General features: G+C 72.6%; 33 protein-coding genes and 2 pseudogenes (1 of these 35 running past the window's edge). 23 read left to right on the forward strand and 12 right to left on the reverse strand.

The features are described 5' to 3' along the window. From ACH4DX_RS23780 to ACH4DX_RS23795, 4 genes are all read left to right on the forward strand, one after another. Positions 1-1,911 (forward strand): ATP-binding protein (locus tag ACH4DX_RS23780; RefSeq protein ID WP_398156603.1); only part of this gene is annotated, 1,911 nt, incomplete at its 5' end. Between the two features lie 79 nt (positions 1,912-1,990). Further along, the gene (locus ACH4DX_RS23785; protein WP_031129132.1) at positions 1,991-2,674 is read left to right on the forward strand and encodes a response regulator; all 684 of its coding nucleotides are present in this window, start codon (positions 1,991-1,993) and stop codon (positions 2,672-2,674) included. Positions 2,675-2,819: 145 nt separating this feature from the next. Further along, positions 2,820-3,230, forward strand: coding sequence for an OB-fold nucleic acid binding domain-containing protein (locus ACH4DX_RS23790; RefSeq protein ID WP_078965428.1), 411 nt, complete (start codon positions 2,820-2,822; stop codon positions 3,228-3,230). A gap of 3 nt (positions 3,231-3,233) precedes the next feature. Further along, positions 3,234-4,040 (forward strand): DUF3159 domain-containing protein, encoded by an 807-nt coding sequence (locus ACH4DX_RS23795; protein WP_398115752.1) that lies wholly within the window; start codon positions 3,234-3,236, stop codon positions 4,038-4,040. A gap of 105 nt (positions 4,041-4,145) precedes the next feature. On the opposite strand, the gene ACH4DX_RS23800 is transcribed toward ACH4DX_RS23795, so the two are convergent. From ACH4DX_RS23800 to ACH4DX_RS23815, 4 genes are all read right to left on the reverse strand, one after another. Next, complete coding sequence (locus ACH4DX_RS23800; protein WP_398115751.1) at positions 4,146-4,808, reverse strand: potassium channel family protein; 663 nt, start codon at positions 4,806-4,808, stop codon at positions 4,146-4,148. Further along, positions 4,808-5,476: a potassium channel family protein gene (locus tag ACH4DX_RS23805; protein ID WP_398115749.1), complete on the reverse strand. Its 669-nt coding sequence runs from the start codon at positions 5,474-5,476 to the stop codon at positions 4,808-4,810. The genes ACH4DX_RS23800 and ACH4DX_RS23805 overlap by 1 nt, the downstream gene beginning before the upstream one ends. Before the next feature lie 149 nt (positions 5,477-5,625). Then, complete coding sequence (locus ACH4DX_RS23810; RefSeq protein WP_398156604.1) at positions 5,626-5,865, reverse strand: hypothetical protein; 240 nt, start codon at positions 5,863-5,865, stop codon at positions 5,626-5,628. Between the two features lie 121 nt (positions 5,866-5,986). Continuing rightward, positions 5,987-6,313: an ArsR/SmtB family transcription factor gene (locus ACH4DX_RS23815; RefSeq protein ID WP_398115745.1), complete on the reverse strand. Its 327-nt coding sequence runs from the start codon at positions 6,311-6,313 to the stop codon at positions 5,987-5,989. Between the two features lie 201 nt (positions 6,314-6,514). On the opposite strand from ACH4DX_RS23815, the gene ACH4DX_RS23820 reads away from it, so the two are divergent. The 3 genes from ACH4DX_RS23820 (at position 6,515) to ACH4DX_RS23830 (ending at position 12,754) form a co-directional block, all read left to right on the forward strand. Further along, entirely contained in the window at positions 6,515-8,971 is a 2,457-nt protein-coding gene (locus tag ACH4DX_RS23820; RefSeq protein ID WP_398156605.1) for an MMPL family transporter, read from the forward strand. 143 nt (positions 8,972-9,114) lie between these two features. After that, a complete protein-coding gene (locus ACH4DX_RS23825) occupies positions 9,115-11,181 on the forward strand; it encodes an APC family permease (RefSeq protein ID WP_398115744.1) in 2,067 nt (688 codons plus the stop codon). Positions 11,182-11,422: 241 nt separating this feature from the next. Beyond that, on the forward strand, positions 11,423-12,754 hold the full coding sequence (locus ACH4DX_RS23830; RefSeq protein ID WP_398115742.1) for a class I SAM-dependent RNA methyltransferase: 1,332 nt from the start codon (positions 11,423-11,425) through the stop codon (positions 12,752-12,754). Between the two features lie 314 nt (positions 12,755-13,068). Here ACH4DX_RS23830 and ACH4DX_RS23835 read toward each other — a convergent pair whose 3' ends face one another. The 5 genes and pseudogenes from ACH4DX_RS23835 to ACH4DX_RS23855 all read right to left on the reverse strand — a co-directional run bounded on the left by ACH4DX_RS23835 (position 13,069) and on the right by ACH4DX_RS23855 (position 17,034). After that, positions 13,069-13,242: a DUF6896 domain-containing protein gene (locus ACH4DX_RS23835; RefSeq protein WP_398156606.1), complete on the reverse strand. Its 174-nt coding sequence runs from the start codon at positions 13,240-13,242 to the stop codon at positions 13,069-13,071. Positions 13,243-13,294: 52 nt separating this feature from the next. Continuing rightward, a complete protein-coding gene (locus tag ACH4DX_RS23840; RefSeq protein ID WP_398156607.1) occupies positions 13,295-13,837 on the reverse strand; it encodes a GNAT family N-acetyltransferase in 543 nt (180 codons plus the stop codon). A 333-nt stretch (positions 13,838-14,170) separates the two neighbouring features. Then, positions 14,171-14,774, reverse strand: a pseudogene (locus tag ACH4DX_RS23845) (transposase); the annotation flags it as partial. 280 nt (positions 14,775-15,054) lie between these two features. Beyond that, positions 15,055-15,678 (reverse strand): hypothetical protein, encoded by a 624-nt coding sequence (locus ACH4DX_RS23850; protein WP_398115737.1) that lies wholly within the window; start codon positions 15,676-15,678, stop codon positions 15,055-15,057. Between the two features lie 189 nt (positions 15,679-15,867). Further along, positions 15,868-17,034 carry a pentapeptide repeat-containing protein gene (locus tag ACH4DX_RS23855; RefSeq protein WP_398156608.1) on the reverse strand — a complete coding sequence of 389 codons (1,167 nt, stop codon included), beginning with the start codon at positions 17,032-17,034 and terminating at the stop codon, positions 15,868-15,870. Positions 17,035-17,073: 39 nt separating this feature from the next. On the opposite strand from ACH4DX_RS23855, the gene ACH4DX_RS23860 reads away from it, so the two are divergent. Further along, complete coding sequence (locus ACH4DX_RS23860; protein WP_398156609.1) at positions 17,074-17,571, forward strand: hypothetical protein; 498 nt, start codon at positions 17,074-17,076, stop codon at positions 17,569-17,571. On the opposite strand, the gene ACH4DX_RS23865 is transcribed toward ACH4DX_RS23860, so the two are convergent. After that, positions 17,550-18,035: a hypothetical protein gene (locus ACH4DX_RS23865; protein ID WP_398156610.1), complete on the reverse strand. Its 486-nt coding sequence runs from the start codon at positions 18,033-18,035 to the stop codon at positions 17,550-17,552. The genes ACH4DX_RS23860 and ACH4DX_RS23865 overlap by 22 nt on opposite strands. A 1,232-nt stretch (positions 18,036-19,267) precedes the next feature. Between ACH4DX_RS23865 and ACH4DX_RS23870 the strand changes: the two genes are divergently transcribed. From ACH4DX_RS23870 to ACH4DX_RS23940, 15 genes and pseudogenes are all read left to right on the forward strand, one after another. Continuing rightward, positions 19,268-19,816, forward strand: coding sequence for a hypothetical protein (locus ACH4DX_RS23870; RefSeq protein ID WP_398156611.1), 549 nt, complete (start codon positions 19,268-19,270; stop codon positions 19,814-19,816). Continuing rightward, positions 19,801-23,385 carry an SGNH/GDSL hydrolase family protein gene (locus ACH4DX_RS23875; RefSeq protein ID WP_398156612.1) on the forward strand — a complete coding sequence of 1,195 codons (3,585 nt, stop codon included), beginning with the start codon at positions 19,801-19,803 and terminating at the stop codon, positions 23,383-23,385. The genes ACH4DX_RS23870 and ACH4DX_RS23875 overlap by 16 nt, the downstream gene beginning before the upstream one ends. A 175-nt stretch (positions 23,386-23,560) precedes the next feature. Next, positions 23,561-24,082 (forward strand): hypothetical protein, encoded by a 522-nt coding sequence (locus tag ACH4DX_RS23880; RefSeq protein ID WP_398156613.1) that lies wholly within the window; start codon positions 23,561-23,563, stop codon positions 24,080-24,082. Between the two features lie 118 nt (positions 24,083-24,200). Further along, positions 24,201-24,905, forward strand: a complete 705-nt coding sequence (locus tag ACH4DX_RS23885; protein WP_398156614.1) for a hypothetical protein — start codon at positions 24,201-24,203, stop codon at positions 24,903-24,905. Between the two features lie 196 nt (positions 24,906-25,101). Further along, positions 25,102-25,431: pseudogene (locus ACH4DX_RS23890) on the forward strand (methylenetetrahydrofolate reductase); the annotation flags it as partial. A gap of 121 nt (positions 25,432-25,552) precedes the next feature. Next, on the forward strand, positions 25,553-25,783 hold the full coding sequence (locus ACH4DX_RS23895; RefSeq protein ID WP_398156979.1) for a DUF2945 domain-containing protein: 231 nt from the start codon (positions 25,553-25,555) through the stop codon (positions 25,781-25,783). Beyond that, positions 25,780-26,118 (forward strand): DUF3140 domain-containing protein, encoded by a 339-nt coding sequence (locus ACH4DX_RS23900; protein ID WP_398156615.1) that lies wholly within the window; start codon positions 25,780-25,782, stop codon positions 26,116-26,118. Before ACH4DX_RS23895 ends, ACH4DX_RS23900 begins: the two co-directional genes overlap by 4 nt. 121 nt (positions 26,119-26,239) lie before the next feature. Next, a complete protein-coding gene (locus tag ACH4DX_RS23905; RefSeq protein WP_398156616.1) occupies positions 26,240-27,406 on the forward strand; it encodes a spore photoproduct lyase family protein in 1,167 nt (388 codons plus the stop codon). Between the two features lie 368 nt (positions 27,407-27,774). Next, entirely contained in the window at positions 27,775-43,464 is a 15,690-nt protein-coding gene (locus ACH4DX_RS23910) for an amino acid adenylation domain-containing protein (RefSeq protein ID WP_398156617.1), read from the forward strand. After that, positions 43,461-51,053, forward strand: a complete 7,593-nt coding sequence (locus tag ACH4DX_RS23915) for an amino acid adenylation domain-containing protein (RefSeq protein WP_398156618.1) — start codon at positions 43,461-43,463, stop codon at positions 51,051-51,053. The genes ACH4DX_RS23910 and ACH4DX_RS23915 overlap by 4 nt, the downstream gene beginning before the upstream one ends. Beyond that, positions 51,054-52,064 (forward strand): 3-oxoacyl-[acyl-carrier-protein] synthase III C-terminal domain-containing protein, encoded by a 1,011-nt coding sequence (locus ACH4DX_RS23920; RefSeq protein ID WP_398156619.1) that lies wholly within the window; start codon positions 51,054-51,056, stop codon positions 52,062-52,064. Between the two features lie 38 nt (positions 52,065-52,102). Then, positions 52,103-52,387 carry an acyl carrier protein gene (locus ACH4DX_RS23925; RefSeq protein ID WP_398156620.1) on the forward strand — a complete coding sequence of 95 codons (285 nt, stop codon included), beginning with the start codon at positions 52,103-52,105 and terminating at the stop codon, positions 52,385-52,387. Next, entirely contained in the window at positions 52,384-53,628 is a 1,245-nt protein-coding gene (locus ACH4DX_RS23930; RefSeq protein WP_398156621.1) for an acyl-CoA dehydrogenase family protein, read from the forward strand. The genes ACH4DX_RS23925 and ACH4DX_RS23930 overlap by 4 nt, the downstream gene beginning before the upstream one ends. Next, the gene (locus ACH4DX_RS23935; RefSeq protein WP_398156622.1) at positions 53,625-54,803 is read left to right on the forward strand and encodes an HAD-IIIC family phosphatase; all 1,179 of its coding nucleotides are present in this window, start codon (positions 53,625-53,627) and stop codon (positions 54,801-54,803) included. Before ACH4DX_RS23930 ends, ACH4DX_RS23935 begins: the two co-directional genes overlap by 4 nt. A gap of 35 nt (positions 54,804-54,838) precedes the next feature. Beyond that, the gene (locus ACH4DX_RS23940) at positions 54,839-55,777 is read left to right on the forward strand and encodes a 3-hydroxyacyl-CoA dehydrogenase family protein (protein ID WP_398156623.1); all 939 of its coding nucleotides are present in this window, start codon (positions 54,839-54,841) and stop codon (positions 55,775-55,777) included. A gap of 456 nt (positions 55,778-56,233) precedes the next feature. Here ACH4DX_RS23940 and ACH4DX_RS23945 read toward each other — a convergent pair whose 3' ends face one another. Then, positions 56,234-56,905 carry a sigma-70 family RNA polymerase sigma factor gene (locus ACH4DX_RS23945; protein WP_398156980.1) on the reverse strand — a complete coding sequence of 224 codons (672 nt, stop codon included), beginning with the start codon at positions 56,903-56,905 and terminating at the stop codon, positions 56,234-56,236. Positions 56,906-57,309: 404 nt separating this feature from the next. Further along, positions 57,310-57,671 carry the end of a hypothetical protein gene (locus tag ACH4DX_RS23950; RefSeq protein WP_398156624.1) on the reverse strand. The gene runs 454 nt beyond the window's last position, so only the last 362 of its 816 coding nucleotides appear in the window; the start codon falls outside the window, past its right edge; its stop codon occupies positions 57,310-57,312.

A 57,671-nucleotide genomic window follows, 5' to 3' on the forward strand; every position in this document is an offset into this window, starting at 1 on the left:
GAGTACTTGCAGCAGTACCGGGGCGAGCACGGCATCCGCTCCACCTGGCAGGCCCGCGAGCGCATCGTCGTCGGCCTCACCGGCGGACCCGAGGGCCGCACCCTCATCCGCAGGGCCGCCCGCATGGCCGCCAAGGGCTCGGGCAGCGAGATCCTCGCCGTCTACATCGCCCGCAGCGACGGCCTCACCGCGGCGTCGCCGAAAGAGCTGGCCGTCCAGCGCACCCTCGTCGAGGACCTGGGCGGAACGTTTCACCACGTCATAGGCGACGACATTCCCGCCGCCCTCCTCGAATTCGCCCGCGGCGTCAACGCCACCCAGATCGTCCTCGGCTCCTCACGGCGCAAGTCCTGGCAGTACGTCTTCGGCCCCGGCGTCGGCGCCACCGTCGCCCGCGAGTCGGGCCCCGACCTGGACGTCCACATCGTCACGCACGGCGAGGTCGCCAAGGGGCGTGGGCTGCCCGTGGCGCGCGGCGCACGGCTCGGCCGGTCCCGGATCATCTGGGGCTGGCTGGTCGGTGTCGTCGGCCCCGCCCTGCTCACGCTGCTGCTCACGCACGTCGACGCGGACCTCGGTCTCGCCAACGACATGCTGCTCTTCCTGACCCTCACCGTCGCGGCGGCGCTGCTCGGCGGCCTCGTCCCCGCGCTCGCGTCGGCCGCGTTCGGCTCGCTGCTCCTGAACTACTACTTCACCCCGCCACTGCACCAGTGGACGATCTCCGACGCCAAGAACATCGTCGCGATCGTCGTCTTCGTGTCCGTGGCGATCTCCGTGGCCTCCGTGGTGGACCTCGCCGCCCGCCGCACCCACCAGGCCGCGCGCCTGCGCGCCGAGTCCGAGATCCTCGCGCACCTCGCGGGCAGCGTGCTGCGCGGCGAGAACAGCCTGGAGTCGCTCCTGGAGACCGTGCGCGAGACGTTCGCCATGGAGGGAGTGGCCCTCCTGGAGCGCGAGAGCGACGTGACCCCGTGGACCTGCGCCGGCAGCGTCGGCGCCCGGCCGCACGTCGGCCGCCCCGAGGACGCCGACGTGGACGTCCCGGTCGGCGACCACATGGCGCTGGCGCTGACCGGCCGTGTCCTGCCCGCCGAGGACCGCCGCGTGCTCGCCGCGTTCGCCGCCCAGGCAGCCGTCGTCCTGGACCGCCAGCGCCTGAAGAGCGAGGCCGACCGGGCCCGGACGCTCGCCGAGGGCAACCGCATCCGCACCGCCCTGCTCGCCGCCGTCAGCCACGACCTGCGCACCCCGCTCGCCGGCATCAAGGCGGCCGTGACCAGCCTGCGCTCCGAGGACGTCGAGTGGTCCGTGGAGGACCAGGCCGAGCTCCTCGAAGGCATCGAGGCGGGCGCCGACCGCCTCGACCACCTCGTCGGCAACCTCCTGGACATGTCCCGCCTCCAGACCGGTACGGTCACCCCGCTGATCCGGGGGATCGACCTGGACGAGGTGGTGCCGATGGCGCTCGGCGGCGTCCCCGACGGCAGCGTCGACCTCGACGTGCCCGAGGACCTGCCGATGGTCGCCGTCGACAAGGGCCTCCTGGAGCGCGCCGTCGCCAACATCGTGGAGAACGCCGTCAAGTACGCTCCCGAGAACGAACCCGTTCTCGTCTCGGCCAGCGCGCTCGGCGACCGCGTGGAACTGCGGGTGGTCGACCGGGGGCCCGGCGTCCCCGACGACGCCAAGGAGCGGATCTTCGAGCCCTTCCAGCGTTACGGTGACGCTCCGCGCGGCAGCGGGGTCGGCCTCGGCCTCGCGGTGGCCCGCGGCTTCGTGGAATCGATGCGCGGCACCCTCGACGCGGAGGACACTCCGGGCGGCGGCCTCACGATGGTCCTGACCCTCAAGGCCGCGACCGGCCCGAGGGCCGCCGTACCCGACCGCCCCGTACAGATGATCTCGTGACCACGGCCGGTCGCCCCGTGACCACCGCTGGCACACAAGCCGCGCGAGCGGCGCTGACAAGCCCGAAAGGCAGGCAGGAATGACCCGGGTGCTCGTGGTCGACGACGAGCCGCAGATCGTACGTGCCCTCGTGATCAACCTGAAGGCACGCAAGTACGACGTGGACGCGGCACCGGACGGCGCGACCGCCCTGCAACTCGCCGCCGCCCGCCACCCCGACGTGATCGTGCTCGACCTCGGTCTGCCCGACATGGACGGCGTGGAAGTGATCAAGGGGCTGCGGGGCTGGACGCGCGTGCCCATCCTGGTCCTGTCGGCGCGGCACAGCTCCGACGAGAAGGTCGAGGCCCTGGACGCCGGTGCCGACGACTACGTGACCAAGCCCTTCGGCATGGACGAACTCCTGGCGCGGCTGCGTGCGGCCGTCCGCCGCGCGGAGCCCACCGGGGCCGGTGAGGACGACGTGACGGTGGACACCGACGACTTCACGGTCGACCTGGCCGCGAAGAAGGTGAACCGCAACGGCCGTGACGTACGCCTGACCCCCACGGAGTGGCACCTCCTGGAGGTCCTGGTGCGCAACGCGGGCCGCCTCGTCAGCCAGAAGCAGCTCCTCCAGGAGGTCTGGGGTCCCTCGTACGGGACCGAGACGAACTACCTGCGCGTCTACATGGCCCAGCTCCGCCGCAAGCTGGAGGCGGACCCGGCGCACCCGCGGCACTTCATCACGGAGCCGGGGATGGGCTACCGCTTCGAGCGGTGACCGGCTTCGCGCCGTAGCCGGTTCGGAGCGGTGACGGGGCCTTCCCCTCCCGGGCGACGGGGCTTCGCGCGGTGGGGAGCGGGTACATCCCCTAGGTGAGCTCACCCATTGCGGGGGTGTCGGCGGCCACCGGTACGCTTCGGGTATGAGTGCTGTTCCTGGTTCTGCCCCCGGATCCGGCAAGCCGACGGGCCGCTTCCGGCGCATGCTCGACCGCCTGTCGACCTCCCAGCAGGACTTGGAGTCCCAGGAACTGCGCGAGGACGCCGAGACGACCGGATGCACCCGCATCGGCGACTGCCAGGACCGTCAGATAGTGACGGTTACTGGTACGTTGCGCACGGTCACCCTGCGGCCCAGGGCCGGTGTCCCCGCCCTGGAGGCGGAGCTGTTCGACGGCTCGGCCGCGCTCGACGTGGTGTGGTTGGGTCGGCGTTCCATCGTCGGCATCGAGCCGGGGCGCCGCTTGATCGCCTCCGGCCGGATCTCCATAGACCGCGGCCGCAGAGTGCTCTTCAACCCGAAGTACGAACTCAGACCGCTCGGACGGGAGTAACCGGTGACGTCAGTCGACAAGCCGACCGACCAGACCGTGGGCGACCGCCCGCAGGACGCGCTCGACGCGCAGCAGACCGCGCAGACCGCGCAGGCCGGGTACGTCAGGCCCGCTCACGACGACGGGGGCGGCGACCCCGACACCAGGGCGCTCACCCAGGCCGCGCTGTTCGACGCCTTCGGCGGCATCCGCGGCGCGGTCGAGACGATGGTCCCCGGCCTGCTGTTCGTGCTGATCTACACGATCAACAAGGACCTGCACATGTCGGCGATCGCGGCCCTGGCCGTGGCGCTGGTCCTCGTCGTGGTCCGCCTGGTGCGCCGGGACACCGTCAAGCACGCCTTCAGCGGTGTCTTCGGCGTCGCGTTCGGCGTGGCCTTCGCGATGTTCACGGGCAACGCCAAGGACTTCTACCTGCCCGGCATGATCTACGGCACGGGCCTCGGCGCGGCCTTCTTCCTCTCCGCGCTCGTGGGCTACCCGCTGCTCGGGCTGCTCCTCGGCCCGGTCTTCCGCGAGAACCTCTCCTGGCGCACCCGCAACCCCGGCCGCAAGAAGGCGTACACCAAGGCGTCCCTGGCCTGGGGCCTGGTCTTCCTCGCCAAGTACGCCATCCTCTTCCCGCTGTACTGGTGGGCGGACACCGAGCAGCTCGGCTGGGTCCTGATCGCCCTGAAGCTGCCCCCGATGGTCCTCGCGGTCTACTTCACCTGGATCTTCCTGGCGAAGGCGCCGCCGCCGATCGACGTGTTCGCGGAGATGGAGGCGGCGGAGGCCGCCGAGAAGGAGCGCAAGGCTGCGGCAAGCTGAGCCCGTCCGGCGTTTGAGGACGAGGCCCGCAGGGCCGACAACGCGTACACACGTGGGGGGCGCTCGGAAGGTTCCGGGCGCCCCCCACCTGCGCAGAGCCTGCGGCTAGTGACGCGCGGACAGCAGGTCCTCCAGCTGCTCCTCACGCGCCTGCGCGGCGACGAAGAGAAGCTCGTCGCCCGCTTCGAGGGAGTCCTCCGCGGTCGGCGCGAGGACGCGCGTGCCGCGGATGATGGTGACCAGGGAGGTGTCCTCGGGCCACTGGACGTCGCCGACGCGGGTGCCCGCGAGGGTGGACTCCGGCGGCAGCGTCAGCTCGACGAGGTTGGCGTCGCCGTGGCTGAAGCGCAGCAGCCGGACCAGGTCGCCGACGCTGACGGCCTCCTCGACGAGCGCGGACATCAGCCGCGGCGTGGACACCGCGACGTCGACGCCCCAGGACTCGTTGAAGAGCCACTCGTTCTTCGGGTTGTTGACGCGGGCGACGACACGGGGGACGCCGTACTCGGTCTTCGCGAGCAGGGAGACGACGAGGTTGACCTTGTCGTCCCCGGTCGCGGCGATGACGACGTTGCAGCGCTGGAGCGCGGCCTCGTCGAGGGAGGTGATCTCGCAGGCGTCGGCGAGCAGCCACTCGGCCTGCGGGACGCGCTCGACGGAGATGGCCGTCGGCGCCTTGTCGACGAGAAGGACCTCGTGGCCGTTCTCCAGGAGCTCACCGGCGATGGAGCGGCCCACCGCGCCCGCTCCGGCAATGGCGACCCTCATCAGTGACCGCCCTCCTCGGGGCCTTCGGCGAAGGCCGCCTCGACCTTCTCCACCTCGTCGGTGCGCATCATCGCATGCACCAGATCGCCTTCCTGGAGCACCGTCTGCGAGGTCGGCAGGACCGCCTCGCCGAGCCGGGTGAGGAACGCGACGCGCACGCCGGTCTCCTCCTGGAGGCGGCTGATCTTCTGGCCGATCCAGGACTCCGCAGCGTGCACCTCGGCGAGCTGCACGCCACCGGTCGGGTCGCGCCACAGGGGCTCGGACCCGGAGGGCAGCAGCCGGCGCAGCATCTGGTCCGCGGTCCAGCGGACCGTCGCGACCGTGGGGATGCCGAGGCGCTGGTAGACCTCGGCGCGGCGCGGGTCGTAGATACGGGCCGCGACGTTCTCGATGCCGAACATCTCGCGGGCCACGCGGGCGGCGATGATGTTCGAGTTGTCGCCGCTGGAGACGGCGGCGAAGGCCCCGGCGTCCTCGATGCCCGCCTCGCGCAGGGTGTCCTGGTCGAAGCCGACACCGGTCACACGGCGGCCGCCGAAACCGGAGCCCAGACGGCGGAATGCGGTGGGGTCCTGGTCGACGACGGCGACCGTGTGCCCCTGCTGTTCCAGGGTCTGCGCGAGAGCGGAACCGACTCTCCCGCAGCCCATGATGACGATGTGCACGTCGTTACCCCGCGCTCCTCATGGCTCTGGTGACCTGCGTAGATGCCCTGCTGATGACTCTCGTCCCCGGCTGTTGTCCGGTAGTGCCCGAGTCTGTTCCAGTCCACGTTAACGGCTTTCGCGCGGTGGCCTGCGCCCGGTCGGGTCCCTCACTCCACGGCGCGCAGCATGCTTTCCATGGACTTGACCCGTACGTTCAGCTCGATGAGCTGGCCGCGCACCGCGTCGGACTCGGACCGGGAGGCCTCGAGCGCCTGGCGGTAGGCCTCCATCGCGGCCGCGTACTCGCGGTCGCGCTCGCGGCTGCGCTGCGTCTGGAAGTACGCGACGGAGACGATCGCACCGGCAAGGATCACAAAGAAGGCGATCGGGATGATCGCGTCGCTCATGGGTGCGTCTCCTCGGATGAGTGCTGTCGGGTCGTTCCGGCCCGTGGGGTCGATTCGGCCGGTCCGGTCGATCCGGCCTGTCCGGTCCAGCTGCGTGTCCGGTTCGGTCGGCCTGTCCGGTTCATGTGTCCTGACCGGCCGGTCCGGTCTCGCTCGCCCCGTCCTGCCGGGCGGCAGCCAGAATCGTATCCACGTTCAATTGCACGTCAAACGGTGCGAGTTCGAAGTACTTGAGGGCCTTGCCGTCGTCGGAGAGCTCCAGTCGTCCGACCACCAGACCCGCCTTCTCGAGGCGGTCCAGGTGCATGTAGAGCAGCGGCCGTGAGACGCCGAGGCGGCGCGCGAGTTCGCTGACGTACAGCGTGCCGGTGGCGAGTTCCTTGATGATCCGCAGGCGCTGGGCGTGCCCGACCGCGGCGAGGAAGGCAAGCAGCTCTTCGCTGTTCATGGCCCGCCTCTGTGCCGCTCCGATACCTGTCAGCCAAGGCTTACGCACGTCATGAAGCACTGTCAAACCCTCCCCGCGGCCCGCGGCCCCGCTCGAACATGACAGTTGACGCATTCAGCCTTCACCTGTCAGTCTCCACTTACATGCACCTGTAAGTCTGCGCTTACACATGAAGTACGGGGGTCGTACATGACGAGGGGGATGGACATGAGGAGAGGGCGGCGATCGGTCACGGTGCGGGTGGCCCGGTGGAGTGCGCTGCACCCGTGGCGGGCGGTCATCGGCTGGTTCGTCTTCGTGGCGCTCTGCCTGGGCGGCGGGATCGCCACCGGCATGAACAGCGCGACGGCGGAGGACTTCCGTGTCGGCGAGGCCGGCCGGGCCGAAGCCCTGGCCACCGAGGGCGGCCTCCAGCCGCGGTCCACCGAGCACGTGCTGATCCGGGCCGCGTCCGGCCGCCTCGGCGAGGCGGCGGCCGACGCCGCGGTGCGGGACGTCACCGCCCGGATGAAGGCCCTGCCCGAGGTCGCGTCGGTGGCGTCCCCGGTGCGCTCCGCCGACGGCCGCGTGCTGCGGATCCAGGTGGAGCTGCACGGCTCCGAGCAGGAGGACCAGGAGCACGTCCCGCCACTCCGGGCGCAGACCGCGAAGGCGGCGAAGGCGCATCCGGGCCTGGTGATCGAGGAGACCGGCGACGCCTCCGTGAGCAAGGGTGTCGACGACCAGCGCGACGAGGACCTGCGGTTCTCCGAGGCGATCACGCTGCCCGTCACGCTGATCACGCTGGCCGTGGTGTTCGGCTCCGTCGTCATGGTGGGCGTGCCGCTGCTGCTCGCCGTCACCTCGATCGTGGCGACCATGGGCCTGGCGACGGTGGCCTCGCACCTGCTGCCCGACACCGGCGTGGGGATGAGCATGATCCTGCTCATCGGCATGGCCGTGGGCGTGGACTACACGCTCTTCTACCTCAAGCGCGAACGCGAGGAGCGGGCCCGCGCGGGGGGCCGCCTCACCTCGGAAGCCCTGGTGGAGGCCGCCGCGGCGACCGCGGGGCGCGCGATCGTCGTCTCCGGGCTCGCCGTGATCGTCTCCACCACCGCGCTGTTCCTCGCCGGTGACGTCATCTTCGACTCCCTCGCGACCGGCACCATCCTGGTCGTCGCCGTGGCGGTGCTCAGCTCGGTCACGGTGCTGCCCGCACTGCTCGTGGGGCTCGGCCGCCGCACGGAGCGCCGCGCGGCCAGGCGTCTGGCTCGGGGCGGGCGCGTTCGGTCGTACGGTGCGCCCGCGGCGTACGCCGGGAATGGCACGTCCGGCGCGTACGACGAGAACGGCGCGCCCATCCCGTACGAAGCAAAGGGCGCACGCGCCGCGCACGACGGAAACGGCGCGCCCGTCACGTACGGAGAGAAGGGGCCGGGGGGCCGCCTCTGGAGTGCCCTGCTCTCGCCCGCCCGCAAGCACCCGCTCGGCACCCTGTGCGTCGCGGTCCTCGCCCTCGTGGCGCTCGCCCTGCCCGCGCTGGACATGAACCTGAAGAACCCGGCGCGCGACAGCTTCTCCCGTGAGATCCCCGCGATGCAGGCGTACGACAGGCTGCTCGACGCCTTCCCCGAGCTGCGCGTCCGGCACCTGGTCGTGGTGCGGGCCGAGGCCTCGCAGGCGACCGGGGTGCGGCGGGCCCTGCGCGACCTGGACCGCAGGGCGGGGTCCGACCCGCTCTTCTCCGACCCCGCGGGCGGGCCCCTGATCCGGGCCTCCGCCGACCGCAGGACCACCACCCTGGAGCTGAACGCCGCGCACCCCACGTACTCGGAGGAGGCGGAGGCCTCACTCGACCGCCTCCGCGGCGGCCACATCCCCGCGACGGTCGGCAGGCTCCCCGGCGTCGAGACGGCCGTCACCGGCGAGGTCCCGCGCGGCACCGACTACGTGGCGCACCAGAACGAGAAGCTGCCGCTCGTCCTCGGCTTCCTGCTGCTGATGACCTTCGCCATGACGGTGTACGCGTTCCGCTCCGTCGTCCTCGCGCTGCTGGGCGTCGGGCTCAACCTGCTCTCCGCCGCGTCCGCGCTCGGGCTGCTCGTGCTCGTCTTCCAGGGGGAGTGGGCGGAGGACCTGCTGTCCTTCGTCTCCCTGCACGGCGTCTCCTCGCGGGTGCCGCTGTTCCTCTTCGTGATCCTCTTCGGGCTCTCGATGGACTACCAGGTGTTCGTCGTCAGCCGGATCCGTGAGGCCGCGCTGAACGGCGTACCCACGCGGCAGGCCGTGCTCGACGGGATCGCGTCGTCCGCCAAGGTCGTCACGAGCGCGGCGCTCGTCATGGTCACCGTCTTCGCGAGCTTCGTGATGCTGCACATCCTGGAGATGAAGCAGATGGGCTTCGTGCTCGCGGTCGCCGTTCTGGTCGACGCCTTTGTGATCCGTGTCATGATCCTGCCGGCGGCGCTGCTGCTGCTCGGCGACGCGGCCTGGTGGCCCTCCAAGGCGGTGCGGCGGGCCGGGGAGCGGCTGGTGCGCGGGTACGGGTACGAGGGCGCCGCCGGGACCGGAAGCGGCGCCGGGGACTCCGCCGCCGGGACCGCAAGCGGGGCCGGGGGCTCCGGTCGACCCGGTGCGCTGCTCGGCGGTGGAGCCCCGACCACCCGCGACCGGTGACGCGGCAAGGGCACTGAGGGCGGGGCGGGGCCGGGGTCACGACTCCGGTCCCGCCCCTTCGTCGCCCGGCCGGTATTTCCATATGCCCAACACTCGGGGTACTGGGTGGGCGGCGCCCCCGGTGAACGCTTACGATCCTCTGCGTGTCCAAACTGACCGACGTGCCCAAACGGATCCTCATCGGGCGCGCACTGCGCAGCGACCGGCTCGGAGAAACACTCCTGCCGAAGCGCATCGCTCTCCCCGTGTTCGCGTCCGACCCGCTGTCCTCCGTCGCGTACGCGCCCGGCGAGGTGCTGCTCGTCCTGTCCGTCGCGGGCGTGTCGGCCTACCACTTCAGCCCCTGGATCGCCGTCGCGGTGGTCGTGCTGATGTTCACCGTCGTGGCGTCGTACCGCCAGAACGTGCACGCGTACCCGAGCGGCGGCGGCGACTACGAGGTCGCGAACACCAACCTCGGCCCCAAGGCGGGCCTGACCGTCGCGAGCGCCCTGCTCGTCGACTACGTCCTGACCGTCGCCGTGTCGATCTCCTCGGGCATCGAGAACCTCGGCTCGGCGGTCCCCTTCGTCGTCGAGCACAAGGTCCTGTGCGCGATCGCCGTCATCGTCCTCCTGACGCTGATGAACCTGCGCGGCGTCAAGGAGTCCGGCAAGCTCTTCGCGATCCCGACGTACGTCTTCGTGGCGGGCGTCTTCATCATGATGGCGTGGGGCTCCTTCCGGGGCTTCGTCCTCGACGACACCATGAAGGCCCCGACCGCCGACTTCGAGATCAACGCCGAGCACGAGGGCCTCGCGGGCTTCGCCATGGTCTTCCTGCTCCTGCGCGCGTTCTCCTCCGGCTGCGCCGCGCTCACCGGCGTGGAGGCCATCAGCAACGGCGTGCCCGCCTTCCGCAAGCCGAAGTCCAGGAACGCCGCCTCCACACTCGCCCTGATGGGCGCCCTCGCGGTCACCATGTTCTGCGGCATCATCGCCCTCGCCATGGCGACCAACGTCCACATGGCCGAGAAGCCCGCCAAGGACCTCCTGGAGAACGGAGTCCCCGTCGGCGGCGACTACGTGCAGAACCCGGTGATCTCCCAGGTCGCCGAGGCCGTCTTCGGCAACGGCAGCTTCCTGTTCATCGTCCTCGCGGCCGCCACCGCGCTCGTCCTCTTCCTCGCCGCGAACACCGCGTACAACGGCTTCCCGCTGCTCGGCTCGATCCTCGCGCAGGACCGTTACCTGCCGCGCCAGCTGCACACCCGCGGCGACCGCCTCGCGTTCTCCAACGGCATCGTGCTCCTCGCGGGCGCCGCGGCGCTGCTCGTCTGGATCTACGGCGCGGACTCCACCCGCCTCATCCAGCTCTACATCGTCGGCGTCTTCGTCTCCTTCACGCTCAGCCAGATCGGCATGGTCCGGCACTGGAACCGCCACCTGGCGGGGGAGCGCGACCAGGGCAAGCGGCGCCACATGCTCCGCTCCCGCGCCATCAACGCCTTCGGCGCCTTCTTCACCGGCCTGGTCCTGGTCGTCGTACTCGTCACCAAGTTCACGCACGGCGCGTGGGTGGCGCTGCTCGGCATGTGCATCTTCTACGCGACGATGAGCGCGATCCGCCGCCACTACGACCGGGTGGCCGAGGAGATCGTCGCCCCCGAGGGCCCCTCCGACGACGACGTCCGCCCGTCCCGCGTCCACTCCATCGTCCTGGTCTCCAAGATCCACAAGCCCACGCTCCGGGCCCTCGCGTACGCCAAGCTGATGCGCACCGACACCCTGGAGGCCCTGAGCGTCAACGTCGACCCCGACGAGACCAAGGCGCTGCGCGACGAGTGGGAGCGGCGCAACATCAGCGTGCCCCTGAAGGTCCTCGACTCGCCCTACCGCGAGGTCACACGGCCCGTCATCGAGTACGTGAAGTCGCTGCGCCGGGAGAGCCCGCGCGACGCGGTCAGCGTGATCATCCCCGAGTACGTGGTGGGCCACTGGTACGAGCACCTGCTCCACAACCAGAGCGCGCTGCGCCTCAAGGGCCGCCTCCTCTTCACCCCCGGCGTGATGGTCACCTCCGTCCCCTACCAGCTGGAGTCCTCCGAGGCCGCGAAGCGGCGGGCGCGCAGGCGCCAGGAGTGGAACGCGCCGGGTTCGGTGCGCAGGGGGCCCGTCGAGAGGCGGGCGAAGGAGAAGGAGAAGGAGAGGGAGAGCAGCAAGAAGGGGTAGCGGGGTAGCGGGTCAGCGAGGTAGCGGAGTAGCGGGCCGGCGAGCTCGTGGGGGAGTGAGGGCGGCGGGCAGGTGCCGGGTACCGGGTGCCGGGTGCTGCCCGCGCTCCGACCCGGCCGGACGCGTGGACGAGGGCGGGGGCGTGTCCACGTAGACTGGTGGGCTGTCGTCCCGGTGCCGCCCGGCCGCTTCGGCCGGAAGGCGGCTCCTGCCCCCTCTTACGTTGTGGAGTCACCCCGCCATGCAGGCTGAACCGAAGAACTCGCTGGTGGGCCAGGAGTACGAGGTCGAGGTGGGGCCGGTCGCACACGGCGGCCACTGCGTCGCCCGGACGGCGGAGGGGCAGGTCCTCTTCGTACGGCACACGCTCCCCGGCGAGCGGGTGGTGGCGCGGGTGACGGAGGGCGACGAGACGTCCCGTTTCCTGCGTGCCGACGCCGTGACGGTCCTCGACGCGTCGAAGGACCGCGTGCAGGCCCCCTGCCCGTACGCCGGCCCCGGCCGCTGCGGCGGCTGCGACTGGCAGCATGCGAAGCCGGGGGCGCAGCGCCGCCTCAAGGGCGAAGTGATCACCGAGCAGTTGCAGCGGCTCGCCGGGCTCACGCCCGAGGAGGCCGGGTGGGACGGCACGGTGATGCCGGCCGACGGCGACAAGCTGCCCGCCGGTGAGGTGCCGTCCTGGCGGACGCGCGTCCAGTACGCGGTGGACCCGGAGACCGGCAGGGCGGGCCTGCGCCGCCACCGCTCGCACGAGGTGCAGCCGATCGACCACTGCATGATCGCGGCGGAGGGCGTCTCCGAACTGGGCATCGAGCAGCGCGACTGGTCGGGCATGGAGTCGGTGGACGCGATCGCGGCGACGGGTTCGCAGGACCGCCAGGTGGTTCTCGCTCCCCGTCCCGGGGCGCGCCTTCCCCTGGTCGAGCTGGACAAGCCGGTCTCCGTCCTCAGGGTGGAGGAGAAGGACGGCGGGGTGCACCGCGTCCACGGCCGCCCCTTCGTGCGCGAACGCGCCGACGGCCGCACGTACCGCGTGGGCAACGGCGGCTTCTGGCAGGTCCACCCCAAGGCGGCGGACACCCTGGTGACGGCGGTCATGCAGGGCCTGTTCCCGCGCAAGGGCGAGACGGCGCTCGACCTGTACTGCGGCGTCGGCCTCTTCGCGGGGGCGATCGCGGACCGCGTGGGCGAGGAGGGTGCCGTACTCGGCATCGAGTCCGGCAAGCGGGCGGTGGAGGACGCGCGCCACAACCTCGCCGCGTTCGACCGCGTCCGCGTCGAACAGGGCAAGGTCGAGTCGGTCCTGCCGCGCACGGGCATCACTGAGGTCGACATCATCGTCCTCGACCCGCCCCGAGCGGGCGCCGGCAAACAGACGGTCCGCCACCTGTCGGGCCTCGGAGCCCGCCGCATCGCCTACGTGGCCTGCGATCCCGCCGCGCTGGCGCGGGACTTGGGGTACTTCCGGGAGGGGGGGTACCGGGTGCGGATGCTTCGGGCTTTTGATCTTTTTCCGATGACGCATCATGTGGAGTGCGTGGCGATCCTGGAGCCCGCTGAGAAGGGCCGCTGACCTGCGGTTTCGTCAAGTGTGCATTATGGGCGTTGTGTGCGTTACGGGCGAAATCTTGACGCACGAGCGACGCACGTGACGCACGTATGACGCACGCTCGGCACACACTCTGATGCGGCATTAGGCATATGAGAGCCGCCTCCCCTCGCGGGTAACTGGATGAGGGAGAGGCGGGCCTCATGCGCTGTAAGAGCTTGGGCGCGGATCGGCGTACCGGTCGCGGAGCACACCTCCGCCGCTCGCGTGGAGCCGACCTCGGGGGGCGGCGTGGCGGCCTCGGCGACGCCCCTCCACCTCCGCTCGCGCGGAGCCGACTACTCCAGGCTCAGCGCGTGCCGGCGCAGCCGCCAGAGGTCGAAGATTTCGCTCCCGTCGGGGGCGAAGTCGACATCGACCTCGGTGCCGTTGTCGCTGACGAAGCGGCACCCGGCCCCATCAAACGTGTAGGAGTAGGTGCCGACCTGCCTACTCCGGTTGTCTTCACGCACCGATGATCAACGATGGCCGCACCCTTGCCCGAAGAGGCACCCACCAGCAAGATCACAATCTATCGCTGGCGCTCGACCGCCATTCCGCTTCCAGGATGCTGAACATCTCGGAGTCCCGCCAGCCGTCCCGGATCAACGTGGTATGCCGATGCTGCCCCTCGTACGTCATACCGAGCTTGCCCAGCAACCGAGACGACGCGCGATTGCGGGGATCGCAGGTCGCGTAGATCCGGTGGAGTCCCAATTCCCCGAACCCGCGCGACAGAAGTCCTTGTCCGATCGCCGTGCCCACGCCACGTCCCCAGGCCCTCGGGTGCACGATGTAGGCGATTTCGCCCTGACGATGGCGACGGCTACGAATGCGCAACTCACCCATGCCGACGGGTTCGTTCTCGAAGCGAGCAATGTAGACGAATCGCTGCTGATGGGCGTGAGACCAGGCTTCGACGGCAGTTTGCACGAACGCGCGCGTCTGGTCCTCGGTGTTGGGCCCCCAAGGCTGGTAGCGACAAGCCTCCTCAAGGCTGGCCCAGGAGTGCACTGCTTGCCAGTCGTTGAGCGCGAGCTTGCGCCAAGTCACCATGGATCGGTTCACAAGCGGAGCTTGTCAGATCTCGTATGGGGCACGAGCCCGTATTCCGGTAGCCCGCCACTGCCGTCAGACCGAGCCCCACAGACCGGCGTCGCCTTGCGCCAAGTCACGTTCTACGGCTGGAGTACTAGCAAGCTGAGGGTGACCTCCGTGCCGAAATCGGTCCGACAGCCGGAGCCGATGATACGACCGGACTCGTACGCACCGGACCCGCGCAGATCAAGACCGGGCCGATCGCCTGGGCGCTCGCCTCGACGCGGGCACCGGCCAGGACAATGACCTCACCCCGGTCCAGAGCGCCGTCATCGACGACGCTCCTGGAGACTGTCGAGGACCTGGTAGAGGGTCGGGTGAGGTCGGCGTGGGGGCTTTTGGGGTCAGACGCTGTTCGGTCAGGAAGGCGGAAGGCGTGGGCGGCGGTCGAGGGGTGACGTGGTGGTGCCAGCCGGTCCACGAGCGGCCCTCGAAGTGGCCAGGCCCAGGCCGTGTTTGCGCTCGCGGTAGTCGTGCTCGATGCGCCAGCGGATCTTCGCCAGCCGGACCAGGCCGGCGAGCGGGGTATCGGCGGGCAGGTCGGGCAGTGAGAAGCGGGTCGGGGCGTCCTCGCCGTCGGGCCATTCGGCCAGCAGATGCGCCCGGGGCAGGACGCCGTCCCAGCGGCCGTGCCCGGTCACCGCGACCGCCCGGGCCAGTCGGCGCGGACGCACTCCGGCCGGCCGGACCGGCACCCCGAGGAGGCGGAAGGTCATCGGACCGCGCGAGCCCTCCCGCCAGGTCACCGTCTCGAAGGCACCCCGGCCGACGGCTGCGGACAGGTCCGCCACCGGCGCCGGGGGCTGCGGATACCGGACACCGGCCGGCGGCCGGTGTCGGACCAGATCGGCGTCTCGGGGACCGCCGCGCCCGGCTGGACGGTCAGGTCACCGCGGATGCCGACCACGGTCGGCCGCCGAAGTTCGCCCCGATTGACTACCGTGAGCGGCACGCGGTCGAGTGCGGTACCAACCGCCTCAAGAGGCACCGGGCCGTAGCCACGCGGTACGACAAGTCGGCGGTCCGCTACGAGGCGACCGTCCTTGTCGCGGCAATCAACGAGTGGCTGTGACCAGCACATTCGATCCACAGCCTGGACTCTGAGGTTGGAGCACTCCCTGGCGTGGGGGCTCCACGACCAACCAGTCGTGGAGCCCCCACGTCAAGCCTGCGGGGCGCGCCTGTGATCACCGGCGGTTGGAGCCGAGTCTGTCGTCGATATCTGGGATCCAGAAGCAGATCTCCAACGTCTTCAGGCGGTCCCAGTGCCGCACACGGCGCCCGTGTCTGACTGCGGCAGTCAGGCTCACCAGTAGCAGTGCCGCACAGCTTCCTGCCAGCACACGATCGGGTCCCACACTGAGCTCGATCACCGCGACCACGAGCGCGAACACCAGGGCGAGAGCTGAGTTGCGCAGCATCAACGCGACACCTTGAAGCCGAGTGATCTCGCCGGCTGCCTCCTTGTTGTGCAGTTCCACCGCAGCCAACAGCAGAGATACATCAGTGCGCACGAAGGCTCTGTCCCGGGACTCGGGCACTCTGGCCACGAAATCGAGACGAGCGTCCTCGACACTCCAATTCCAACGCGGTGCCACTTTGTCCAGGAGGGCACTCAGCGGATAGGCGAGATGCCCCAACAGGTAACTGGCAACGCCCACTCCGACTACTAGTAGTGCCGACGGCGCTGAGGCCAGACTGGTGAGATCGATGATCTGTAGGCGTGCGAGCACGTGAATGATCAAAGATAGATGCAGTGCTCCTGGTATCCCATAGGTGAACAGATCGAAGATACCCACAGCTAAGGTCACGAAGCTCCCTCTCGACTCTCCAAGGCCCCTGACTCTAGTGAGCAGAGGCCGGACGTTGTTCTGATGAGTCGAGAGCTCCGAGCCTTTCTCCACCTCACCCTCTGGGCGCGGAGACCATCGCCCGCTACACGGACCCCACAGAGGAGGAGTTGGTCGGCCAGGTCTTCCCGCGTGCAGCGGGCCCCTCGGTCACGGCATGGACCGCAGGGGCGGGTGCTGCGTCGTTATCCCTGGAGGCTGGAGCAGTGGCGGAGGTTCGGGGCCGGGATCCTCGGTGACCACGACGCCGGCGGCCAGTTGGTCGTAACCGGCTGGCCACCGAGTACGCGCGCTGGCCAGCGCGCCGGTCAGACGTGCCTGGAGAAGGTCGGCCGTGCTCAAGTTCGAGCCACGCAAATCGGCCAGGCGCAGATCGGCACTGCGAAAAACAGTGCCGCCCGCGTCGGCCTTACGCAGGTTCGCTTCGCGCAGGTCGGCCTCGGTGAAATCCGCGTCACGCAAGTCGGTTTCGACCAGCCGGGCGCCCCGCAGGTCAGCCAGAACGCAGCGGGCCCGGCGCAGGATCGCGGTCTTGAGGTCGGCGTGACGCAGGTTGGCCGAGACGAGAGACGCCTGCGTCAGGTTGGCGTGGTACAGGCCCGCCGCCTCCATACAGGACCGGTCGAGGTTGACCTCATGCAGCCACAGTCCGTCGCAGTCGGCCCGGCGCAGGTCCGTGACGCTGAGGTTGACCCAGGACTGCTCCCGGGGTTGCAGCAACAACACGCCGAGCCCGGTCAGCGCCACCTGGGCGTCAGCGGCACGGACCTCCAGCGGCGCGACGTCGTTGATGGGCACGTCCGCCGCTGGCGCTTCCGGTCCGGCGGGCGGCCAGGGCAGGTGCGTACGCAGGTAAGCGGCCTGAAGGGAAATGATGGCCTCGCGGTCGCGGGCGGAGTGCTCCGCGATTCGCCACAGCGCGTGGAGCCCGCCGATGCGTGTTTCCAGCTTGTCGCTGCCGAGCTGATCGACGGCCGTGCTGAACCGGTCGGTGACGTAGCCCTCCTGGGTGGCGCGCAACGTGGCCTGACTGACTCGCAGTTGCCTCCAGGTGGCGTACGCGCCGAACAGCACGACCATGCCGCCCACGGCCTGTAGAAGTGTCGTACGGACGTCGTTCACCGCTTTGAGCCGGTCCGGCGCGGCGACGCTCGCGCCGGCGAGATCGTGGTCGACCACCACACCCGGCAGGACGACGAGCACCGTGCCCACAAGAGCCAGCCCCGCCATCCCGGCCAGCAGGGCCGCGATCGTACGATGCCTGCCCAGCCGGTCGCGCCACGGCCTGCGACCGCGGCCCGGCTCCCCCATCTCCATGAGCATGGGAGCCTAGGCGCCGCTCAAAAGGCGATCAAGGTGCACGGCTTCGAGCGGCGGCGTTCAACTGCCACTGGCTCGACGGGCAATCACCGGACGGCGCAAGACATTGCTAGTTCCCATTGGCATCTGTGCGATCAGCAGCGCAAGGTCGGCGAGGGGGCGGCCCGCGGCGACCAGACCACCAACGACGACGCCCGCATCCCCTTCGGCGGCGTCGGCTGGTCCGGCCCCGGCGCGCGCTTCGGCGGCGAGGCCAACATCGACGCCTTCACCGAGACCCGCTGGATCACCGTCCGCAGCTCCCGGCCCGTCCACCGGCTTTACCGCCGGGGCAGGGGCGTGGCGACCGCGTCCGGTCGGACATGGCTACGACCACGGCCTGCCCGACCTCGCTCGCGGCTACGGCGCGGATGCCGCCGAATGACCGACGGTCTCCCGGCGGGTGTTCCCGGCGGCCGCCTTCGCGGCGCCGTCACACCCGGCGCAGGCCTGTCCGCGGGCCTGTCCGCAGCCTATCCGCACGGAAAAACGTAGTCCGACTTGTAGTTGATGTACGGCGTGCTGCTGGAGGTCTTGGCCATCTTGGCCGTCACCGGGGCGCAGGCGAAGCTCGAGACGCGGACCGGGCCCGCGTAGTCGGTGAAGTTGCCGGAGTCGGTGTCGCAGCTGCCGCCCGCGGTCTTGCACACCTTCAGGTACATGTACTGCTTGCCGCCCGCGTTGTTGTCGAGGATCGCGCAGCCCTTGCCACCGTTCCCGTAGGCGAACAGCGTGCCCAGACGCATGTCGGGCTCGGTGCCGAGGGGGAGGGGGATCGCCTTGAGCAGCGAGTAACCCGCCCCGCAGACATTTGCGGCCGCGGCGACGGCCTGGGGGTCGGCCTGTGCGGTGGCCAGCGTCGTCCGGTCGGCGTTCTTCGCCACGTACGCCATGGGGGAGCCCTTCGACACGTGCGCTGCGGGAGCGTCCGTGGCGACAGCCTGGGGTGCTACGGCCACAGCGGAGACCAAGCTCGCGGCGACGACCATCATGCTTCTGAAACGGAACGACCTGGACATGCTGAACCATCACTTTCTGCTAGAAAGTTCCCAATAATTGGTAAAGGGTCGTACTTGGTGTTTGGCAGCGCGGCAGTGACAGCTCTATTCGGCCGCCTTTCCCTGCGCCGAGCCGACGGCGGCCCCGCCCTGTGCCGGCGGCGGCCCGGTGGTTGCCGAGCCACTGCGACCGGTAGCGGACTCCCGCACCTCCCGCCGGTGTCAGCGCTCGATGACTATAGGCAACTTGTGAATCTTTCGCCGCTGCTAATTGGGAACGTGGCCGGGGGCTGGCTCGAAGGTGCTCCATGCCGGAATGACCCTGGCGTGAGCGTAGGCTTTGTGGTGTCTGCGTGAGAGGCGTGTATGCGTCGCGAAGCGGAAGGGTGAACGTATGCGTCCGCTTTTGCGGAAGTGACTTGTTTACGTACTAGAGACTGTGTCCCGTTTGCTTCCAGGGCGTTCCGGGCAAGGCCGGGCGGTGCCGGACGGCGCCGGGCGTGTCTCTCGACGGGCTTCCGCCCTCGGCCCGCCCGCATGCCGCCCTCGATCCGCCCTTGTCCCGATCCCGCTGCGTCCAGCAGGGCTAGATCCCCGTCCTGTGGGCAAGTTTCAGCCACTCCGGGTCTATCCGGAATGTGGAGTTCCTGGCTTCCGGTTCACGGGACCTTCACAGACGGCGTCAGCTCCGTCCGGTCCGGATCGGCGCTCCGGATGTGTCATGTCCACCTGATCTTTTCGCGCCAGCACACGATCGCGCCGTCCCTGTGCTCCTTGCGCCGGGGGTCGGCGGCTTGCATGTTGATCTCCGCATCCACCGACTCCGGAAGTGAGAGACGTCCGCCCGCCGTTAGCGAACACAAATCGGGCCGCAGTCCGAGGGGGTCCGCAGCGCGTTCGACCTCCGAGCCGGGCCACCCACGCCGGATCGAGCGGTGTCCGGGTCTTCGGCAGGTCTTCGGCACCAGCTGGCGAGCAGGACGCACCAGGCGTCCGGAGCGTGCGGAATACCCGTACCCGACCTTCATACGCAGATCAGCGCACCCCGGCCTGTCTCACTTCCTTCTCTCCCGCGGTGGGTTTCCGCACGGGGGCGGGCGGGCCGTTGCGCCGCCATGCCCGCGCACCTGCGGGGGCATGAACCACCCGTAAAGGAAGATGAGTTGAGACGCGACATACTGAGGTATGCGCGCATGCCGGTCACGGGAGTGCTCGCACTGTCCCTGTCCGCCGGCGTCGCCACCACCCAGGCATACGCGGCCGCGCCCCCGCCGGGCGCCACGTCGGGCTGGTCACAGCCCGCCGCCCGCGACTCCGGGGCGAAGCCCGGTGTCCAGCCCAGTGCCGTTCCCGCCAAGCAGCGCAGCCAGGTGCTCGGCGCGGACTACAAGAAGTCGGCCGACCGGACCTTCACCACGTCCGGTGACAGCACCGGTTTCCACGTCATGGTCGCCGACGCGAAGGACGGCTACGCGTGGCGGACGGCCGCCTCGCTGTCCGAACCCGGCTTCGACACCGACACGTGGATCGGCAACGCGTGCGTGACGGAGTCCGGCAAGTACGCGGCCGTCGCCTACGCCCCGCGTACGTTCACGAACAAGCCGGACCTGATGGCGCGCGGCGCGTTCACGGCCGTACTGAACCTGGCGAGCGGTCAGGTCACGAAGCTGCCGTTCCAGGCCACCCTCGGCTACTTCTCCCCGGGCTGCGGCCACGGCGCGAGGCCGTGTTCACCGCGCTGACGGACGACCGGACGAAGAAGACCCAGACCCGTCTGGTGACCGTCGACGCCGGGACCGGCGAGGTCGGCGCCAAGCAGACGCTCGTCGGCCAGGTCACGTCCGCCGTCCCCACCCGCAACGGCATCGTCGCCGCCGCGGGCAAGCAGCTCGTGACGGTGAAGGGCGGCAAGGTCCGCGCGGTCGCGGAGGCGAAGTCACGGCCGTTCCAGCTGAAGGCCGACGCCGACGGCGGTGTCGTCTTCATCGATCCCGATCCGGCGTCCGGCAAGGGCCGGGGCGCCGCCGAGCCCACGGCCACGGTCTCCCGCGTCAGCGCGGGACAGATCGGCAAGCACGACGCCACGACGAAGCCCACCGGCCTCGCCCGCGGCAAGCTCACCGACTTCGACCTCACCGCCACGCCCGACGGCGAGGTCCACATCACCGGCAAGGCCGAGACCACCTCGCGCGCGGCCGGCGTACTGCACAACGTCGGCGGTGTGGACAAGGACGCCCGTGTCTCCAGCGAGGGCGAGGCGTTCGTGTCGTCGCGGTGGGCGGACGGCAAGGACTCGCGGATCCGCCCGGACGAGGCCCTGGACGCCCGCACGGTCCGTACCACGGTGACCGTCGCCGACACCCGTGAGACGGCCGTCCTGGACGCGCCTCCGGCCGGGGACCGCGTCGGAGGGCAGAAGCAGCTGAGGCAGGGCACGCAGACCAGCCCGGTCCTCCTCGCGCAGGGCGCCGGGACAGCCCCGAAGCAGGGGGCTAAGAAGGGCTTGGAGCCCGGCTCGAAGAGGGGCGCGAAGTCGGGTCCGCAGCGAGCGCCCGGGAACGACACGGTCGAGGCCGACCGGTACTGCTCGGTGCCGCGCAACGACCCGAAGAAGCAGGCGTTCCAGCCCACTCCGCGCCAGGTCGAGTGGGCCGTGGACCAGACCGTCGTCGGCAAGCTCAACAAGAGCGCGACGCGCCCGGCGAACTGGAAGAACACCGGCATGGCGGCGTACGCCCCGCAGTCGCTGTTCCCGCTGACCCCGCTCGCGGGCGGCTCCGGCGATGACTGGCACGTGCCCGCGCAGGTGATGCTCGGCATCACCGCGCAGGAGTCCAACATGTGGCAGGCCACCCGGCTCGCGGTGCCCGGTGTCACGGCGAACTCGCTGATCGGCAACTTCTACGGCGTCGAGTACGCATCCGACGGCCAGCAGACCGACCCGTGGGCGGTGAACTTCGCCGAGGCCGACTGCGGCTACGGCGTCACGCAGGTCACCGACGGCATGCGCGTGCACGGCAAGGAGAAGAAGGACGAGAAGCCCCTGACCACGGTCCAGCAGGAGGCCGTGGCCCTGGACTACGCCGCGAACATCGCGGCCGGTGTCAACATCCTCATCGGGAAGTGGAACGACACCCGCAAGGACGGCCTCGTCATCAACGACGGCCACCCGAAGTACATCGAGAACTGGTTCTACGCCCTGTGGGCGTACAACGCCGGTTACTACCCCAAGTCCGCCCCCAAGAACGGCAAGTGGGGCGTGGGCTGGACGAACAACCCCGCCAACCCGCTGTGGAAGGAGAACAGGACACCCTTCCTCGAAGCGGCCAACGGCAAGGACGACTACAGCCACGCGGCACACCCGCAGGACTGGCCGTACGAGGAGAAGGTGATCGGCTGGGCCGCCCGCCCGATCGCCGCGATGTTCAAGCCCGGTGACATGCAGGCCGGCTACCGGGCGGCCTGGTGGAACAGCAACGACGCCCGCACGTCGGCGAAGCCGCCGCTGCACACCTTCTGCGGCCCCCAGAACGACTGTGTGCCCTCGAAGATCGGTGAAGGCGCCTCCAACGACGACGGCAAGGGGCCGTGCGCGCTGCCCGGCGACCCCCACGACGACAACCCGCTCTACCTCAAGTGCTGGTGGAACCAGCCGGTGCAGTGGAAGAACTGCACCACGGAAGCCAGGTGCGGCAACCCCGTCCACCGCTTCGACGACACCTACCCCGAGCAGCCCGACGAGAACTCCTACCCGCCGAACTGCAACATCGGTCTGCCGTCGGGTTCCATGATCGTCGACAACCTCCCCAACGGTACGGTCCCGGCCGGGAACTCCGGACGGACCTGTGCCACCGCTTCCGACGGTTCCTTCAAGTTCACCTTCGCCGGTGAGGGCGGGAAGTACCCCTCCAAGGTCGACCTGCATCAGATCGGCGCGGGCAACGGCAACCACTTCTGGATGGGCCACACCCGCTGGCTCGCCACCGCCGACGGCAAGCGGCTCCACGTCAGCGGCAAGTGGACGCTCAGCAGTTCCAAGCGGGGCTGGATGCGTGTGTTCGCGCACATGCCGGACCACGGCGCGCACACCCGTCAGGCCACCTACAGGATCGGTGGCACCGACTCCACCAGCCCGGTCCGCGTGCATCCGCAGCGGATCCGTAAGAACAAGTGGGTCGACCTGGGTGTCTTCAACTTCACCGGCACCCCGTCGGTGACCCTCGACACCGACACCGAGGACGGCAGCGGTGACGAGGACATCGCGTGGGACTCGGTGGCCTTCCAGCCGCTGTCGGGCAAGCCGAAGGACTTCGTGGTCGCCATGGGCGACTCCTACTCCTCCGGCGAGGGCGCTTCCGAGGGCAACCGGGACTACTACCCGGAGACCAACTACCTCGACGAGCAGAACAAGGACACCCGCAACGCCTGCCACCGCTCCACCCAGGCATGGTCGAGGCAGGCCACCATCCCGGGCCGTGCCAAGTCCGTCGGCGTCCTGGCCGACAGCCGCGGCTCGGCCATGGACTACCACCTGATCGCCTGCTCGGGCGCCCGCACGTACAACGTGATGCACGCCGGTGAGAGGCAGTCCAACGGCGGTGAGGCACCCCAGATCGACCAGGGGTACCTGGATCAGAACACCTCCCTGGTCACCATCTCCATCGGGGGCAACGACGCTCGCTTCTCCAAGATCATCCAGAAGTGTCTGATGGCCGTCAACGACGGCAACTGCAAGAACAAGACCTTCGAGGAGGGCGACGTCGACAGCTCCGTCGGCGGCCGTGACCGCAAGTTCATCGGCCAGCCCCTGGAGCAGGCCGCTGTCGGCGTCATCAAGGAGATCGTCCGGCCGGACATCGTCAAGACCCTGAAGGAGATCCACGCGAAGGCCCCGAACGCGAAGATCGCGCTCATGGGCTACCCGCCGCTCATCGAGAAGCGCGGCGAGTGCCTGAGCGTCTCGATCCCCATGTTCCAGATCGGCCTGTCGGCCAGCTCCGCGGACTGGCTGAACAGCGTCGCCAACACCCTCACCGCGGAGATGCAGGGCGCGGCCGACGACGCCGGCAAGCTGGGCATCAAGGCCTGGTTCTCCAACCCGACGAGCAACTTCGCGGGCAAGGCGATCTGCGGTGACCCGGAGACCGTCCACGGCATCGTCAAGACGCTGGTGGACTCCGACAACCCGATGTCGGACTACCCGATCCTGGAGAAGTTCGGCCTGTCGGCCCAGTCGTTCCACCCGAAGATCGGGGGCGCCCGCCTCTACGCGGACTCCCTGGAGCGCACCATGAACGGCATGGGCCTGTAATACAGGACCTGTCGTGCCGCGCGGGCGGGGGCCCCGCAGCCAGTGGGGCCCCTGCCCGCGCCCGACGCCGCCGCCGACGATGCCCATGCCGCCGCCGCCGCCGACGCCGACGCCGTCGAAGAAGATGAGTACGGGTACTCATGAACCCTCAGCACCGGGCAAGGAGCATCGGATCATGCCTATGGGGAAACGAACAGCTGTCGTAGCCGTCGCCGTGTTCGCTCTGGCAGGCTGCGGGAAGAGCGCGGACGATGTGTTCTCCAACCTCAACGGCGACGACTCCTCCCGTTCGCGCGACACCACCGCACCCGGCCGGGACGCACGGTCCGACGCGCCACCGCACCACGCCGACAACAACCGCACCCGTCACCCCGGCAGGATGAGCCTTGAGGACGGGAAGCGGGCCGGGCGCAAGGCCGCCGAGGTCGAGCGGGCCCTCGACGAACTGCGCCGAAGCGGCAGGATCAGCCCCGCGGAGGTACGGCCCGTACTCGCGAAGCTCGCCGCGCCCGCCCACTTCTCGGTGGAGGACCTGCTGGTCGGCACCGGGGCCGACAAGGTCCCTGGCAGCTCCTACGGCATCTGGATCGGCCGGACCGCCTGCGTCACCGGAGCCGTCAGCGCGGACCGGGTGTGGGCCGACACCAACGGCCACTATCCGGAGACCGGTTGCATGTCCCCGGCCGCCACGCACTGAGGAGCCGAGGAACTGGGGAGCGGAGGTGCCGAGGAACGGAGGGACCTGGGAGCCGAGGAGCCGGGGATCAGCCCTGGGGCTCCTGACCGGCTGACCGGCGGCTCGTACCCTGGAGGGCATGCCCTCCTTAGCCGCCGTGCCGCCCCTGTCGTTCCGGATCGACCGCACCATGGGGTTGGTCGGTGCCTTTCTGCTCGTCGAGTTGGCCGTCGTGGTGTTCGGCAGCACGGCGGGCGGCGCGGTCGCCGCGCTCGCCGGGTGCGCGTCGGCCGGGGTCGGATGGCTCGGGCTCGGGTTCCGGGAGCGGTGGCCGGTGTCGGTCGCCGTCCTCGCGCTCGCGGTGACCCTGGTCTACTACCAGACCAGCGGCATCAACGGGCCCACCCCCGCCCTGGTGTTCATGGTCGCCCTCTACGCCGTCGCCAGGTCCGGGCAGTTGACGGCCGTCGTCGCGCTCGCCGTCCTCATCATGCTCGTCATCGCCTACGGCGAGTTCAGCGTCTCCGAGCAGAAGCGCAACGTCGACAACATGTCCATCGCGCTCCTCAGCGGCTGGTTCCTGAGCGTCATCGCCTTCAGCCACGCCATGCGCGCCCGGCAGGCGTACCAGGCCGAGGCCGAACAGCGCGCACTCGCCGCGGAACGCGAGCGCGACGTGCGGGCCCGGCAGTCCGCCACCGAGGAACGGCTGCGCATCGCCCGCGAGTTGCACGACGTACTCGGGCACAATATCCCTGACCGTCATCCTCGACCCGCACGCTCAGCTCACCGGCGCCGTACCCGACCTCGATGGTGGCGCTCGACGCCTGCGCGTGCCGGGTGATGTTGGTGAGGGACTCCTGGACGATGCGGTAGGCCGCTAGGGAGATCTTCGGGGGCAGCACGGGCCGGTCGCCGTGCGAGACGACCCGCACGTCGAGGCTCCGGTGGCGGCAGCACCCGGGGCAGCGGCATCACGGGCATGACGGAACGCGCCAGGGCCCTGGGCGGCGAGCTCAGCGCCCGCGACACCGGCAAGGGACTACCTGCGGCTGCGCGACCGCGTCGCCGCGGCCGACTGCGAGACCCGGATCATCCCGGAGATCATGCCCGCCACCGATGTCCGCCAGATCAGCCGCTTCGCCGCACTGAGCGACGCGGCGTTCCCCGAGGACCTCGCCCACCGCCTGGAGGCCGCCCGCGACAACCCCGCCGAGGGCCGCCGCATCGGTGTCGAGTTCGCCACCGCCATGGCCGACCGCCTCCTGGCCGAGGGCGCCCCCGGCCTCCACTACTGCACCCTCAACCGGCCCCGCGCCGCCCTGGAGATCCACCGCAACGTCGTGGGGTCGGCACGCGCCGTACGGTGACACGCTCTGACCTGCACGTTTCCCGGCATGGGGCAGTTCGATGTGCGACGGGCCGACGGGAGGGGGACAGTGAGGAGGGTCGGCCGTCGAGAGGTCGCCGCACCGAGGGAGCGTGTACATCGTGGCCAAGGGCAAGAAGCTCAGCAAGGGTGACGAGGTCACCTGGCGCAGTCATGGGCAGACCGTTCCCGGGAAAGTGAAGAAGAAGATCACAAAGCGCACCGAGGTGGCGGGCCGTTCCGTCGACGCCTCGAAGGACGAACCGCAGTACGAGGTGGAGAGCGACGCGTCCGGCCGCAATGCCGTCCACAAACCGCAGGCCCTGCGCAAGAAGGGCGGCGGCGGTTCGTGAGCGGGGAGAGCGACAAGGAGCGCCGGGACACCGTCGACGAATTCGGTGACGCCATCAACATGACACCGGCTCGCCTCAAGAAGTGGCTGGCCACGGACGAATCGAAAAGCGTGGGACAATCCGACGGCGGTGAGAGCGTGGGGCACGCCTCGGGGCGGCGCATCGTCGAATTGCTGGAGAAGAAGAAGGCCGATCTCACCGACGACGACATCGCGCACATGCGGAAGGTCGTCGGTTATGTGCATCGGCATGTCAAGCAGCGGCCCTCCGGTGACATCACCGAGACCCGGTGGCGGTATTCCCTCATGAATTGGGGACACGACCCGGCGAAGTGAAGCCCGGCGGTACGCGGCGGGCCCGGGAGGAAACGGTCCGTGGGACGGTCCGCGGGGGAACGTTCCGCGGTGCGGAAAGGAACGGCACGTGGACGGGTCGGCGGGGCCGGCGGCAGGAGCTGTGGGGCCCGACCCCGGTGAGCCGGAGCAGCAGGCGCTCTTCGGGTGGGCGGACACGGACACCCCGGCGGCGCCGGTCCCGCACGGGGCGTTCCGTGACAGCCCGCGGGCGCGCCGGATGCTCGACGTGCGGGAGGTGTACGCGGAGCCCGCGGCCCTCGACTCCCCGCGCGGGCAGCAGATCATGGCCAGGCTGCCCGGCGTGCGCGTCACCGAGGTCGCCGGGCACTGGCGCATCCCGTCCCTGCACGGCAACGACGGCAACATCGCCCGCTGGGTCCGCATCAAGACCGAGACGCTCGTCCTCGGGGTCAAGCAGGGTCTCGTAACGCGCCCCAACGGCAGGTCCGCCGACTGGATCGCGCCGGGCCCCTCCAACGGGTGCGCGATGGCCTGCGCCTACTGCTACGTCCCCCGCCGCAAGGGCTACGCCAACCCCATCACCCTGTTCACCAACATCGAGGCGATCGTCGCCCACATCCGGCGCCACGTACGGGCCCAGGGCCCCAAGACCACACCCAACCAGTGCGACCCCGAAGCGTGGGTCTACGACATCGGTGAGAACGGCGACTGCTCCGTCGACGCCCTGGTCTGCGACAACACGGCCGACCTCGTCGCCGCGTTCCGCGGCCTGCCGACCGCCAAGGCCTCCTTCGCGACCAAGTTCGTCAACCCCGATCTGCTCGCGCTCGACCCGCGGGGACGCACCCGGGTGCGCTTCTCCGTCATGCCCGCCGCCGACGCCCGGCTCCTCGACATCCGCACGAGCCCGGTCCCCGAGCGCATCGCCGCGGCCGCCGACTTCCTCGACGCCGGGTACGAGGTCCACTTCAACCTCTCGCCCGTCGTGCTGCGCCCCGGGTGGCAGCGGGACTGGACCGACCTGCTCATCCACCTCGACGACGTGCTGCCCGCCCGCGTCAAGGAGCAGGCCGCCGCCGAGATCATCATGCTCACGCACAACCAGGCGCTCCACGAGGTCAACCTGGGCTGGCACCCCCGCGCCGAGGACGTGCTGTGGCAGCCGGACGCGCAGGAGACCAAGCGCTCCCAGAACGGCGCCCTGAATGTGCGGTATGCCCTGGAAGTCAAGCAGCGGTCCCTGACGCGGATCAAGGAACTGCTCACCGCCCACGCGCCGTGGCTGCGGGTCAGGTACGCCTTCTGAGGGCGCCCGCGGCCGGAGAAATGATCGGCTTGTTTCCTGTCATGTCGGCAGGACGTCCGGCCTGCGGTTTCGCCGCATTACGGGGGGCGTTGAGAAAGGTCTCGGCGTGGCCGGGATCCGTTGGCCGCCACCGTTGGGGACGGGTGCGGCGCAGGTCCGGACGAGCCTGCTGAGAACGGTGATCCGTTGCTTTTCGCGCACTGGTCAGGGCACTTCTGCGACCGGTGGACCGGTGTTACGGTCGCTGGCGTCGAGCGGCTCTTGAAGGGGACTTGAAGGGGGAGCGACTCGGCACCCTGGGAATTGCGCGAGGTGAGGAGGGTGGGCCCGTCGGGTCTGCTCCGCGTGACGAATAGGAGCAGATCCCGGTGACCTCTTTGTCTTCCGATGTGTCTTCCGGTGCGTCTTCCGGTGCGTCTTCCGCCGCGGGGGAGATCGACTTCCGGCTCGACCGCGAACTCCTCGACTCCGTCCGGGAACTGGCCCGTTCCCGCGGTGCCACCGTGCCCGTCGTCCTGCGAGCGGCGTTCACGGTGCTCGGGCACCGGCTCGCTGGGGGGACCGGGGGCGATGCGTCCTTCGCCGCGCTGGTGGAGCGGGTGCGGGACGCCGACCAGGGTGCGTACGCGGTCCCGGAGTTGCCGTACGAACTCTCGCTGCCGCCCGTCGGGGCCGCCGGTCAGGGGGTGACCGGCAGGCTCCGGTACACCGGTGACTCCGCCGCGCGGGGGGCGGCGGAGTCACTGGCGGAGCAGTACGTACGCGTCGTCCGGCAGGTGGTCGCCGACCCCGGCCGGCGGATCGGCGCCGTGGGCGTGTCGCTGGTACCGGCGAGCGCCCACGAGATCGAGGCCTGGGAGCGGGCCTGCCCGGGATTCGTGGAGGTGTGGCCGCTGACGCCCCTGCAATCGGGCCTGCTCTTCCACGCGCTCCTGGACGGCACACCGGAGCACGGGAGCGGCACCTCCCGGGACCCCTACCGCATGCAGTTCGTCGTCCACCTGCGGGGACACGTGGACGCCGCACGCATGCGGGCGGCCGGACAGGCACTCCTGGACCGGCACGCCAATCTGCGCGCCGCCTTCGTGGCGGGCGCCGACGGGGACCTGGTGCAGGCCGTGGTGGCGGGGGTCGAACTGCCGTGGCGCGAGCTTGATCTGGGGGCAGCGGGGGCAGCGGGGCCAGCGGGGTCGTCTGGGTCCGCTGGGGGAGTTGGGTCGGCCGGGGGAGCGGAGGAGGCGGGGCGGGCCGAGGGGGCGGTGGCCCGGGAGTTCCGCGCCGCCGAGCTGCGAGCGCCCTTCGACCTGCGCGTTCCGCCCCTGCTGCGGATGGCGTTGATGCGGGTCGGCGCCGAGCGGTACGAGCTGGTCCTCACCGCCCACCACGTGCTGTTCGACGGCCGGTCGCTGCCCGTGCTGATCCGCGAGCTGCTGCGCCTCTACGAAGCGGGCGGCGACGGCTCCGCGGTGCCCTCGGGGCCGGAGTTCCGCGACTTCGCGGTGTGGCTCTCGGGCCAGGACCGGGAGGCGGCGGCGCGGGTGTGGGCCGAGGAGTTGACGGGGTTCGAGGAACCGACCCTGCTCGTCCCCGCCATCACCCCCGCCACTCCCGGCAGCCCCGATGCCCCCGCCACTCCCGGCAGTCCCGACGCCTCCGCCACTCCAGGCAGTCCCGACGCCTCCGCCACTCCAGGCAGTCCCGATGCCCCTGCCACTTCCGCCACCCCCGTCATCGTCCCTGCCACTCCCGCCAAAGCCCCTGCCGGCGCCGACGTTTCCGACGTGGCAGATGCCGCCGACAGGGCCGACGCCGCCGACGGAGCGGGCGCCGCCGACGAGGCGGAAGCCGAAGTCGTCGAAGTCCCCCTCCCCGCGCACACGCTCCGCGACCTCTCCCACCGCGCCGCCCGGTACGGCGTCACACCGGACACCCTCGTCCAGGCCGCCTGGGCCCTGCTGCTCGGCGGCCTCACCGGGCGGCGGGACGTGGTGTTCGGCGTGACCGTGCCGGGGCGCCCGGACGCGGTGCCCGGGGTGGACGCGATGGCCGGGCTCTTCGTCAACACGCTCCCCGTACGGGTACGCCTCGCCCCCACGGACACCGTGGCCGACCTGGCGCACCGGATGCGGGACCGGCAGGCGGAACTCCTCAACCACTACTGCGGCCTCGCCGACATCCATCGCGCGATCGGATCGAGCGATCTCTTCGACACGTTGGTGACGTCCGAGCCGTACGCGGCCGACTCGGGGTACGTAGCTGACTCGGCGTACGCGGCCGACTCGGGGTACGCAGCCGACTCCGCGTACGCAGCCGGTTCGGCGGACTCGGCGGCCCACCCGTACGCGGGCGACACCCCCGACCCGGCCACCGGCCAGGCCCCGCGCCTCACCGTCACCGGCATCCGCCCGGACGCCCGCACCCACTACCCCCTCACCCTCGCCGCCACCACCGGCCCCCGCCCCCGCCTCGCCCTCCAGTACCGCACCCACCTCGTCGCCCGGGCCACGGCGGAAGGTGTCGCCGCGCGGCTCGCCCGGATCGTCGAGCAGGTGGCCGCCAACGCCCCTGTGACCGTCAGCCGTCTCGATCTGCTCGGCCGCGCCGAGCGGCAGGCGCTGCTCGTCGACGGCAACGACACGGCCGTGCCGGTCACCCGGGGCACGATTCCCGGGCTGTTCGCGGAGCGGGTTGCCGCGGTGCCCGACGTGGTGACGCTGGTGTGCGGCGACGAGTCGTTGACGTACCGCGAACTGGACGCCCGTGCGCACCGCCTCGCGCGGGAGCTGATCCGGCGCGGGGTGGGCACGGAGACCGTCGTGGCGGTGTCGCTGCCGCGCTCGCCGGACCTGGTCGTCGCGATGCTCGCGGTGATGAAGGCAGGGGGCACCTATCTGCCGGTGGACTCCGCGTACCCGGCGGACCGGATCGCCTACATGCTGGCGGACTCCGGCGCCCTGCTCGTCGTCGCGGACGCCGCGACCGCCGCGAGCCTGCCCGCGGGGCCGGTACCCGTGCTGCGCACGGACGCACCGGACGACCTCCCCGCCACGACCACCGACCCCGCGCGCCCCGACCTCGCCCGCCTCGACCCCGCGCGCCCCGACCACGCCCCCGTGGCCGCTGACGCCCGCGACGCCCGCGACGCCCGCGGCGGCCGCCCCCCGTCCCTGGCGAACACCGCCTACGTGATCTACACGTCCGGTTCCACCGGCCGCCCCAAGGGCGTGGCCGTCACGCACTTCGGTGTCGCCGACCTGGTGGCGACGCAGCGGGCACGGCTCGGCCTCACCGGTGCCCACCGTGTGCTCCAGTTCGCGTCGCCGAGCTTCGACGTGTCGGTGTACGAGGTGTGCATGGCGCTGTTCACGGACGCCACGCTGGTGCTCGCCCCGCGGGAGCGCCTCGTCCCGGGGCGGCCGCTGATCGAGACCGTCGCCGAGCGGCGGGTCACCCATGTCTTCCTGCCGCCCGCGGTCCTCGGGGCGCTGCCGCCCGGGTCGCTCCCGGGCGTGACCTGCCTCGCGGTGGGCGGGGACGCGGCGACGCCGGAGCTGGTGACCGGGTGGGCGCGGGGCCGGGACCTGGTCAACGCCTACGGGCCGACGGAGACCACGGCGATCGTGACGTTCTCCGATCCGCTGACCGCCGACGGCCGCACCCCGCCCATCGGCCGCCCGATCGCGGGCACCCGCGTGTACGTCCTGGACGCCCTGCTGCGGCCGGTGCCCGCCGGGGTCGCGGGCGAGCTGTACGTGGCCGGAGCCGCCCTCGCGCGCGGCTACCTCGGCCGCCCCGGCCTGACCGCGGGACGCTTCGTGGCCTGCCCGTACGGGGACACGCCCGGGGAGCGCATGTACCGCACCGGCGACGTCGTCACCTGGAACGCCGACGGCCACCTCGTGCACCACGGGCGCGCCGACGACCAGGTCAAGATCCGCGGCTTCCGCATCGAACCCGGCGAGGTGCAGGCGGCCCTGCGCGCCCACGCCGGGGTGGCGCAGGCCGTCGTCGTCAGCGACGTCCGCGACGGCGACCGGCGCCTGGTGGGCTATGTGGTGCCTGCGACGGACTCCACCGACAGCGACGCCCCGCCCACCTCGGCCGAACTGCGTGCCTTCGTCGCCGAGCGGCTGCCCGAGTACATGGTCCCCTCGGTGGTCGTCACCCTGGACGAGGTGCCGCTGAACCCGAACGGAAAGCTGGACCGGCGCGCCCTGCCCGCCCCCGACGTGGCCGCCGCGGCACCCTTCCGGGCACCGCGCACCCCGCAGGAGACGGCGCTCGCGGCCCTGTTCGCGGACGTACTCGGCGTCGGCGAGGTCGGCGTCGACGACAGCTTCTTCGACCTCGGCGGGCATTCGCTGCTCGTGACGCGCCTGGTGAACCGGGTGCGTGCGGAGCTGGGCGTGGAGGTACCCGTACGGGTGGTGTTCGAGGCGGCGACGGTGGCCGGGCTCGCGGAGCGACTGGGGGCGGGGGCACGCTCGTCGCGTCCGGCGCTGCGGGCGGCGGGGGCGCGTCCGGAGCGGGTGCCGCTGTCCTTCGCGCAGCGCCGCCTGTGGTTCCTGCACCGGTACGAGGGCCCCTCGGCCACGTACAACCTCTCCTACGCGCTGCCCCTGAAGGGGGAACTCGCGGCGGACGCCCTCGCGGCGGCGCTGCGGGACGTGGTGGTGCGGCACGAGAGCCTGCGGACGCTGTTCGTCGCGGACGGCGCCGGGGTGCCCGCGCAGATCGTCCTTGCCGCCGAGGACGTCGCCCTGGACGTGCCGGTGCGGGACGTGGCGCCGGACGAGGTGACGGCCGAGGTGGCACGGGAGGTCGCCCACCCGTTCGACCTGGCGGCGGAGACACCGGTGCGGGCCCGTCTGCTGCGGTCCGCCCCCGACGAGCACGTACTGGTGCTCCTGATGCACCACATCGCCGCCGACGGCGAGTCGATGGGACCGCTGGCCCGCGACCTGGCCACGGCGTACGCGGCGCGCCTGCGGGGCGAGGCGCCCCGGTGGGACCGGCCGCTCGCGGTGCAGTACGCGGACTACGCGCTGTGGCAGCGCGAACTCCTTGGGGAGGAGGACGACCCGGACAGCCTGCTCGCGGCCCAGCTGGCGTACTGGCGTACGGAGTTGGCGGACGTCCCGCAGCCCCTGCGGCTGCCCCTGGACCGGCCGCGGCCACCCGTCGCCACGCACCGCGGCGACACCGTCGAGTTCGTCATCGAGCCCGGGCTCCTGGCCGCCGTCGAGAGGACGGCGCGCGCCCAGGGGGCCACGGTGCCGATGGTGCTCCAGTCCGCGCTCGTGGTGCTGCTGCGGCTGATGGGCGGCGGCGACGACGTCACCGTGGGCGTGCCGATCGCCGGGCGCACGGACGAGGAACTCGCGGACCTCGTGGGGTTCTTCGTCAATACGTGGGTGCTGCGGGCCGATCTGTCGGGCAACCCGTCGTTCGCGTCCGTCGTACGGCAGGTGCGGGGCAAGGCGGTGGCGGCGTACGACCATCAGGACGTGCCGTTCGAGCGGCTCGTGGAGTCCTTGAACCCGGAGCGCTCCACTGCCCACCACCCGCTGTTCCAGGTCATGTTCGGCTGGCGGACCACGGAGCACGAGGCGTTCGAGGTGCCCGGGCTGCGGTCGGCCTTCGCCCTCGTCCCGACCAGGACCGCGAAGTTCGACCTCGTGTTCGCGCTGGCCGAGACGCCGGGGCGCGGGGTGGTCGGCGGGGTCGAGTACGCCACCGACGTGTTCGACCGCGGTACGGCGCAGGCCCTCGCCGCCCGCTACGTACGGCTCGTGCGGCAGCTGGCGGGCGACCCGCGGCTGCGCGTCGACGAGGTCGACGTACTGGAACCGGGGGAGCGGGACCGGATCCTCCGCGGGTTCCACGCCCCGGACGTGCCGACGCCGGACGTGACGGTGCCCGCGCTCTTCGCACGGCGGGTCGCGCGGACACCGGACGCGGTGGCGGTCGTGTGCGGCGCGGAGGAAGTGACGTATGCGGAGCTGGACGCGCGTGCCGACCGCGTCGCCCGGCAGCTGGTACTGCGGCACGGCGCCGGGCCGGACGCGCTGGTGGGCGTCGCGCTGCCACGCTCGGCCGAACTGGTCGTCGCGCTCCTCGGCGTCCTCAAGGCGGGGGCGGGCTATGTGCCGATCGACCCGCGGTACCCGAGCGCCCGCGTCGGCCTCGTCCTCGCCGACGCGGACCCGGTGTGCGTCCTGACCGACGCCGAGCACGCGGCGGCGCTTCCCGCGGGCGGGGCGCCTCTGCTGTTCATGGAGGAGTTGGAGCGGGGGGCGCCGGGGGAGGAGGAAGTGCCTCGGGGCCCGGCGGAGGAGGAGGCGCCGCAGGGCCCGGCGGAGGAGGAGCGTGCCGGTGCCGGTGCCGGTGCCGGTGCCGGTGCCGGTGCGGGTGCGGGTGCGGACGGCGGGCGCGCGGTGCCGCTGTCGCCGCGGCACCTGGCGTACGTCATGCACACCTCCGGCTCCACCGGCACCCCCAAGGGCGTCGGCGTCACCCACGCGGGAGTGGTGCGCCTCGCCCTGGACCGCTGTTTCGCGGGCGGCGGCCACGAGCGGGTCCTGATGCACTCGACCCAGGCCTTCGACGCGTCCACCTACGAGGTGTGGGTGCCCCTGCTCCGCGGCGGCACCGTCGTCGTGGCCCCGACCGGGCCCCTGGACGCGGCGGCCCTCGCCGACGCCGTGGCCGCGCACCGGGTGACCGGGCTCCTGGTCACCGCCGGACTCTTCCGAGTGGTGGCCGAGGAGCTGCCCGAGGCGTTCGCCGGTGTCCGCGAGGTCTGGTCGGGCGGCGACGTGGTGCCGGCGGCGGCGGTGCGGCGGGTCCTCGCGGCCTGCCCGGGGATCGCGGTCGTCGACGCCTACGGGCCCACCGAGGCGACCGTGGCCGTGTCCGTGCACCCGATGCGCGAGCCCGCCGACGCCGGTGGGACCGTGCCGATCGGCCGCCCGCTGGACAACACCCGCCTGTACGTCCTCGACGCGGCGCTGCGCCCGGTGCCGCCGCGGGTGCCCGGCGAGCTGTACGTCGCAGGGGACCGCCTCGCCCGCGGCTACCTCGGCCGGGCCGCCCTGACCTCGGAACGGTTCGTGGCCTGCCCCTACGGGGACAGGTCCGGGGAGCGCATGTACCGCACCGGCGACCTCGTGGCGTGGACGCCCGAGGGCCGCCTCGTCTACCAGGGCCGTGCGGACGCGCAGGTGAAGGTGCGCGGGTTCCGCATCGAGCCGGGCGAGGTGGAGGCCGCGCTGACGGCGCACCCAGGGGTGGCGCAAACCGTGGTGGCCGCCCACGAGGAGCGCGGCGGCGGCAAGCAGCTCGTCGCGTACGTCGTCCCGGTCACGGGGGGCGGCATCGCGGGCGTCGGCGACATCGACTTCGGCGTGGGCGTCTCGGCGCGGGAGCTGCGCGCGTTCGCCGCGGAGCGGCTGCCCGAGTTCATGGTCCCGGCGGCGTACGTGATGCTGGACCGGCTGCCGCTGACACCGAACGGCAAGCTGGACCGGGCGGCGCTGCCGCGGCCCGGGTCCGCGGCGGGCGCCTACCGGGCGCCGGGATCCCCCGCCGAGCGGGTCCTGGCCGACGTGTACGCCGAGGTGCTAGGCCTCGACCGCGTCGGCGTCGACGACGACTTCTTCGCCGCGGGCGGCGACAGCATCCGCTCCATCCAGGTGGTCTCCCGCGCCCGCGCGCACGGCGTCGAGGTCAGCCCGCGCCAGGTCTTCGAGCACCGTACGGTCGCCGGGCTCGCCCGCGTCGCGGGTGCCCCGCGGCCCCCCGGCACGGGCACGGCCCTGCGGGAGCTGGACGGCGGCGGTACGGGGGCGCTGCCCCTGACGCCCATCGCCCGCCACATACGCGGGCGCGGCGGCAGCGCGGGACGGTTCTCCATGTCGATGCTGCTCGAACTGCCCGAGGGCATCGACAGGGCCGGGCTGCTGGCCACGCTGAACGCGGTCGTCGACCGCCACGATGTGCTGCGGGCACGCCTGGTGAGCGGCACCGATGGTGGCGCGCCCGCCGACGGGACACCCGGGGAGGGCCTGCTCGTCGGCGCGCCGGGCTCGGTGGACACGGCCGCCCTGCTGCACCGCGTGGCGTGCCCGGGGCCGCCGCGCGACGCGGGGAGCGGCGACCCCTGGGGCGAGGCGTGGCTACGGGCCGCCGAGGCGGAACGGGACGCGGCGGTGGCCCGCCTCGATCCGCGGGCGGGGGTGATGGCGCAGTTCGTGTGGTTCGACGCGGGGCAGGGCGACGGCGCGGCGGCCGGGCACCCGGCGTCGGACGGCCCGGCGGCGGAATCCGCGGACAGGGGCGCCAGCGGCGCGCGGGCGGGGCGACTGCTCGTGGTGGTGCACCACCTGGTGGTCGACGGAGTGTCCTGGCGCGTGTTGCTGCCGGACCTCGCCGCGGCCTGGGCCGACGTGCGCGCGGGCCGGGCGCCGCAGCTGCCCGCGGTGGGCACGTCCTTCCGGCGGTGGGCGCACGCCCTCGTCGCGGAGGCGGCGTCGGACAGCAGGGCGGCCGAGCTGCCGCGGTGGCTGGCGATCGTGGCGGGACCGGACCCGGTCATCGGCACCCGGCGCCTGGACCCCGCGGTCGACGTCCGGTCCACCGTGGACACCGTGCGCCTGCGACTGCCCGCGCACCTCACCGAGGCCCTGCTCACGGCCGTACCCGCGGCCTACCGCTGCGGGGTCAACGACGGGCTCCTGGCCGGGCTCGCCCTGGCCGTCGCCCGCCTGCGCGGCGCCCGCGGCGTCGACGAGCCCGCACTCCTGCTCGGCCTCGAAGGGCACGGGCGCGAGGAAGCCGCCGTCCCCGGCGCGGACCTGTCGCGCACGGTGGGCTGGTTCACCAGCATGTTCCCGGTCCGCCTCGACGTGACCGGATGCGACATCGCGGAGGCCTTCGCCGGGGGCGCCGCGGCGGGCCGCGCCGTCAAGGCCGTCAAGGAACAGCTGCGCGCCGTGCCCGACGGCGGCATCGGCTACGGCCTGCTGCGGGAGCTGAACCCGGACACCGCCGCCGCCCTGCGCCCGTACGACACCGGCCAGATCGGCTTCAACTACCTGGGCCGCTTCACCGCGACCGACATGCCGGAACACCTCCGGGGCCTCGGCTTCGACCAGGTGCGGGGCGTGCGCTGGCCGCTCGCCGAGATGGACCCCGGCATGCCCGCCCTGGCCGCGGTGCAGATCAACTCGATGGTCGTCGACACCGGGGAAGGGCCCTGCCTGGACGCGGAGTTCGAGTACGCCACCGGAGCCGTCCCCCGCGCCCTCGTGCGCGAACTCGCGGACCTGTGGGCCGCCGCCCTCGACGGTGTCGCCCGGCACACCGGCGCCCCGGGCGCGGGCGGGCTCACCCCCTCGGACGTGCCGCTGGTCCCGGTGGGCCGGCGGGACATCGACGCGTGGGAGCGCCGCTACCCGGGACTCACCGACGTGTGGCCGCTCACCGCCCTCCAGTCGGGCCTGCTGTTCCACGCCATGCTGTCCGACGGCGAACCGGACGCCTACCACGTCCAGTTCGTCCTCCATCTGCGCGGCCCCGTGGACGCCACCCGGATGCGGGCGGCCGGGCAGGCGCTCCTGGACCGGCACGCCAACCTGCGGGCCGCCTTCGCGCCGAGCGCCGAGGGGGACCCGGTGCAGGTGGTGGTCGCCGGGGTACGGCTGCCGTGGCGCGACGTCGACCTCACCCGGACGCCGGAAGCGTTCGAGGCGCTGGTGGCCGACGACCTGCGGCACCCCTTCGACCCGGCGGAACCGCCCCTGCTGCGCATGGCGCTCGCGCGGCTCTCCGCCGACCGCCACGAGCTGGTGCTCACCGCCCACCACCTGCTGTTCGACGGCTGGTCCCTGCCGCTGCTCGTACAGGACCTGATGCGGCTCTACGGCACCGGCGGGGACGCGTCGGCGCTGCCGAGGGTGCCCGAGTACCGGGACTTCCTGGTGTGGCTCTCCGCGCAGGACCGACAGGCGGCGGCCCGGGCCTGGGCCGGGGAACTCGCGGGCGTGACCGAACCGACGCTGCTCGCCCCGGCCGTCCCCGCGACGACACCGCCGCGGCCGGATCCGCAGTCACCGCCGCGGCCGGACGACTCCCGGGGCTTCGGGCAGGTCGAGGTGCCGCTCACCGCGGACACGGCCCACGAACTGTCGCTGCGCGCGGCCGAGTTGGGCGTCACGCTGAACACCGTGGTGCAGGGTGCCTGGGCGCTGCTGCTCGGGGCGCTCACCGGGCGCCAGGACGTGGTCTTCGGCGCGACGGTCTCGGGTCGCCCGGCCGCGGTGCCCGACGTGGACGCGATGACCGGCATGTTCATCAACACCCTGCCCGTACGGGTGCGCTGTGCGCCCGCCGACAGCCTCACCGAGGTCCTCACCACGCTCCAGGCCCGCCAGGCGGCCCTCCTCGACCATCACCACCACGGCCTGACCGAGATCCACCAGGCCACCGGCACGGGCGTCCTGTTCGACACCCTCGTCGCCTTCGAGTCCTACCCGGTGGACCGCGCCGGGCTCGGCGCGGCGGGCGCCGCCGCGGGCATCGAGGTCACCGGCATCCGCCCGCTGTCGGGCTCGCACTACCCGCTGACCGTGATGGCCGCCGCCGACCCCCATCTGCGGGTGACGTTGCAGCACCAGCGGAACGTACTCGACCGCGGCGCGACGCAAGGGATCGCCGACCGGTTCCTGCGCGTACTCGACCGGATCGCCGCGGACCCGGGGCTCCTGGTCGGCCGCGTGGACGTACTGGGCCCCGGCGAGCGGGACGCGGTGCTGCGGCGTGGTGTCGACGCGGCGGCGTCGTCGGTGCCCGGTGCCGGGGTGACGGTGGGTGAGGTGTTCGCGCGGCGGGTGGCGGAGGCTCCGGACGCGGTGGCGGTGGTGTGCGGTGCGCGGCGGTTGTCGTACGGGGAGCTGGACGCGCGGGCGGAGCGGCTCGCGGGGGACCTGGCCGGGCGCGGGGTGGGCCCGGAGAGCGTGGTGGCGGTGGTGCTGCCGCGTACGGCGGAGCTGGTGGTGGCGCTGCTCGGGGTGCTGAAGGCCGGTGGCGCCTATCTGCCCGTCGATCCCGCGCACGCGGGAACGCGCCTGCACCACATCCTGCACGGCGCCCGCCCCCACCTGATCCTCACCGACACCGAGACCCGCACCCTCCTGCCGCCCACCGACACCCCCACCCTCCTCCTGGCCGCGACCGGGACCCCCACTGGCACCCCCACCATCGGCACGCCCACCGGCACCCCCGCTGTCGACCTGGACGACATCGACCTCCAGCCCCAGGATCCGCACGGCGGCGAAGCCCCCGCACGGTCGGCCGCCCGCCCCGGACACCTCGCCTACGTCGTCTACACCTCCGGCTCCACCGGCGTGCCCAAGGGCGTCGGCATCACCCACCAGGGCCTCACCAGCGCCCTTCAGGCCCTGGCCGAGCAGGCCGGTCTCGCGCCGGGACGGCGGATGCTGACCAGTACCTCCATCGGCTTCGACGTCGCCACCTTCGAGGTGTTCGCCACCCTCACCACCGGCGCGACCCTGGAGATGGTCCGCGACGTGCTGGCCCTCGCCGAGCGGGACAGCTGGGACGTCGACGTCATCAGCACCGTCCCCTCGGCCTTCGCCGAACTCGTCGACCAGCTCGGCGACCGGGTACGGCCCACGTCCCTGGTGTTCGCCGGTGAGGCCCTCACCCCGGCCCTGGTCGCGAAGATCCGGTCCCGCTGGCCCGAGGCCCGCATCATCAACGGCTACGGACCCAGTGAGACCTTCTACGCCACCGCCCACCGCCTCCACCCCGAGCAGCCCTACACCACCGGTGTGCCCATCGGACGCCCCCTGCCGGGCCTGCGCGCCTACATCCTCAGCCCGGGTCTGACGCCCCTGCCCGCGGGCACGGTCGGCGAGCTGTACCTGGCCGGAACCGGCGTCGGCCGCGGCTACCACCACCAGCCCGCCAGCACCGTCACCCGCTTCCTGCCCGACCCCTACGGGCCTCCCGGAGCCCGGATGTACCGCACCGGGGACCTGGCCCGCCTCACCCCCGACGGCCACCTCCACTACCTGGGCCGCACCGACAACCAGATCAAGATCCGCGGCTTCCGCATCGAACCCGCCGAGATCGAGGCCGCCCTCACCACCCACCCCCACATCACCCAGGCCGCCGTCCTCACCAGGAGCGACGGCGCCGCCACCCCCTATCTGGCCGCCTACTTCGTCCCCGCCGACGGCCACCCCGGACCCGACCCCGCGCAGCTGCGCGCCCATCTGGCCGAGCGGCTGCCCGAGTACATGATCCCCACCGCCTGCGTCCCCCTGCCCCGGCTGCCGCTCTCGTCGAACGGCAAGCTCGACCACCAGGCCCTGCCCGCGCCCGACCTCACCACGGCCACGGCCTTCCGCGGCCCCCGGAATCCCCAAGAGGCCGCCCTCGCCGCCCTGTTCGCCGGGGTCCTCGGTGTCGACACGGTCGGCATCGACGACAACTTCTTCGACCTGGGCGGCCATTCGCTCCTGGCGACGCGCCTGGTGAACCGCATGCGCGCCGAGTTGGGCGTGGAGGTTCCCGTACGGGTGGTGTTCGAGGCGGCGACGGTGGCCGGGCTGGCGGAAAGCCTGGGCATGGGGGTGCGGTCGTCCCGTCCGGTGCTGCGGCGGGCCGAACGGCGGCCGCAGCGGGTACCTCTGTCGTTCGCCCAGCACCGCCTGAAGTTCCTCGACGAGCTGGAGCCGCTGCCGACCTACCACCTTCCGTTCGCCGTACGGCTCAGCGGCACCCTGGACACGGACGCCCTGAGGGCGGCGCTGCGGGACGTGGTGACCCGGCACGAGAGCCTGCGCACCCTGTTCGTGCCGGACGCCCTGGGCGCGGTGGCCCAGGTGGTGGTGCCCGCCGAGGACGTCGCCCTGGACGTGCCGGTGCGGGAGGTGGCGCCGGACGAGGTGACCGCCGAGGTGTCCCGGGAGGCCGCCCGCCCCTTCGACCTGTCCACGCGGATACCGGTGCGGGCCTGCCTGCTGCGGTGCGCCCCGGACGAGCACGTCCTCGTCCTCGTCCTGCACCACATCGCCGCCGACGGCGAGTCCATGGCACCGCTGGCCCGCGACCTGAGCACCGCCTACGCCGCCCGGACGCGCGGCGGCCCGCCCGCGTGGGACGAGCTGGCGGTGCAGTACGCGGACTACGCGCTGTGGCAGCGCGAGCTCCTCGGGGATGAGGACGACCCGGCCAGCCTCCTGGCGACGCAGCTGACGTACTGGCGTACGGAGTTGGCGGACGTCCCGCAGCCCTCGCGGCTGCCCCTGGACCGGCCGCGGCCACCCGTCGCCACGCACCGGGGCGACACCGTCGAGTTCGTCGTCGGACCCGAGGTCCACGCGGCGGTGCGGGAGGTGGCGCGCGCCCAGGGGGCCACGGTGCCGATGGTGCTCCAGTCCGCGCTCGTGGTGCTGCTGCGGCTGATGAGCGGCGGCGACGACGTGACGGTCGGGTCCTCCATCGCGGGGCGCACGGACGAGGGACTCGCGGACCTCGTGGGGTTCTTCGTGAACACGTGGGTGCTGCGGGCCGATCTGTCGGGCAACCCGTCGTTCGCGTCCGTCGTACGGCAGGTGCGGGGCAAGGCGGTGGCGGCGTACGACCACCAGGACGTGCCGTTCGAGCGGCTCGTGGAGTCCTTGAACCCGGAGCGCTCCACCGCCCACCACCCGCTGTTCCAGGTGGCGTTCTCCTGGCAGCAGGGCGCCGCCGACGTCCTCGAACTGCCCGGACTCAAGGCCGCGCCCGAGACCGTCGTCACCGGCACCGCCAAGTTCGACCTGCTCTTCCAGGCAGGGGAGTCCTCCCAGTGGGGCGGACAAGGGCTCACCGGACTGATCGAGTACGCCACCGACCTGTTCGACCGCGACACCGCGGAGCACCTCGCGGAGCGCTTCGTACGCCTCGTCGAGGAGTTGGCGACCGGACCGCTGACCCGCGTCGACGGCGTGGACGCGCTGCTGCCCGCCGAGCGGCGACGGCTGCTTGACGACGTCAACGACACGGCCGTGCCCGTACCGGACCTGACGGTGCCCGCCCTCTTCGCGCGGCAGGCCGCCGCGACACCCGACGCCGTCGCGGTGGTCAGCGGCACGCGGACGCTGACCTACCGGGACCTCGACGCCCGCACCGACCGGCTCGCCCGCCGCCTCGCGCACCGGGGCGTGGGCCCGGAGTCACCCGTCGCCGTGGCCCTGCCGAGGTCGTCCGCGTACGTCGTGGCCGTCCTCGCCGTCCTGAAGGCGGGCGGCGTGTATGTGCCGCTGGCCCACGACCACCCGGCCGAACGCCTGGAGTCCATGGAGCGCGACGTGCGTCCCGCGCTGCTGCTCACGACGTCGGCGGTGGCGGCCTGCCTGCCCGCGGGCGACTGCCCGCGGCTGCTCGTCGACGACCTGGACGCGGGCCCGGACGCCCGCCCGGACGTGGACCTGGACACCGGCCCGGACGCGGCCCCGGGCCCGGCCCCCGGCGTCCGCGTGGACGGCCCGGACCGTGCCGCCGCGCGGCCCGACCAGCTCGCGTACGTCATCCACACCTCCGGCTCGACGGGTGTGCCCAAGGGCGCGGGGGTGAGCCATCGGGCCGTCGTCGCCCTCGCCGCCGACCGGCGGTGGCCCGGCGGCGCGCAGGACCGGGTGCTGCTGCACTCGGCGCCGACGTTCGACATCTCCGGCTACGAGCTGTGGGTGCCGCTCCTGAACGGCGGCCGGATCGTGGTGGCGCCGCCCGGCGCCCTCGACGTCGACACGCTCGCCGCCGTCGTCGTCGAGCAGCGGGTGACCGCGCTGTGCATGTCGGCGGGGCTCTTCGCCGTGCTCGCCGACGCCCGCCCGGAGAGCTTCGCCGGTGTACGGGAGGTGCTGACCGGCGGTGAGCCGGTGCCCGCGGACGCGGTGGCGCGCGTGCTGCGGGCCTGTCCCGCGACCGCGGTGACCAACGCCTACGGGCCGACCGAGGCGACCGTCTTCGCCACCGCGCACCGCGTCACCGCCGCCGACCGGGTCGGCGCGGAGGTTCCGGTGGGGCGGCCCATGGACAACACCCGCGTGTACGTACTCGACGACCGGCTGCGGCCCGTGCCGACCGGTGTGGAGGGCGAGCTGTACCTCGCGGGACCGGGCCTCGCACGCGGCTACGCGCACCGGCCCGCGCTCACCGCCGAGCGGTTCGTGGCCTGCCCGTTCGGCGGCGGGCCCGCGGAGCGCATGTACCGGACGGGGGACGTGGTGGCGTGGACGAAGGACGGTGACCTCATTTTCAAGGCACGCGCCGACGACCAGGTGAAGATCCGCGGACACCGGGTGGAGCCCGGCGAGGTGGAGACGGCCCTGGTGACGCATCCCGCCGTGGCACGAGCGGCGGTGGTCGCACGGGAGAGCCCCGGCGGGGCAGGGGGGAGACGGCTGGTGGCGTATGTGGTGCCGACGGGGGGTGGGGGGCCCGGGGGTCTCGGCTCCGCCGGGGCTTCCGGTGCCGCCGAGCCCCCCGCCTCCGCCGAGCCGCTCAGCTCCGCCGGATCCCTCGGCCCCGCCGAACCCCTCGGCCCCGCCGAAACCGAGAGCCTGCGTGCCCACCTGGCGCGGCGCCTCCCCCCGTACCTGGTGCCCTCCGTCTTCGTGCGGCTCGACGCGTTGCCGCTCACCGGGAACGGCAAGGTCGACCGCCGGGCCCTGCCCGATCCGCGCGGCCCGGGGGAGCGGGCCGGGGCCGTCGGGGGTGCGCCGCGTACCGCCACCGAACGCGCGGTCGCCGGGATCTGGGCGGAGTTGCTCGACCGGGACGACATCGGGGTGCACGAGAAGTTCTTCGAGGCGGGCGGTACCTCCCTCTCCCTCCTCGCGCTGAGCAGCCGCCTGACAGACCTCGGCGGCCACAGACTGCCGCTGAGCACGCTCTTCGAGCACACCACGATCGAGGCGATGGCCGGCCTGGTCGACGACGCGACCGCCGGTGACACCACTGACGAAATGGGGTTCGAGCTATGACACACCCGAGCCATCCCGGCCCGGAGGCCGTGGCGATCATCGGGGTGGCCCTGGCCCTGCCCGACGCCGCCGACCTGGACACCCTGCACCAGAACCTGCTCGAAGGCCGGAACAGCATCCGGGAGCCCGACAAGGAACGGGTGCACTACGCCGGGGCGCCCGCGGACATCGACTACCTCAAGATGGGTTACCTGAGCCGGATCGACCTGTTCGACCACCGGTTCTTCGGCCTGTCGCTGCGCGAGGCCGAGCTGATGGACCCGCACCAGCGCATGGCCGCGCAACTCGCCCACCAGGCCTTCGAGAACGCCTGCTACGCGCCGGGCGATCTGAAGGGCTCCCGCACCGCCGTCGTCCTGAGCGCCCCCGAGCCGCACTACGCGACCCTGTACACCGGCGACGACCCGCAGCAGCTCCTCGGCGCGCACCCGTCCGCCGTCGCCGCGCGCGTCGCCTACCTCTTCGACCTCGCCGGGCCCTCGCTCGTCGTGGACACCGCGTGCAGCAGCAGCCTCACCGCGATCGCCGTCGCCGTGGAGAACCTGCGGAGCGGGCAGGCCGACCTGGCGCTGGCGGGCGGCCTCAGCCTCTACCCCGTGATGATCCCCGAGCAGGACCGGGTGCCGATGCTCGGCCTCGAGTCCCCCGACGGCGTCTGCCGACCCTTCGACGCCCGCGCGGACGGCTCCACCGGCGGCGAGGGCGGCGGGCTCGTCGTCCTCAAGCGGCTGTCCGACGCGCTCGCCGACGGGGACCACATCCACGGCGTCCTGACGGGCATCGCCCTGAACCACAACGGGTTCCGCGCCACCAGCATGAGCGCGCCCAGCGCCCGCGGCCAGGCCGAAGTGATCGTCGAGGCCTGGCGGCAGGCGGGCACGCCCCGGCTCGACCACATCGAGTGCCACGGCTCGGGCACCCGGCTCGGCGACGTCATCGAGGCGGAGGGCCTGCGCCAGGCCTTCGCCGACGCGGGCCTCGACTCCGGGACCGGCCCCGGCGCCCCGACCGGCCCCGGCGACGCCCCCGGGAGCAGCGCTGCCGTGACCGGCATCAGCGGCATCAAGGGCAACATCGGCCACCTCAACCACGCCGCCGGTGTCGCGGGACTCTTCAAGGTCCTGGCCGGGCTGCGGCACGGCACCCGCTACCCCAACCCCAACTTCGAGACGCCCAACCCGCTCATCGACTTCACCGGACCCGTCCGGGTCGACGCGCGGGCCACGCCCTGGCAGGCCACCGGGAACGGCACGCGCCGCGCGGGCCTCAGCTCGTTCGGCCTGACGGGCACCAATGTGCACGCCGTCGTCGAGGAGCCGCCCGCCCCGGCCGTGGCAACACCGCGGGCCGCGGAGGCCGGCGCCGAACTGGTCACCCTCTCCGCGATGTCCCCGCAGGCGCTGGCCGCCTACGCCGAGCGCGTCGCCGCCTTCCTCGACCGGACCGGACACCCGCTCCCGCAGGTGGCGCACGCCCTGAACCGGGGCCGCGACGACCACCGCCACCGCTGGGCGGGCACCGCGCACGACACCGGGGAACTCGCGGACCTGCTGCGCACGGCACGCCCCGCCGAGCACGAAACCCCCGCTCCCGCGCCCCTCGTGCTGCTCTTCTCCGGCGACGCCGACCTGGGCGACGAGACCTGGACACCCCTCGTCACGGCCTTCCCCCAACTCACCGAAGCCGAATCCGAAGCCGAATCCGCAGCCGGTGCCGAAACCGGTGCCGAAACCGGTGCCGGAGCCGACACCGAGGCCGGAGCCGAAGCCGCCGACACCCCTGGCGCCCGCCTCCTCGCCCGCCAGCACGCGGCGTACCGCCTCGCGCGCTCCCTCGGCCTGACCGAGGCCCGGCTCGTCGGTTCCGGCATCGGCAACCTCGTCGTACGCGGCATCCAGAACCCGGCGACCGCGGACGAGGCCCGCGAGGCAGCGGCAGGCGCCCCCCTGACCGGCCAGGTCGACGAGGCCGGGCTCCGCCGCGCGGTGCGCAGCCTCGCCGACGAGGGCGCCGTCCTGCTGGAGATGAGTGCCGACGGCACCCTGGCCAGGGAGATCTCCCGCGTCGCCCCCGAACTGCCCCTCGTACGCCTCTTCGCGGACCCCTCCCGCGAGGGCGTGCTCGGCGCGCTCGGCACGCTCTACTCGTACGGCGTCGACATCGACTGGAGCCGTTACTACGCCGGTGACCGGGTGCACCGCATCGAGCTGCCCACATACCCCTTCGACGCCGACGAGGTGTCCTGCTGGTGCAGGCCACCGGGCGCGCCGCTGCTCACGACGGCGAACGGCACACCCGCCACGGCCCCGGAGCCGCCGTACCCCCAGGCGCAGCGGGCCGCCGGCGGACACGGCGGCGCCGACACCGAGAAGCAGTTGGCGGACATCTGGGCGCGGGTCCTCAAGGCCGACGAGGTCCGGCCCGACTCCCACTACTTCGAGCTGGGCGGCACGTCGATCGCCGGGATCACCGTGCTGCGCGAGGCCGAGACCCACTTCGGCGTCCACCTCACCTTCGCCGACCTGCACCAGCACCCCACGCTGCGCTCTCTCGCCGCACGCGTCGACGCCCTGCGCTCGACCGGGCAGGAGCAGGACGACTGGACGATCACGCCGGTCCCCCGCCCGGGGCCGCTGCCGCTCTCCTTCAACCAGGAGCAGCTGTGGTACCTGGACCGGTTGCAGCCGGGCACCCCGCTCTACAACATCCCCACCAACACGCGCTACGTCGGCGACTTCGACCTGGCCGCGTTCCGCGGCGCGGTGCGCGACGTCGTGGACCGGCACGAGGTGCTGCGCACCCGCATCCTGGACAACGACGGCAGGCCCTACGCCCTCGCCGACGTGAGCGAGCCGCGCCTCACCTTCCTCGACCTCGCCGCCCTCCCGGACGCCGAGCGCGTCGCGGAGCTCTCGCGCGCCATGACCGCGGAGGCCACCGAGCCGTTCGACCTGGGCGGCGGGCCGCTCTTCCGCACCGTCGTCGTCAAGGTCGGCGCGCGGGACCACGTCGTCCTGCACACCTGGCACCACATCGTCTTCGACGGCTGGGCCCCGGCCGTGTTCTACGGCGAGCTGTCCGCCTGCTACACCGCCCGCCGCACGGGCCGCACCGCCCAGCTGCCCGAACTGCCCGTGCAGTACGCGGACTTCGCGGCCTGGCAGCGCACCTGGCTGGACGCCGAGCGGACCGAACGCGGCCTCGCGTACTGGCGCGGACAGCTGAGCGGCCTCGCCGCACCCGAACTGCCGACCGACCGCCCGCGCCCGGCGGCGCAGTCCTACCGCGGCGCCTGGGTGAAGTTCGCCCTCGATCAGGAACTGGCGGGCCGGATACGCGAGTTCAGCGTCGGCGAGAGCACGACCAGCTTCGTCACCATGCTCGCCGTGGTCGACACCGTCCTGCACCTGTGGGCCGGACAGCGGGACGTCGTGGTGGGCGCCGCGACCACCGGCCGGTTCAACCCCGCCACCCACGGCCTGATCGGCTACTTCAACAACCTGCTCCCGTTCCGTACGAGGATCGACCCGGACCTCGGGTTCCGGGACCTGGTGGCCCGGTGCGCGACCACCGCGACCGGGGTCCTCGACCACGAGGAGATCCCGTTCGCGAAGATCGTCGCCGACACGGACCACCGCGATCCGTCACGGCACCCGGTGTTCACGGTCTGCTACACCCACCAGAACACCGTCGCCGCCTCCCTCGACCTCGCGGGCCTCACCCCCGAGAGCCTCGGCGACGACCTCTCCGGGGTCTCCGGCGTCGCCCCCGGCACCTCCAAGTTCGACCTCACCTTCGGCCTGTACGACCAGGACGGCGGCCCGATGGCCGGATACCTGGAGTACGCCGTCGACCTCTTCGACGACACCACCGCGCACCGGCTCGTCGACCTCTTCCAGGAGGTCGCCGCCGCCGCGATGAGCACGCCGGACCGGCCCCTCGCCCAGCTGCTCACGGACCCCGCGCCGGGCGGCCGTTCCGTCCTCGTCGGCGAGCGGCGCGACCGGCCCGGGGGGACCCGCCTGGTCACCGAGGTCTTCCAGGAGCACGCGGCGCTGCGCCCCGACGAGGTCGCCGTCGTCGACGCCGCCGGCGAGCACACCTACGCGGAGCTCGACCGGCGGGCGAACCGCCTCGCGCACCGGCTCCTCGCGCACGGCGTCGGCCCCGACACCGCCGTACCGGTGCTCGCGGACCGCTCCGCCGAACTCGTGGTCGGCTGGCTGGGCGTCCTCAAGGCGGGCGGCGCGATCGCCACGCTCGACCCGAAGCTCCCCGCCGGACGCCTGCGCAGCATCCTGTCCGGCATCACCGCACCCGTCCTGGTCCTAGGCGAGGGCATGACGGCGCACGACACGTCCTTCCCCGTCGTCCCCCTCACCGCCGCGGCCGACGACCCCGCGTACGACGACACCGCGCCGCCGCAGCGGGCGGGCGCCGCCCACCTCGCCTACGTCTCGCACACCTCGGGCTCCACCGGCCACCCGCACGGCTGCGAGGTCGAGCACCGGGGCCTGCTCAACCTGCTGCACTGGCTCGGCGACGAGGCGGCCCTCACGCCCGAGGACCGCATCGCCCAGATGGCCGCGCCCGGTTTCGACCTGGCGGTCCTCGAAGTCATGACGGCCCTCCTCCACGGGGCGACGCTCTGCTTCGTACCGGAGCTCCTCCAGACCCCCGAGGCGCTCCTCGGGGCGCTCGCCGAGCACCGGGTCACCGTGGCCGGGCTCCCGACAGCGCTCACCGAGCTGCTGCTCACCGAACTCCCCGAGGTGCCGGGGCTCGCCCTGCGGTTCCTCGTCACCGGCGGCGACGTGCTGCGGGTCAGGCCGCCGCAGCGGACGCCGTTCACGCTGCTCAACATCTACGGGCCGACGGAGTGCGCGGTCTGCTCCACGGGGGGCAGGGTGGCCGTGGCCGACGACGCGGACACCGCCGGCGCGGTTGCCGGTGCCACGGATACGGGCGGCGCACGGTCCGGTGCCGGGGTGGACGACTCGCTGCCGGACATCGGGCGGCCCCTGCCCCACACCCGCGTGTACCTCCTCGACACCGCGGGGCGGCCAGTGGCGCGCGGCGCGCAGGGCGAGGTGTACCTCGGCGGCACGGCGACGGGCCGCGGCTACCACGGCAGGCCGGGCCTGACCGCGTCGCGGTACGTCGCCGACCCCTTCGCGGACGAGCCGGGCGCCCGGATGTACCGCACCGGGGACCTCGCCGCCCTCCGCCCGGACGGCACCCTCGCCTTCCGGGGGCGCACCGACGACCAGCTCGAACTGCGCGGCCACCGGGTGGAACCCGCCGAGATCGAGCGGGTCCTGATGGCGCACCCGGGGGTGCGCGCGGCGCTCGTCCTCGCCGAGCGGCAGCCCTCGGGGGCGCCGCTCCTGGTGGCCCACGTCGCGGGCACGGACGCGCCCGACGAGGCCGAGCTGACCGCGTGGGCGGCCCGGGACCTGCCGGACCACATGGTCCCCGGCCGCGTACTGCACCACGAGGACCTGCCGAGGACGAGCAACGGAAAGCTCGACCGCAACCGGATGAGGAAGAGGGAGATGCCCGACCGCGACACGAGGCACGAGACGACGGCGCGGAGGCCGGGGGAGACGGTGGGGCGGACGGCGGCGCGGCTGCCGGGGGAGGCGGCGGCACGGATGTCGGCGCAGATGTCTGGGGAGACGGGGGCGTACATGTCGGCGCGGACGACGAGGGACACGACGGTGGGGGACACGACGGTGGGGGTGCCCGCGGAGATGACGGCGGTCACGACCGCCGTGACGTCGGCGGCGGTCGTCGACGACGCCGTGCGCGAGGCGGAGCGCGTCCTCGGCGGGATATGGGCCGAACTCCTCGGCGTCGACCGGGTGGCGCCGGGCGACAACTTCTTCCGTATCGGCGGCGACTCGCTCCTGAGCGTGGGCATCGCGTCCCGCGCCACCCGCGCCGGACTGCCCCTCACCCCGCACGACGTCCTCAGCCACCCGACCCTGCGCGGACTCGCGGTCCTCGCCGCGGGGACGGCCGCAGCCGCGGGTACCGTGCCGCGGCCCCCCACCGGAGCCGCCGCGGCCGGTACCACGACCCCGGCCCCGGGCACCCTCGCGGGAGCCGCCGCGGGCACGCCCGTGACCGCCGCGGTGACGGTGCCCGACGAGCCCGTACCGCCCGCCCCACTGGTGCACGCCCTGCTCACCGACTCGCCGGACGGCGCGAAGGACTTCGTCACCCCCCTGATCCTGGAGACGGCCCCCGGCATCCGCGCCGACGCGGTGCGGGCGGCGTTCGCGCGCCTCGTCGAGGTCCAGGAGCCGCTGCGCTACCGCTTCCGGCGCAACAGCCTCGGCTGGCGCATCGACTGCGTGGAGCGCGAGAGCGCCCGGGTCGTCGACGCCAAGGTCCTGCCGCCGCTCGACGAGGAGCAGCTGCACGCCTGGCTCACCGCCGACCTGGACGAGCTCGTCGCCGCCGTCGACCTCGACCGCGGCCCCCTCCTGCGGGCCAGGTTCTACGACCGCGGCGCCGACCTGCCGGGCGTCGTCCTCATGGTCGTCCACCACTTCGTCTCCGACTCCACCTCCCTGGTGCCGCTGATGGAGGACCTCGACGCCGCACTCGCGGGCCGGGCACCGACCGGACCGCGCAAGGCCGCCTGGCGGGAGTGGACCCATCTGCTGCGCGCCATGGCCACCTCCGACGAGGTCGCGGGCGAACTCCCGTACTGGAAGGGCATCCTGGGCGCCGCGGCCGACGCGCGACCCGTGCCCGAGAACGCCGCCGACGGCGCACCGGCAGGCCTGGTGCGCCGCACTCTCGACGCGGGTCTGGTCGGGGCGCAGCTCACCGAGAACGGCCCCGCGGGCCAGCACGCGGCCCTGGCCGCCGTCGCCGTTGCCTGGTCGCGGTGGCGCGGCGAGCCGGGGGCCTTCCTGAGCACCGTCGGCATGGGCTCCGCGCCGAACGCGCTGTGGAACGGCGACCGGACCGAGTCGATGGGCTGGTTCACCCACATGTTCCCGTCCTACCTGCGCGTCGAACCGGGCGCCAGTGCCGCGCAGACCCTGCCCGTCGCCGCGGCGGCGCTGCGGTCCGTGCCCAACGACGGCATCGGCTACGGCGTCCTGCGCCACCTCAGCCCGGCCGGCCCCGAGGTCGACGTGATCCGCGCGCTGCCGGAGCCGCAGGTCCTCGTCGAGCACGTGGCCAGCGGCAACGACGGCCTCACCAAGCTGGGCGGCGCCTCGATCAGGCCCCGCCCGATGACCCTGGTGACCCTGCCCGACTCGCTGCTCGGCCAGGTGCCGATCGTCGTCGAGACCCATGTGCGGGGCGGGGTGCTCGAACTGGGCGTGGTGCACCGCGGGTCGATCGCCTCCGCGGACATGGAGGCCTTCGCCGACCACCTCGTCGAGGCGTTCGCCGAGTACGCGACAGGCCCCACCGGCACCGCCTCCGCGTCCGCCTCCGCCGAGGTGCCCACGGACCCCGCCGCGTCCGCCTCAGCCCCCGCCTCTGCCTCCGCCGAAGCGGCCACCGGTGTCTCCACCGGCACCCCCACAGGTACCCCCACCGCCGCCGACGGGGGCAGCTGAATGGCCACGGCCGCCGCCCTCAAGGCGGTCGCCTGCCACCAGCCCGAGAGCGTGCTGCGCGTCGCCGAACTGCCGGGACTCGACCGGCTCGGCGCCGCGGAACGGGAGACCTGCGCGCAGCTCGGCATCGACGAGGTCCGCGCCGACGACTCGCTGACCGCGTTCGACCTCGCGGCCCGCGCCGCCCAGCGGGCACTGGCCGGCGCGCGGCTCGCCGCGGACGATCTCGGCGCGATCGTCCTCATCGACGCCCGCGCGCCCGAGACCCTGATGACGTCCGCGGCCACCCGGTTGCAGGCGCTCATCGGCGCCCCGCGGGCGGTGACGTTCTCCGTGGGCGGCCTCGGCTGCGTCTCCCTGACACCGGCGCTGCTCGCCGCCCGCGGACTGCTCGCGGCCGACCCCGACCTGGACCACGTCCTGGTGGCGCACGGCAGCAAACCGCCGGCACCGCTGCGCTACCGGCACCCGGTGACCGTGAGCGGCGACGGCGGCGCGGCGGCGATCGTCTCCCGGAGCGGGCCCGTACGGATCCTCGACATCGTCCAGGAGACCAACGGCGACCACTGGGACCTCTTCCGCGTCGACTTCCGGGACCGGCCCACCGACGAGTGGCGCGAGGAGTGCCGGGACATCCCCGGCTACTCCTTCCGGCTCGCCGTGGAGACCCGCAACCGGCTGCGCGACCTGTACCGGCGCCTCCTCCAGCGCAACGGCCTGCGGCCCCAGGACATCGACTGCCACCTCAGCCACAACCTGTCCACGGGCGCCTTCCGCTTCACCGAGGAGGCCCTCGACATCAAGATCGCTCCATCCTGCTACGACAACCTCCGGCAGTACGGGCACCTCGGCCCGAACGACGTCCTGCTGAACCTGCACACCGAACGGGAACGCGGCGGCCTCCACGACGGCGAACGGGCGGTGCTCCTGAGCGCGAGCCCGGTCGCCGCGTGGAGCCTGCTGCTCGTGGAGACCGGCGAGGGCACCCCCACGCAGACCCACTACCTGTGACCGCAACCCCGGGACTGAAGGGACTCAAGGGAGACCGCATGGGAACACCGAACAACGCCGACGCGCTCACCGGGCCGGTCGTGACCAAGGAGCTGAGCGAGTTCCTCACCGCGAACCTCGGCCAGGAACTGGCGCCGGACGACGACTACTTCACGATGGGCCTCGTGAACTCCCTGTTCGCGATGGAGCTGGTGACCTTCGTCGAGCGGCAGTACGGCATCGAGGTCCAGGTCGAGGACCTCGACCTGGACAACTTCCGCTCCCTCGGCAGGCTGCGCGACTTCGTCCTGGCCAAGACCGCGCACCGCGGCGCACCGGCGTGAGCAGCACCACGCGCCCGCCCGCCGCCGCCCCGGACACCCTGGACACGTCGGACACCTTGGACACCCTGGGCGCGGACCTCGCCGGATCCCTGCGCGAGGACGCCGCCGCCTGGGACGCACGGGGAGAGCTGCCCGCCGAGGTCAGGCTCGCGGTGGCGGGGGCCGGGCTGCTCGCGCCGGAGCTGCCGCGGGAGTACGGCGGGCTCGGCGCGTCGCCCGCTCAACTCGGGGAGCTGTGCGCCCGGTTGGGCGGGGTGTGCTCGTCGCTGCGCGGCCTGGTCACCGTACAGGGCATGGTGGCGGCGGCCCTGCTGCGCTGGGGCACCGCTGAGCAGCGGGGGCGGTGGCTGCCGGGCCTCGCGCGGGGCGAGTCGATCGCCGCCTTCGCCGCCACGGAGACGGCGGCGGGCAGCGACCTGGCGGCGGTCGGCACCGCCGTCGACGAGCACGGCGATGAGCTCACCGTGACCGGCGAGAAGCGCTGGATCACCTTCGGTGAGATCGCGGACGTGTTCCTGGTGCTCGGGGCGTCCGGCACCGCGGGCGGACGCCCGGTCGCGGTGCTCGTGGAGGGGGACCGCCCCGGTGTCGTACGGGAGCCGGTGCGCGGCCAGCTCGGCATGCGGGCGGCGCAGGTGGCGCACGTGCGGTTCGACGGGGTACGGGTGCCGCGGGCGAACGCGGTGGCCCCGGCCGGGTTCGGTCTGTCGCACGTGGTGGCCGGGGCACTCGACCACGGCAGGTTCACGGTCGCCTGGGGCTGTGTCGGCATGGCCGAGGCCTGTCTGCACGAGGCCGCCGGGCACGCCGTGCGGCGCACCCAGGGCGGCGTCGCGCTCGCCGAGCACCAGCAGGTGCGCTCGCTGCTCGCCCGCGCGGTGGTGGACAGCAGGGCCGCGCGCGAACTGTGCCTGCGGGCCGCGCGGCTGCGGGAGCGCGGCGAACCCGACGCCATCGCGGAGACCGTCGCCGCCAAGTACGCGGCGGCCGCCGCGGCGTCATCGGTGGCCGGGAGCGCGGTCCAGGTCCTCGGCGCGGCGGGCTGCGCCCCGGACAGCACGGTGGGCCGCTTCTACCGGGACGCCAAGATCATGGAGATCATCGAGGGTTCGGCGCAGGTGGCGGAGCTGCACATAGCCGACCACCTGCTGCGCGCCCACGGCCACCGCCGGGCCCCGCGGCCCGTGCCGGAGACCGGGCAGCGGCCTGGGGGAGCCCGAGGGAACGGGGAGGTACGATGACGCACCAAAAGGCGCCGCAGCAGAAGACGCCGCAGCAGAAGGCGCCGCAGCAGGAGACGACGCGGCGGGAGACGACACCGCAGAAGCCGACACGGCAGGAAGTGCCGCAGCAGAAGGTGGCGCAGGAGGCCGCGCGGCGGAAGGTGCCGCAGCAGAAGGTGAAGTGCCTGGTGTGGGACCTCGACGACACCTTGTGGGACGGCGTCGTCCTCGAAGGCGACGAGCCGGTCCCCTTCGAGGCCGCGGTGAAGGCCCTGCACACCCTGGACCGGCGCGGCATCCTGCTCGCCGTGGCCAGCCGCGGCGAGCACCACATCGCCGCGGGTCATCTGGCGGCGCGGGGGCTCGACGACCTGTTCACCGTCCTGGAGGTGGGCTGGGGCGCCAAGTCGGCGGCCGTCGAACGGATCGCCGCCGAGCTGAACATCGGGCTCGACACCGTCGCCTTCATCGACAACGACGCGGTGGAGCGGGCCGAAGTGGCCGCCGCGCTGCCCGCCGTACGGTGCTACGCCGCCGATGTGGTGGGCGAGCTGGAGGCGTACGAGGAGTTCTCGCCGGAGTTCGTCACGGACGAGTCGGCGCAGCGCCGCCGCCTGTACCGCACCGAGCGCCGCCGCAAGGACGCGGAGACCGAGCACACCGGGCCGCCCGCGGAGTTCCTCGCCTCCCTCGACCTGGTGCTCACGGTCCGCCGGGCGACCGGGGCGGACCTCGCGCGGGCGCACGAGCTGACGGTGCGCACGCACCAGCTCAACACCACGGGCCGCACCTTCGACCTGGAGGAGCTGCGGCGGCTGTGCGCGGACCCCGGGTACGAGGTGATCGTGGCGGGCCTCGAGGACCGCTTCGGCTCGTACGGCACCATCGGCCTCGCGGTCACCGCGCTCCGCGACGGGGCGACGGTGCTCGAACTGCTCCTGATGTCCTGCCGGGTGATGTCCCGGGGCGCCGGGGCCGTCCTCATCGACCACATCGTCGCCGAGTCCCTGGCCGCGGGCCGCCGCCCGGTCGCCGAGTTCGTCCCCACCGACGTCAACCGGCAGATGCTGGTGACCCTGCGGTTCAGCGGCTTCGCCGTCGTGGAGGACACCGGTGAGCGGGTGGTCCTGGCGATCGACCCGGACGACCCGCCGCCCGTCCGCAAGCACCCCGTGCGGGTGGTCACCGCGTGAAGGCCTCTCGACGAGAACAGGACAGGAATCAGCAGATGAACGAGCCGAACAGCGCACCCGCGGCAGCAGCTGCGACTGATGCGGCCGGTGCTTCCGGCGCCTTCGGTGGGGCCGGTGGGGCCAGTGTGGTCGGTGTCGTCGGCGCGGGCACGATGGGCACCGGCATAGCCCAGTGTCTCGCCGAGGCCGGACACCGGGTGATCGTGGTCGACCCCGAGGAGTCGGCACTCGCCACGGCACCGGCCCGGCTCCGCGACGGCATCCGCCTGGCCAGGATGTTCCGCAAGCAGCCCGCGGCCGTGGCGATGGACGCGGCTCTGGACGCGGTCACCTGGGCGCGGAGTCCGCGGGATCTTGCCGACGCGCGGTTCGTGCTGGAATGCGCGCCGGAGCGCATCCCGTTGAAGGAGAAGGTGTTCAGGGAGCTGGACGACGCCTGCCGGGGCGACGCCGTGTTCGCCACGGTGACCTCGGCGATCCCGGTGGGGCGGCTCGCCGCGCAGACGGGCAGGCCGCGGCAGGTGCTCGGCATGCACTTCATGAATCCGGCGCCGCTGAAGGAGGCGGTGGAGGTGATCCGGGGCCCGCGGACCGCGGACGAGACCCTGGACACCGCTCTCGCCCTGCTCGCGGGCATCGGCAAGACGGGCATCGTCGTCTCGGACGCGCCCGGCTTCGTCTCCAACCGGGTCCTGATGCTCACGATCAACGAGGCGGCGACCGTGGTGCAGCAGGGCACCGCGGACGCGGCCACCGTCGACCGGATCTTCCAGGACTGCTTCGGACACACCATGGGCCCGCTCGCCACCGGTGACCTCATCGGCCTCGACACCATCGTCGACACCCTGTACGTCCTCCTCGAGTGCACCGGGGACGAACGTTTCCAGCCCTGCGGGCAGCTGCGCGATTTGGTCGCCGCCGGCCACGCCGGCCGCAAAACCGGCCAAGGCTTCCACCGCTACGGCACCGTGTAGCGCCGGTAACGTCCCCTCCCCTAGGGGCGCGAGGAACTGCGCGCTCAGCACGCGACAAGCCGCGGACGCGTCTGCCGAGCACCCCGCAGACGCGTCTGCGGCTTTTTCGTGGCTGGCCGCGCAGTTCCCCGCGCCCCTTGCGGGGCACCCCGTGGTGGGCGGTGCGGCGCCCTTCCTGGGGGCGCGGGGAACTGCGCGCCCAGCGCGCGACGGGCCGCGGACGCGTCTGCCGAGAACCCCGCAGACGCGTCTGCGGGCATTTCGCGGCTGGCCGCGCAGTTCCCCGCGCCCCTTACGGGGCGCCTCCTCGGGCGGTGTGGCGCTCTCCCTGGGGGCGCGGGGAACTGCGCGCTCGGCGCGCGACGGGCCGCGGACGCGTCTGCCGAGAACCCCGCAGACGCGGCTGCGGGCATTTCGCGGCTGGCCGCGCAGTTCCCCGCGCCCCTCAGGGGCGGATCAGGCCGCGGCCAGGGCCTTGATGAGGGTGGCCCGCGCCCGCGCCACGCGGGAGCGCACCGTACCGACGGGGCACCCGATCGCAGCGGCCGCCTCCGCGTACGGCTGCCGAAGCAACTGCGTGAGCACGAACGCCTCCCGCCGCTCGGCCGGTATCGCGTCGAGGAGTTCGGCGAGCGCGATGCCGTCGTCGAAGCCGGGCAACCCCCGCGGCTGCGCCTGCTCGGCGGCGGTCTGCCAGTCGTCGCGGTCCGACAGCCGGGGCCGCGCGGCGGCGTGCCGCAGGCTGTCGACGACGGTGCGCCGCGCGATGGACAGCAGCCAGGTCCGCGCCGACGACCGCCCCTCGAACCGGTGCAGGCTGCCGAGCGCCCGCAGGAACGTGTCCTGCGCGAGATCGTCGGCGGCCTGCGGGTCGGCGCTGAGGTGCGCCACATAGCGAAGCACGTCGCGGTGCAGAGCGCGTACGAAGCGCTCCACGGCCTCGGGGTCGCCGTCACGGGCGGCGAGGGCGAGCCGCGTCACGGGTTCGTCGGCGGCGTCGGTACGGCGGGTGCGTACCGGGGCGCCGGACACAGCTTCAAGCGGTGTCGCGGGCGTTGCGGGCGTTGCAGGCGTCGCGGGTGACGCGGGTGACGCGGGCGGCACGGGCTTAGCGGGTGACGCGGGCATCACGGGGGCTGCGGGCATCACGGGGCCTGCGGGTGTCGCAGCCTTCGTCGTCTTCTGGGCAGGAGGTGCCGTCAGGGCAGGAGTCATCGCCTGGTGTCCTTCTGGAATCCGGAGGAGCTCGGGATCCGGCCGCGCGCGGGCGTGGCCGGTGCGGTGTCGTTCGGCCCGGCGGCGTCGAGGGCGGTCGCGCCCCACGACGGGCCGTACGGGCCGTGGCGGTCCCGGCGCGCGGGCGCACGGCAGGGCGCGGAGCGGCGGCAGGGCACGGCAGCACAGGGCGCGGGCCCTGCGGCGCCGTGCCGTGTGCGGGTGCTGGTGAGAGGAGCCGTACCGTGCCGTGCGAGCGCCGTGCGGTGCCGTGGCGGGCCGGGGAGGAACCGGCTGCCGGCCGACAGGGGTTCCCGTCAGCCGCCAGCGACCCCGAGGGGCGGACCCCTGGACGTGATGGCGTACACGAGCAGCAGACGCCGCGGATCGCGGGCGCCGAAGTCACGGCGCGGACGCGGGCGCGGCCGGTGCGGGGGCGGCGGAAGTCGCAGCGCGAGCCGCAGGGGCGCGGCGATCCAGCCGGCGACGGCACGGCCCACGCGGAACGCGGCACGTTCGCCGTACGCGAGCCACAGACCGCACAGGAGCGCGGCGAGCAGGTGCGCGGCGAGCATGCCGAAGGGGGACATGCCGCCCATGTCATGGCCCGCGTGCATGCCCGCCATGTCATGGGCGCCGAGCGCGTGCGAGCCCGCCCCGGACCCGCCACCGGAGGTAC

The organism is Streptomyces sp. NPDC017940 (assembly GCF_044328435.1).
In the GTDB taxonomy this organism is placed as follows: Bacteria; Actinomycetota; Actinomycetes; order Streptomycetales; family Streptomycetaceae; genus Streptomyces.

Excerpts from the sequence above, each read along its gene's own strand:
- ACH4DX_RS23935 (WP_398156622.1), top strand. The coding sequence starts at position 53,625 with ATGACGCACCAAAAGGCGCCGCAGCAGAAGACGCCGCAGCAGAAGGCG.
- ACH4DX_RS23925 (WP_398156620.1), top strand. The coding sequence starts at position 52,103 with ATGGGAACACCGAACAACGCCGACGCGCTCACCGGGCCGGTCGTGACC.
- ACH4DX_RS23940 (WP_398156623.1), top strand. The coding sequence starts at position 54,839 with ATGAACGAGCCGAACAGCGCACCCGCGGCAGCAGCTGCGACTGATGCG.
- ACH4DX_RS23800 (WP_398115751.1), bottom strand. The coding sequence starts at position 4,808 with ATGAGGGTCGCCATTGCCGGAGCGGGCGCGGTGGGCCGCTCCATCGCC.
- ACH4DX_RS23870 (WP_398156611.1), top strand. The coding sequence starts at position 19,268 with ATGCCGGTCACGGGAGTGCTCGCACTGTCCCTGTCCGCCGGCGTCGCC.
- ACH4DX_RS23815 (WP_398115745.1), bottom strand. The coding sequence starts at position 6,313 with ATGAACAGCGAAGAGCTGCTTGCCTTCCTCGCCGCGGTCGGGCACGCC.
- ACH4DX_RS23885 (WP_398156614.1), top strand. The coding sequence starts at position 24,201 with ATGCCCTCCTTAGCCGCCGTGCCGCCCCTGTCGTTCCGGATCGACCGC.
- ACH4DX_RS23790 (WP_078965428.1), top strand. The coding sequence starts at position 2,820 with ATGAGTGCTGTTCCTGGTTCTGCCCCCGGATCCGGCAAGCCGACGGGC.
- ACH4DX_RS23855 (WP_398156608.1), bottom strand. The coding sequence starts at position 17,034 with ATGGAGATGGGGGAGCCGGGCCGCGGTCGCAGGCCGTGGCGCGACCGG.
- ACH4DX_RS23820 (WP_398156605.1), top strand. The coding sequence starts at position 6,515 with ATGGACATGAGGAGAGGGCGGCGATCGGTCACGGTGCGGGTGGCCCGG.
- ACH4DX_RS23945 (WP_398156980.1), bottom strand. The coding sequence starts at position 56,905 with ATGCCCGCGTCACCCGCTAAGCCCGTGCCGCCCGCGTCACCCGCGTCA.
- ACH4DX_RS23830 (WP_398115742.1), top strand. The coding sequence starts at position 11,423 with ATGCAGGCTGAACCGAAGAACTCGCTGGTGGGCCAGGAGTACGAGGTC.
- ACH4DX_RS23880 (WP_398156613.1), top strand. The coding sequence starts at position 23,561 with ATGCCTATGGGGAAACGAACAGCTGTCGTAGCCGTCGCCGTGTTCGCT.
- ACH4DX_RS23810 (WP_398156604.1), bottom strand. The coding sequence starts at position 5,865 with ATGAGCGACGCGATCATCCCGATCGCCTTCTTTGTGATCCTTGCCGGT.
- ACH4DX_RS23915 (WP_398156618.1), top strand. The coding sequence starts at position 43,461 with ATGACACACCCGAGCCATCCCGGCCCGGAGGCCGTGGCGATCATCGGG.
- ACH4DX_RS23785 (WP_031129132.1), top strand. The coding sequence starts at position 1,991 with ATGACCCGGGTGCTCGTGGTCGACGACGAGCCGCAGATCGTACGTGCC.
- ACH4DX_RS23920 (WP_398156619.1), top strand. The coding sequence starts at position 51,054 with ATGGCCACGGCCGCCGCCCTCAAGGCGGTCGCCTGCCACCAGCCCGAG.